Source organism: Brevibacillus reuszeri (assembly GCF_001187725.1).
GTDB lineage: Bacteria > Bacillota > Bacilli > Brevibacillales > Brevibacillaceae > Brevibacillus > Brevibacillus reuszeri.
Genome location: NZ_LGIQ01000007.1, coordinates 1 through 55420, shown reverse-complemented (window position 1 = coordinate 55420; position 55420 = coordinate 1). Strand labels below are relative to the sequence as shown.

General features: G+C 47.7%; 62 protein-coding genes and 12 tRNA genes (1 of these 74 cut by a window edge). 14 read left to right on the top strand and 60 right to left on the bottom strand.

The window, feature by feature from the left end; genetic code table 11:
* The 4 genes in view from ADS79_RS09885 to ADS79_RS09870 are tightly spaced (at most 46 nt apart) and all read right to left on the bottom strand, a layout consistent with a single transcriptional unit that may run on beyond the window.
* Positions 1-318: the 5' portion of a CcdC protein domain-containing protein gene (locus tag ADS79_RS09885; protein WP_049738266.1), read on the bottom strand. The gene continues 171 nt to the left of window position 1, outside the view; 318 of the gene's 489 nt are visible here — the first part of the coding sequence; the start codon lies at positions 316-318; its stop codon lies off the left edge, out of view.
* Positions 319-364: 46 nt separating this feature from the next.
* Positions 365-1144 carry an ABC transporter permease gene (locus ADS79_RS09880; RefSeq protein WP_049738265.1) on the bottom strand — a complete coding sequence of 260 codons (780 nt, stop codon included), beginning with the start codon at positions 1142-1144 and terminating at the stop codon, positions 365-367.
* Positions 1141-1890, bottom strand: coding sequence for an ABC transporter ATP-binding protein (locus tag ADS79_RS09875; protein ID WP_049739038.1), 750 nt, complete (start codon positions 1888-1890; stop codon positions 1141-1143). Before ADS79_RS09875 ends, ADS79_RS09880 begins: the two co-directional genes overlap by 4 nt.
* Complete coding sequence (locus tag ADS79_RS09870; RefSeq protein ID WP_049738264.1) at positions 1890-2294, bottom strand: GntR family transcriptional regulator; 405 nt, start codon at positions 2292-2294, stop codon at positions 1890-1892. Before ADS79_RS09870 ends, ADS79_RS09875 begins: the two co-directional genes overlap by 1 nt.
* A gap of 307 nt (positions 2295-2601) precedes the next feature.
* Here ADS79_RS09870 and ADS79_RS09865 point away from each other — a divergent pair, with 307 nt between their 5' ends.
* From ADS79_RS09865 to ADS79_RS09855, 3 genes are read left to right on the top strand one after another with little or no spacing between them, the layout of a single operon-like run.
* Complete coding sequence (locus ADS79_RS09865) at positions 2602-3021, top strand: MarR family winged helix-turn-helix transcriptional regulator (protein ID WP_049738263.1); 420 nt, start codon at positions 2602-2604, stop codon at positions 3019-3021.
* A gap of 27 nt (positions 3022-3048) precedes the next feature.
* Positions 3049-3690, top strand: a complete 642-nt coding sequence (locus tag ADS79_RS09860) for a nitroreductase family protein (RefSeq protein WP_049738262.1) — start codon at positions 3049-3051, stop codon at positions 3688-3690.
* A gap of 31 nt (positions 3691-3721) precedes the next feature.
* Entirely contained in the window at positions 3722-4018 is a 297-nt protein-coding gene (locus ADS79_RS09855; protein WP_049738261.1) for a putative quinol monooxygenase, read from the top strand.
* A 91-nt stretch (positions 4019-4109) separates the two neighbouring features.
* On the opposite strand, the gene ADS79_RS09850 is transcribed toward ADS79_RS09855, so the two are convergent.
* Positions 4110-4769 (bottom strand): tetratricopeptide repeat protein, encoded by a 660-nt coding sequence (locus tag ADS79_RS09850; RefSeq protein WP_307725641.1) that lies wholly within the window; start codon positions 4767-4769, stop codon positions 4110-4112.
* A 206-nt stretch (positions 4770-4975) separates the two neighbouring features.
* Here ADS79_RS09850 and ADS79_RS09845 point away from each other — a divergent pair, with 206 nt between their 5' ends.
* Complete coding sequence (locus ADS79_RS09845) at positions 4976-5521, top strand: PadR family transcriptional regulator (protein ID WP_049738259.1); 546 nt, start codon at positions 4976-4978, stop codon at positions 5519-5521.
* A 24-nt stretch (positions 5522-5545) separates the two neighbouring features.
* Positions 5546-6403: an alpha/beta fold hydrolase gene (locus ADS79_RS09840; protein ID WP_201783403.1), complete on the top strand. Its 858-nt coding sequence runs from the start codon at positions 5546-5548 to the stop codon at positions 6401-6403.
* A gap of 74 nt (positions 6404-6477) precedes the next feature.
* Here ADS79_RS09840 and ADS79_RS09835 read toward each other — a convergent pair whose 3' ends face one another.
* The 8 genes from ADS79_RS09835 to ADS79_RS09805 all read right to left on the bottom strand — a co-directional run bounded on the left by ADS79_RS09835 (position 6478) and on the right by ADS79_RS09805 (position 14211).
* Complete coding sequence (locus tag ADS79_RS09835; protein ID WP_049739036.1) at positions 6478-7320, bottom strand: YtnP family quorum-quenching lactonase; 843 nt, start codon at positions 7318-7320, stop codon at positions 6478-6480.
* A gap of 80 nt (positions 7321-7400) precedes the next feature.
* Positions 7401-7697: a hypothetical protein gene (locus ADS79_RS09830; RefSeq protein ID WP_049738258.1), complete on the bottom strand. Its 297-nt coding sequence runs from the start codon at positions 7695-7697 to the stop codon at positions 7401-7403.
* A gap of 164 nt (positions 7698-7861) precedes the next feature.
* Positions 7862-9868, bottom strand: coding sequence for an NADPH-dependent 2,4-dienoyl-CoA reductase (locus ADS79_RS09825; protein WP_049738257.1), 2007 nt, complete (start codon positions 9866-9868; stop codon positions 7862-7864).
* A 175-nt stretch (positions 9869-10043) separates the two neighbouring features.
* On the bottom strand, positions 10044-10514 hold the full coding sequence (locus ADS79_RS09820) for a hypothetical protein (RefSeq protein WP_049738256.1): 471 nt from the start codon (positions 10512-10514) through the stop codon (positions 10044-10046).
* A gap of 210 nt (positions 10515-10724) precedes the next feature.
* On the bottom strand, positions 10725-11039 hold the full coding sequence (locus ADS79_RS09815; protein WP_015892313.1) for a hypothetical protein: 315 nt from the start codon (positions 11037-11039) through the stop codon (positions 10725-10727).
* Between the two features lie 234 nt (positions 11040-11273).
* Positions 11274-12704 carry an LCP family protein gene (locus ADS79_RS09810; protein ID WP_049738255.1) on the bottom strand — a complete coding sequence of 477 codons (1431 nt, stop codon included), beginning with the start codon at positions 12702-12704 and terminating at the stop codon, positions 11274-11276.
* A gap of 359 nt (positions 12705-13063) precedes the next feature.
* Complete coding sequence (locus ADS79_RS35615) at positions 13064-13201, bottom strand: hypothetical protein (RefSeq protein WP_162839523.1); 138 nt, start codon at positions 13199-13201, stop codon at positions 13064-13066.
* Between the two features lie 56 nt (positions 13202-13257).
* Positions 13258-14211 carry a carbohydrate kinase family protein gene (locus ADS79_RS09805; protein ID WP_049738254.1) on the bottom strand — a complete coding sequence of 318 codons (954 nt, stop codon included), beginning with the start codon at positions 14209-14211 and terminating at the stop codon, positions 13258-13260.
* Positions 14212-14490: 279 nt separating this feature from the next.
* On the opposite strand from ADS79_RS09805, the gene ADS79_RS09800 reads away from it, so the two are divergent.
* The gene (locus ADS79_RS09800) at positions 14491-15711 is read left to right on the top strand and encodes an MFS transporter (RefSeq protein WP_049739035.1); all 1221 of its coding nucleotides are present in this window, start codon (positions 14491-14493) and stop codon (positions 15709-15711) included.
* Between the two features lie 61 nt (positions 15712-15772).
* Here ADS79_RS09800 and ADS79_RS09795 read toward each other — a convergent pair whose 3' ends face one another.
* The 7 genes from ADS79_RS09795 to ADS79_RS09765 all read right to left on the bottom strand — a co-directional run bounded on the left by ADS79_RS09795 (position 15773) and on the right by ADS79_RS09765 (position 23203).
* Positions 15773-17842 carry an SEC-C domain-containing protein gene (locus tag ADS79_RS09795; RefSeq protein WP_049738253.1) on the bottom strand — a complete coding sequence of 690 codons (2070 nt, stop codon included), beginning with the start codon at positions 17840-17842 and terminating at the stop codon, positions 15773-15775.
* Between the two features lie 81 nt (positions 17843-17923).
* On the bottom strand, positions 17924-18196 hold the full coding sequence (locus ADS79_RS09790) for a hypothetical protein (RefSeq protein ID WP_049738252.1): 273 nt from the start codon (positions 18194-18196) through the stop codon (positions 17924-17926).
* On the bottom strand, positions 18193-19215 hold the full coding sequence (locus ADS79_RS09785) for a hypothetical protein (protein ID WP_049738251.1): 1023 nt from the start codon (positions 19213-19215) through the stop codon (positions 18193-18195). Before ADS79_RS09785 ends, ADS79_RS09790 begins: the two co-directional genes overlap by 4 nt.
* Positions 19216-19378: 163 nt before the next feature.
* Entirely contained in the window at positions 19379-20926 is a 1548-nt protein-coding gene (locus ADS79_RS09780) for a YcdB/YcdC domain-containing protein (RefSeq protein ID WP_049738250.1), read from the bottom strand.
* 155 nt (positions 20927-21081) lie between these two features.
* Positions 21082-22029 carry a 3'-5' exoribonuclease YhaM family protein gene (locus ADS79_RS09775; RefSeq protein ID WP_049738249.1) on the bottom strand — a complete coding sequence of 316 codons (948 nt, stop codon included), beginning with the start codon at positions 22027-22029 and terminating at the stop codon, positions 21082-21084.
* 20 nt (positions 22030-22049) lie between these two features.
* On the bottom strand, positions 22050-22580 hold the full coding sequence (locus ADS79_RS09770; RefSeq protein WP_049738248.1) for a YkvA family protein: 531 nt from the start codon (positions 22578-22580) through the stop codon (positions 22050-22052).
* Complete coding sequence (locus ADS79_RS09765; RefSeq protein WP_049739034.1) at positions 22577-23203, bottom strand: DedA family protein; 627 nt, start codon at positions 23201-23203, stop codon at positions 22577-22579. Before ADS79_RS09765 ends, ADS79_RS09770 begins: the two co-directional genes overlap by 4 nt.
* A 273-nt stretch (positions 23204-23476) precedes the next feature.
* Between ADS79_RS09765 and ADS79_RS09760 the strand changes: the two genes are divergently transcribed.
* Positions 23477-23965: a DUF2062 domain-containing protein gene (locus ADS79_RS09760; protein WP_049738247.1), complete on the top strand. Its 489-nt coding sequence runs from the start codon at positions 23477-23479 to the stop codon at positions 23963-23965.
* 68 nt (positions 23966-24033) lie between these two features.
* On the opposite strand, the gene ADS79_RS09755 is transcribed toward ADS79_RS09760, so the two are convergent.
* The 3 genes from ADS79_RS09755 to nadE all read right to left on the bottom strand — a co-directional run bounded on the left by ADS79_RS09755 (position 24034) and on the right by nadE (position 25899).
* Complete coding sequence (locus ADS79_RS09755) at positions 24034-24255, bottom strand: hypothetical protein (protein ID WP_049738246.1); 222 nt, start codon at positions 24253-24255, stop codon at positions 24034-24036.
* A gap of 65 nt (positions 24256-24320) precedes the next feature.
* A complete protein-coding gene (locus ADS79_RS09750; RefSeq protein ID WP_049738245.1) occupies positions 24321-25145 on the bottom strand; it encodes an MBL fold metallo-hydrolase in 825 nt (274 codons plus the stop codon).
* A 1-nt stretch (position 25146) separates the two neighbouring features.
* Complete coding sequence (nadE, locus tag ADS79_RS09745; protein ID WP_049738244.1) at positions 25147-25899, bottom strand: NAD(+) synthase; 753 nt, start codon at positions 25897-25899, stop codon at positions 25147-25149.
* Positions 25900-26029: 130 nt separating this feature from the next.
* On the opposite strand from nadE, the gene map reads away from it, so the two are divergent.
* Both map and ADS79_RS09735 read left to right on the top strand, forming a co-directional pair.
* The gene (gene map, locus ADS79_RS09740) at positions 26030-26776 is read left to right on the top strand and encodes a type I methionyl aminopeptidase (RefSeq protein WP_049738243.1); all 747 of its coding nucleotides are present in this window, start codon (positions 26030-26032) and stop codon (positions 26774-26776) included.
* Positions 26777-27037: 261 nt separating this feature from the next.
* On the top strand, positions 27038-28063 hold the full coding sequence (locus ADS79_RS09735) for an LLM class flavin-dependent oxidoreductase (protein ID WP_049738242.1): 1026 nt from the start codon (positions 27038-27040) through the stop codon (positions 28061-28063).
* A gap of 80 nt (positions 28064-28143) precedes the next feature.
* Here ADS79_RS09735 and ADS79_RS09730 read toward each other — a convergent pair whose 3' ends face one another.
* The 3 genes from ADS79_RS09730 to ADS79_RS09725 all read right to left on the bottom strand — a co-directional run bounded on the left by ADS79_RS09730 (position 28144) and on the right by ADS79_RS09725 (position 30356).
* Positions 28144-29355, bottom strand: coding sequence for an MFS transporter (locus tag ADS79_RS09730; RefSeq protein ID WP_049738241.1), 1212 nt, complete (start codon positions 29353-29355; stop codon positions 28144-28146).
* A gap of 238 nt (positions 29356-29593) precedes the next feature.
* A complete protein-coding gene (locus tag ADS79_RS35610) occupies positions 29594-29770 on the bottom strand; it encodes a hypothetical protein (RefSeq protein WP_162839522.1) in 177 nt (58 codons plus the stop codon).
* Between the two features lie 235 nt (positions 29771-30005).
* A complete protein-coding gene (locus tag ADS79_RS09725; RefSeq protein WP_174769647.1) occupies positions 30006-30356 on the bottom strand; it encodes a PspC domain-containing protein in 351 nt (116 codons plus the stop codon).
* Between the two features lie 171 nt (positions 30357-30527).
* Here ADS79_RS09725 and ADS79_RS09720 point away from each other — a divergent pair, with 171 nt between their 5' ends.
* Positions 30528-30770 (top strand): hypothetical protein, encoded by a 243-nt coding sequence (locus ADS79_RS09720; RefSeq protein ID WP_236699939.1) that lies wholly within the window; start codon positions 30528-30530, stop codon positions 30768-30770.
* A 72-nt stretch (positions 30771-30842) separates the two neighbouring features.
* On the opposite strand, the gene ADS79_RS09715 is transcribed toward ADS79_RS09720, so the two are convergent.
* From ADS79_RS09715 to ADS79_RS09700, 4 genes are all read right to left on the bottom strand, one after another.
* Positions 30843-31469, bottom strand: a complete 627-nt coding sequence (locus ADS79_RS09715; RefSeq protein WP_049738240.1) for a flavin reductase family protein — start codon at positions 31467-31469, stop codon at positions 30843-30845.
* 18 nt (positions 31470-31487) lie between these two features.
* Positions 31488-32648: a homogentisate 1,2-dioxygenase gene (locus ADS79_RS09710; RefSeq protein ID WP_049738239.1), complete on the bottom strand. Its 1161-nt coding sequence runs from the start codon at positions 32646-32648 to the stop codon at positions 31488-31490.
* Positions 32649-32940: 292 nt separating this feature from the next.
* On the bottom strand, positions 32941-33855 hold the full coding sequence (locus ADS79_RS09705; RefSeq protein ID WP_049738238.1) for an RluA family pseudouridine synthase: 915 nt from the start codon (positions 33853-33855) through the stop codon (positions 32941-32943).
* 50 nt (positions 33856-33905) lie between these two features.
* On the bottom strand, positions 33906-34403 hold the full coding sequence (locus tag ADS79_RS09700) for a hypothetical protein (protein ID WP_049738237.1): 498 nt from the start codon (positions 34401-34403) through the stop codon (positions 33906-33908).
* A gap of 117 nt (positions 34404-34520) precedes the next feature.
* On the opposite strand from ADS79_RS09700, the gene ADS79_RS09695 reads away from it, so the two are divergent.
* Positions 34521-35063: a GNAT family N-acetyltransferase gene (locus tag ADS79_RS09695; protein WP_049738236.1), complete on the top strand. Its 543-nt coding sequence runs from the start codon at positions 34521-34523 to the stop codon at positions 35061-35063.
* 37 nt (positions 35064-35100) lie between these two features.
* On the opposite strand, the gene ADS79_RS09690 is transcribed toward ADS79_RS09695, so the two are convergent.
* The 5 genes from ADS79_RS09690 to ADS79_RS09670 form a co-directional block, all read right to left on the bottom strand.
* A complete protein-coding gene (locus tag ADS79_RS09690) occupies positions 35101-35784 on the bottom strand; it encodes an MBL fold metallo-hydrolase (RefSeq protein WP_049738235.1) in 684 nt (227 codons plus the stop codon).
* Positions 35781-36422: a TetR/AcrR family transcriptional regulator gene (locus ADS79_RS09685; RefSeq protein WP_049738234.1), complete on the bottom strand. Its 642-nt coding sequence runs from the start codon at positions 36420-36422 to the stop codon at positions 35781-35783. The genes ADS79_RS09690 and ADS79_RS09685 overlap by 4 nt, the downstream gene beginning before the upstream one ends.
* A 178-nt stretch (positions 36423-36600) precedes the next feature.
* A complete protein-coding gene (gene tpx, locus ADS79_RS09680) occupies positions 36601-37122 on the bottom strand; it encodes a thiol peroxidase (protein WP_049738233.1) in 522 nt (173 codons plus the stop codon).
* Positions 37123-37208: 86 nt separating this feature from the next.
* Entirely contained in the window at positions 37209-37742 is a 534-nt protein-coding gene (locus ADS79_RS09675) for a hypothetical protein (protein ID WP_049738232.1), read from the bottom strand.
* Between the two features lie 47 nt (positions 37743-37789).
* Complete coding sequence (locus ADS79_RS09670) at positions 37790-38224, bottom strand: gamma-glutamylcyclotransferase family protein (RefSeq protein WP_049738231.1); 435 nt, start codon at positions 38222-38224, stop codon at positions 37790-37792.
* A gap of 115 nt (positions 38225-38339) precedes the next feature.
* Between ADS79_RS09670 and pyc the strand changes: the two genes are divergently transcribed.
* Positions 38340-41786 carry a pyruvate carboxylase gene (gene pyc / locus ADS79_RS09665; protein ID WP_049738230.1) on the top strand — a complete coding sequence of 1149 codons (3447 nt, stop codon included), beginning with the start codon at positions 38340-38342 and terminating at the stop codon, positions 41784-41786.
* 64 nt (positions 41787-41850) lie between these two features.
* Positions 41851-43101, top strand: coding sequence for a flagellar filament capping protein FliD (fliD, locus tag ADS79_RS09660; RefSeq protein ID WP_049738229.1), 1251 nt, complete (start codon positions 41851-41853; stop codon positions 43099-43101).
* A 69-nt stretch (positions 43102-43170) separates the two neighbouring features.
* Here the strand turns inward: fliD and ytfJ are convergent, their stop codons facing one another.
* The 13 genes from ytfJ to ADS79_RS09595 all read right to left on the bottom strand — a co-directional run bounded on the left by ytfJ (position 43171) and on the right by ADS79_RS09595 (position 52201).
* Positions 43171-43626, bottom strand: a complete 456-nt coding sequence (gene ytfJ, locus ADS79_RS09655; RefSeq protein WP_049738228.1) for a GerW family sporulation protein — start codon at positions 43624-43626, stop codon at positions 43171-43173.
* Between the two features lie 103 nt (positions 43627-43729).
* Positions 43730-44395: a DUF2953 domain-containing protein gene (locus ADS79_RS09650; RefSeq protein WP_049738227.1), complete on the bottom strand. Its 666-nt coding sequence runs from the start codon at positions 44393-44395 to the stop codon at positions 43730-43732.
* Positions 44396-44457: 62 nt separating this feature from the next.
* The gene (locus tag ADS79_RS09645; RefSeq protein WP_049738226.1) at positions 44458-45426 is read right to left on the bottom strand and encodes an S-layer homology domain-containing protein; all 969 of its coding nucleotides are present in this window, start codon (positions 45424-45426) and stop codon (positions 44458-44460) included.
* 152 nt (positions 45427-45578) lie between these two features.
* Positions 45579-46226 (bottom strand): spore cortex-lytic enzyme, encoded by a 648-nt coding sequence (gene sleB / locus ADS79_RS09640; protein ID WP_049738225.1) that lies wholly within the window; start codon positions 46224-46226, stop codon positions 45579-45581.
* A gap of 102 nt (positions 46227-46328) precedes the next feature.
* Positions 46329-46679, bottom strand: coding sequence for a stage V sporulation protein AE (gene spoVAE, locus ADS79_RS09635; RefSeq protein WP_049738224.1), 351 nt, complete (start codon positions 46677-46679; stop codon positions 46329-46331).
* Positions 46680-46694: 15 nt separating this feature from the next.
* On the bottom strand, positions 46695-47699 hold the full coding sequence (gene spoVAD, locus ADS79_RS09630) for a stage V sporulation protein AD (RefSeq protein WP_049738223.1): 1005 nt from the start codon (positions 47697-47699) through the stop codon (positions 46695-46697).
* 3 nt (positions 47700-47702) lie between these two features.
* Positions 47703-48176 carry a stage V sporulation protein AC gene (spoVAC, locus tag ADS79_RS09625; RefSeq protein ID WP_049738222.1) on the bottom strand — a complete coding sequence of 158 codons (474 nt, stop codon included), beginning with the start codon at positions 48174-48176 and terminating at the stop codon, positions 47703-47705.
* Positions 48177-48192: 16 nt separating this feature from the next.
* The gene (locus tag ADS79_RS09620; protein ID WP_049738221.1) at positions 48193-49053 is read right to left on the bottom strand and encodes a DUF421 domain-containing protein; all 861 of its coding nucleotides are present in this window, start codon (positions 49051-49053) and stop codon (positions 48193-48195) included.
* Between the two features lie 66 nt (positions 49054-49119).
* Positions 49120-49326, bottom strand: a complete 207-nt coding sequence (locus tag ADS79_RS09615; RefSeq protein WP_049738220.1) for a DUF1657 domain-containing protein — start codon at positions 49324-49326, stop codon at positions 49120-49122.
* 147 nt (positions 49327-49473) lie between these two features.
* Positions 49474-49674 carry an alpha/beta-type small acid-soluble spore protein gene (locus ADS79_RS09610; protein WP_049738219.1) on the bottom strand — a complete coding sequence of 67 codons (201 nt, stop codon included), beginning with the start codon at positions 49672-49674 and terminating at the stop codon, positions 49474-49476.
* A gap of 95 nt (positions 49675-49769) precedes the next feature.
* Positions 49770-50891, bottom strand: a complete 1122-nt coding sequence (locus ADS79_RS09605; protein ID WP_049738218.1) for an MGDG synthase family glycosyltransferase — start codon at positions 50889-50891, stop codon at positions 49770-49772.
* A complete protein-coding gene (locus tag ADS79_RS09600) occupies positions 50891-51478 on the bottom strand; it encodes a YkoP family protein (RefSeq protein WP_049738217.1) in 588 nt (195 codons plus the stop codon). Before ADS79_RS09600 ends, ADS79_RS09605 begins: the two co-directional genes overlap by 1 nt.
* A 72-nt stretch (positions 51479-51550) precedes the next feature.
* Positions 51551-52201 carry a TerC family protein gene (locus ADS79_RS09595; protein WP_049738216.1) on the bottom strand — a complete coding sequence of 217 codons (651 nt, stop codon included), beginning with the start codon at positions 52199-52201 and terminating at the stop codon, positions 51551-51553.
* 212 nt (positions 52202-52413) lie between these two features.
* Here ADS79_RS09595 and ADS79_RS09590 point away from each other — a divergent pair, with 212 nt between their 5' ends.
* Positions 52414-53553, top strand: a complete 1140-nt coding sequence (locus ADS79_RS09590) for a sensor histidine kinase (protein ID WP_049738215.1) — start codon at positions 52414-52416, stop codon at positions 53551-53553.
* A gap of 375 nt (positions 53554-53928) precedes the next feature.
* On the opposite strand, the gene ADS79_RS09585 is transcribed toward ADS79_RS09590, so the two are convergent.
* The 12 genes from ADS79_RS09585 to ADS79_RS09530 form a co-directional block, all read right to left on the bottom strand.
* Positions 53929-54002, bottom strand: a tRNA-Gly gene (locus tag ADS79_RS09585).
* A 12-nt stretch (positions 54003-54014) separates the two neighbouring features.
* A tRNA-Leu gene (locus ADS79_RS09580) sits at positions 54015-54102 on the bottom strand.
* A gap of 20 nt (positions 54103-54122) precedes the next feature.
* A tRNA-Pro gene (locus ADS79_RS09575) sits at positions 54123-54199 on the bottom strand.
* 41 nt (positions 54200-54240) lie between these two features.
* Positions 54241-54317 (bottom strand) — tRNA-Arg (locus tag ADS79_RS09570).
* Positions 54318-54323: 6 nt separating this feature from the next.
* Positions 54324-54399: transfer RNA gene (locus ADS79_RS09565), tRNA-Gly, on the bottom strand.
* A 76-nt stretch (positions 54400-54475) separates the two neighbouring features.
* Positions 54476-54562, bottom strand: a tRNA-Leu gene (locus ADS79_RS09560).
* Positions 54563-54587: 25 nt separating this feature from the next.
* Positions 54588-54663: transfer RNA gene (locus tag ADS79_RS09555), tRNA-Lys, on the bottom strand.
* 12 nt (positions 54664-54675) lie between these two features.
* Positions 54676-54760, bottom strand: a tRNA-Tyr gene (locus ADS79_RS09550).
* Positions 54761-54768: 8 nt separating this feature from the next.
* Positions 54769-54844: transfer RNA gene (locus tag ADS79_RS09545), tRNA-Thr, on the bottom strand.
* Positions 54845-54947: 103 nt separating this feature from the next.
* Positions 54948-55024: transfer RNA gene (locus ADS79_RS09540), tRNA-Asp, on the bottom strand.
* A gap of 76 nt (positions 55025-55100) precedes the next feature.
* A tRNA-Met gene (locus tag ADS79_RS09535) sits at positions 55101-55177 on the bottom strand.
* Positions 55178-55245: 68 nt separating this feature from the next.
* Positions 55246-55321: transfer RNA gene (locus ADS79_RS09530), tRNA-Val, on the bottom strand.
* Between the last annotated feature and the right edge of the window lie 99 nt (positions 55322-55420).

Here is a 55420-nt window from a genome sequence, read left to right as displayed (position 1 = left end):
GAGATTCCGGTTTGGCTTTGAATAAATCAACCCATCCTCTCTTCTCTCATATTCAGTCTGCTTCAGCATGACCGTCCCAAAGATGACACCGAGAACGATAGCGATGAGCAGCTCCCAAACGGCCGGCATATGAAACGTTTTGCCTGGGATGTGCGTGAGCTGGTACAAGCCCCATGGCATCCCTACAAGCATCACCCCAATGGGGATCAATATCCTGTAGCCCTTTCCCTTGATGGGCTTCTTTCCTCTTCTGGTTCTAAGCCAAATTCCGAGGCCTACGATTAACACGACAAATACGATGGGTAAATAGGATTGCATGACATCCTCCGTCCTTTCTGTAAGGGATGGTAGTTACTGGCTGTTGCTAGATTGACAGTTTCCGTTCAAGCAGATAGGCCGAGATGCGGATCAAAAGATACGCAACGATCCAACTGATCAGCAAGCCTGCCATCTCAGCCCACAGATTCGGAATCCAAAGCCCAGGCTGGCCACTGAATAACTGATGCGCCACGTTATAGTTAGGAATTAAGGTCTGAAATCCGTTGTAAAAAGTACTCAAACCGCCCATGATAACGACCCAAAAAATCGGGCTGATCGGTCGCAGGGTAGTGTAATGAATCGTTGCCAGCAAAAGGCTGAGGGAAAGTATAAACGGACTGAAGCCGATGACTATCGCGAGCAATGGCAATCCGGTCAACATGGTCAACCATACATCCTCAAACGAATATCCTTGTACCAGCAGAGCGATGATTCCCGCAAACAGTGAAATCAGCACATACACGCAGCATGATACCACCACTGTCCGTAGCCAGGCAGCGAAGAACTTGGCACCCACTAGACTCAGTCTTGAGTATGGTAACGTGAGCCACCACCCGAATGTCCCGTTCTCCCATTCTCTTCTCAGCATCAGCACGCCCATGACGACGAGCATATACGGGAAACCAATCGCAACACCCCACAGCTGATGCAGCTTGAGCTGGCCGTGGATTGCAAAATAACTGGCAGCCCCGACAGCGGCGATAGCGAGAATAGCCAGGTAGATCGTCCTGCCGTACCCAAAGCCTTGCGAGCGATTCAGCTTTCTCCAGCTTCCCTTCAGCTTCCACTCATGATGGACGAGCGACAAAAACATACGCAAGCTCATCGACTCCACTCCCTTTTGTAGAACGTTCGGAATACGTCATGGAGAGATCCATATTGCGCCCGTAGCTCGTCAGCTTCGCCTGACCAGATTGCTTTTCCCTGATCCATGAGCACGATATAGTCAAACAGCCCTTCCACTTCCTGAATGTCATGTGTGCTGATCAGAATGGACACCTCTCGCTCTTCCAAATAATCGATCATCCCGGCGATGATTGCTTCTCTGGAAATGAGATCGATCCCGGCGATGATTGCTTCTCTGGAAATGAGATCGATCCCCGCGAACGGTTCATCCAAAATGATGAGCGGAACTTCACGGGACATACAAAGAATCAGCATGACCCTTGCCTCCTGGCCTTTACTCATGCCAGACAGACTCATTTCCAAATCGACATCCATATACCTGGCGAATTTCTTGGCTGCCTCCAGATCAAACCCTGGCAAGAAGGAGGCTCCCCACTCAAACGCCTGCAGCACCGTATGCCGCGGATACCAGCGAGCTCGATCAGGCAAGTAACCGATGAAGCGGTTTGTCTGCCACCCCGGCGATTGCCCTAATACCCTGATCTCTCCCTCATCGGGGGTAATCAGCCCAGTGATGGCCCGGAACAACGTGGATTTACCGCAACCGTTTGGACCGAGTACACCGACAATTCGCCCGGCGGGAATCGCTAGGTCAAAGTGGTCGAGAGCGTATTTTTTACCGTAGCGTTTCGTCAACTGATCACATTTGACAATAGGCTGTACCATCATCTGGTTCCTCCCGATTCATTCGGATACTTTTTGCTAAGGTAGCCTTGTATTTCGGCTAACGGTATGCCCAAGCTCGCCATTTGCTCCATGAACGAATCCATATACCTCGATGCCAGCTCCGACCGAAACAGCTGCACGCGTTCAGCCGATGAAGTGACATAGGTTCCTTGACCCCGGCGTTTTTCTGTTAATCCGTCACGCTCCAGCTCTTGATAGGCTCTCATTACTGTATTTGGATTCACCCGAAGCTCCAGCGCCAGCTCTCGTACGGATGGCATTTTGGTTCCCAATTCGATTTCTCCTTTTGCAATAACGCTTCGTACTTGATCCAGGATTTGCTCATACAGCGGCTGGCTAAAATCAATCTTGAACCGCAATGAGCCAATCTTTTGTTCCTCCATGGGCTTTCCTCCTGCCCTTCCCTGCGTATGTAGTGTATTATATCACTTAATACACCCGACACAATAGGCAATCCGCATATTTCTACGTTTTACCATTTCCCTCTAATTGAAAAGCCTTGTCTGTACAGATCTTTGTCTCCCTGTGCAAAGATCCTATTTTCCAGTTAGAAATCAAGGCTTTAAAAGGGGACACGCAGGATGTTGCAAACGATAAAAGAAGATGTTATATTAATTGAGCTATCAATAATTGATGTATCAAGTATTATGATTGTGTTTCTATTCAGATTGCCCCCGGGAGGCATTTTTCATGACACACAAGGAATTGGAAGAGGAGCAAATACTGAATCTGCTTGTTGGATTAACCAACAAAATCAGTCCCAAGTTCGAGCGCTGTACCGGAATCAGCTCTTCTCGTCTTGCGATCTTGCAGATTCTTTGCGAATGTAATGAAATCAATCAGTCTCAGTTGCAAAAGCACATCAACATTGACAGTGCCGCTATTACACGCCACCTCAAGCAATTAGAAGCGGATGGCATGGTGACTCGTCACAAAAATCCAATGGATCACCGTGAAACCTTCGTTCGTCTCTCCGAAGAAGGGCATCAGCGGATTGAAGGGTACAAAAGTGAGAAGAGAAATTTTATCCAGCAAATTCTGGAAGGCTTCAGCGAGGATGAAACACTGATCTTAGTGGATTTTCTCAAACGAATGCAAAACAACATTTGATTCGGCATAAAAGGAGTTGGATTCAACATGCAGAGCACATTGCAAAAAACAAATGATTTTCGTGAAATCACGTATGGTCGTCGTTCTGTCAAGCTGTATGATCCGGAGGTAAAAATCAGCCGCGAGGAAATGACCGAAATTCTAGAGGGAGCGACTCGCGCCCCATCCTCGGTAAACCTGCAGCCTTGGCGCTTTCTGGTTATCGAAAGTCCGGAAGGGAAGGAAAAGCTTGTAGAGCTGGCACGCTTCAACAAGACGCAAGTGCTCACCTCCTCTGCTGTCATTGCTGTATTCGTTGACATGAACAATGTGGAATATATGGATGAGATCTTTGGCAAGGCTGTCGAGCTTGGATACATGCCACAGGAAGTGAAGGACATGCAGCTTTCAGCCGTAAAGCCTTACTACAACAATCTGCCACCTGCTGTTCTGCGGGATGTCAATTTTATCGATGCCGGTCTCGTGTCGATGCAGTTAATGCTGGTTGCCCGTTCATATGGCTATGACACCAACCCGATCGGCGGCTATGAAAAGGATCAAATAGCAGAAGCGTTTGATATGGACAAGGCTCGCTACCAACCGATCATGCTAATCAGTATTGGGAAAGCAGCAAAGGAGGGACACCCCTCCTATCGCCTGCCCGTTGAGACAGTGACAACCTGGAAATAAGCAAACATTCATCGAAGAGAGGTTGAAATTGATGCTGATTATACATGCCCATCTGCAAGTGATTCCAACACAGGAAGAAGCGTTTCTTACAGCAGCCAAAGCTCTGGTTGCCGCAAGCAAAGCAGAAGCAGGAAATGTGGGATACACTCTTTTAAAAAGCACAGAGCACGAGCATCACTACACCATGGTAGAAAAGTGGAAGGACTCGGCGGCAGTAGCTGCTCATAATGCAAGCGATCATTTTCAGGCGTTTGTGAATCAAGCTCCTACTTTTTTCTCGGCACCAATGGAATTGGAAGTATTTGCTGGAGAGCCTGTTAAACTGTAATTTACGAATGGACAAAAAAACAGCAAGGATGGCCCTGTGGTCAGCCCTTGCTGTTTTTCCGATTGACTTCTCGATACGATTTCCAATGCGTTCATTTCTTCAACCACGCCAGAAGCGCCCAGCGCCTTTCCGTGCGACGTTTGTAGGAAGGCAACCCTCGATATACTTCAACCGCCTCCAGATAAGATCGCTTCGCCTTCTCTTTTTGTTGCAATTCGTTATACAGCTCGCCTTGTTTATAGTACACTTCGCATGACGACATGTTCATCCTCGCCAGCTCTTCTAGACTCGCAATGGCTTTTTCCATCTGCTGCTGTTTCGCATATGCCTCACCTACGAGTAAATAAGGTTCACCATATTTGACTCGTGGATTCGCCCTCAATGCTTGCTCAATCAGCTGTAAGCCCTCTTCCGTGCGACCCATCTTCAGGAGACAATTACCCTTGTCGCATAAATATTCGGGAGAATCCTGCATCAATGATGAGATTTCCTCCAGATAGGTTAATGCCTCACTGTATTGCCGTTTCTCCATTAGCAGGCGGGCAGCCTCCAGTTTGGCAGGGGTGTCATGTGGATTAAGACGAAGCTGATTTTGTAAAGCGGATAAACGCCTCCATCTCCGGAAAGGCTTGGTAAAGTCAGGGAGCAGGCGAACAAAGCGAAGATCCAGGAAGTACAGAACCAATAAAATAATGATCAGGGCGGCAAAAGGACTTCCTGTCAGCCACCACAATATCGAGAACAAGAACATTTTCCCCAACGATTTTCCCTCAACCCTCTATGTTTTTTCCTTCTAACTATAAGAGCCCTTCCTGCAAATTGTCAAATATTGTTACATGGATCTAGGGAGTCTCCGTTATGAATCAAGCATTAGCGATTTAACTTGCAGATGTTTACAACCACGATAACATATGTTACTCTTAACACATGTTATCGATAACAAAAGGAAGTGCTATCATGTCTATCCAATATGCCATACTGGGACTTCTTAGTTGGAAGCCTGCTTCTGGTTATGAATTAAAGAAGATTATTGAAGACTCCCCAACTATGTATTGGTCCGGCAATAACAATCAAATCTACAAAGCTCTCGTACAACTGTTGAACGAAGGCTTGGTAGCGAACCAAATTCAACATCAAGAGAGCTCCCCGTCAAAGAAAATATACAGTATTACGAACGAAGGACGCTCCAGATTAAAAGAATGGGTTGTTTCAGAACCAGAAATTCCAGAATTCAAAAATGCCTTCCTCGTTCAATTGGCGTGGGCGGTTCAATTAAGCAATGAGGAGCTACATGATCTGCTCCTTCGATATGAAAGCATGATCAACACGCAGCTTTTATATCAGCAGGAAAAAATCAAACGGGGAATCGCTTCCCCTAAAAGAAATGCGCGTGAGTTGTTTATCTGGGATAAAATTTCCGAAAACCTGCTGTCCTTTTATCAGAACGAACTGGCATGGGTGCAAGGAATGCGCGAGGAGCTCAATAAGAGAAACAGCGAGTAGAATTTTAGAGAATGAGGAAAAGCGGTGAAACACATCATGAATCATCAAACCTTATATAAATCGGAAACAGGAAGAAATGCGATTCTCAATCACTATAATAAGCTGCTGGGAAAATGCACGGTTCCTTATGAAGAAATGGTTTTGGATACAAGCTATGGAAAGACATATGTCATTGCTAGTGGAGAACCATCGTTGCCTGCGCTCATCCTTTTGCATGGCTCTGGATCTAATTCGTCCATGTGGATTGGAGATATCGCACGGTACTCCAAGCACTATCGAGTATTTGCCGTAGATATACCCGGCGATCCTGGAAAGAGTGAAGAGAAGCAATATCCGCTGAAGAGCCCGGCCTATTCCGAATGGATGGACGATGTTCTTCATGCCCTTCAAGTGGATAAAGCATCTTTTATGGGAATCTCACTTGGCGCATGGATGGCGACCCATTTTGCAGTCAAGCACCCGGAAAAAGTGGAGAAGCTCGTTTTGCTCTCCCCTTCCGGCATTGGTCCCCAAAAAATATCATTCTTGTTTAAAGCGATGCCGTTCTTGCTATTCGGCGAGAAGGGAAGAGACAAGGTTTCACGTCTCGTAAATGGCAATCAGACGCTTCCCGAGGATGCTCTACTGAATACCAAGATCATCGCGCGTCATTTTCGCTTTCGCTCTGAGACTGTGCCCATTTTTACGGATAGTGAGCTTCGGCGTTTGACCATTCCCATCCTCTTACTTGCTGGTGAACAAGATGTCATGCTTCATTCCAAAAAGACGGTAGAGAGGCTTTCCAGTCTGCTGCCTCATGCAAATGCCACGCTTTTAGCAGATTGTGGCCATGTTCTTATGAATCAGTCCACTCGAATCATGCCGTTTCTATTGAATGAATGACTCCTATTAATCGACTGACTGTAACATTGCATTTGGCGACGTCAGCGCACAAAAAACCGGGGCTAGCCCCGGTTTTACTTTTCTACTTCAATATGTTCCATTAGCTCTCCAGCTTCATTCCATTTCACGACCCGATAGAGCGCATCATGGTAAAACGTAAACCAGGCTCCTTGTCTGATCCCCTCTTTGATCCATTCTTCCTTGGCAAAAATGGAGGTCATCGGGTAATCATCATACGCCATAACCCAAAGTGAGTTTTGATGCGCGTGAGTCGGCATAATATCGGCCATATGTAGAATGAGCTGACCACCACTCTCCATCCTTACGATAGCATGCCCGTGACTATGTCCGCCCGTATGGTGCAGGGAGATGCCTGGCAAAACCTCCATGCTCTCTGCATATGTCTGGACCTGATGCTCAATCGGGCGCCAGTTTTCCTCCCAATACGTATTTCGGGATCGGATATTTGGCTCTCTCATTTCGGCCCATTCAAGCTCCTGTACGTAAATGACTGCTTTGGAGAATGTAGAAACAAGTTGCCCGTCTTTCGCCGATACGAGCCCGTTAGCATGGTCATAATGCATATGCGTCATGATTACAATGTCGATATCATCGGGTGTCAGTCCCTTGCTTGCTAACGATTCAACAAGCTGAGATTCTTCGACCAAACCGAAATTGCGCTTCTGCTTGTCCGTCAGTCGATCATTCCCCATGCCAGATTCGATTAAAATTCGTTTACCATGTGCAAAAACGAGAATCGGGTCAGCCCGAAGCGGAACCTGGTTCAGCTCATTTGATGGATAGCGCTTGCTCCACAGAGGCTTCGGCACAACACCAAACATGGCTCCACCGTCCAGTTGCGTAAGCCCGCCTTTTAACCACGTTAGTTCAAACTCTCCTGCTTTCCACTCGTTCAGTTTCACGATTTCTGCCTCCTAGCGTAGCGATCGATTCGTATAAAGGAATGAAAAAAGTGAAAAGCACCCAGCCGGGTGCCTTATTGCTTCTCTGCCACACTTACCGTTCGTGTCGCTGGAGCAATTTCCAACAGCAAATCGCTGGAAACGGCCTGTACAGTGACATCTGAATCACTGCGTCTATGATGAAGCACGAGTTGAGCTACTTTTTCATTTTCACAATAAATGCTGATTAATGTTTGCAATGGGTTGGCGCTGCCGCCTGCAATCACCTTAAAACCTGGGGCAATCGTAAACGTCCATCCTTCCACCTCTATTATCGGAGCTGTAGAGTACAGAAAGTAACGTTTCCCCAAAAGTATGCCATTATGATTCATCAAGGCGAGAGCCCCCAATCAAATGAATTTGAACAGTATGATACCATTTTGCAAGAAGATGGGCACGATGAAAAGTCTTTCGACAAAAGTTCTGAAAAGATGACACACTCCAATCATCATACACCACACTCTTTATTTTCGGAATAGAAAATCAGTTTTGATCGTTAAATGATTCTGCCTACCTCTGAGCCGTCCCGTATGGCTCTTTTGGCGTCCAGTTCACCCGCTTCTCTCGCGCCGCCTATAACGTGCACAGGCAGACGACCCTGCAAGGCATGAAACAAGCTATCATTCGATGTGGCACCCGCAGCAACAATCACCGTATCCGCCGGAATCAGGCGTTCCTCGTCTTGCTGGCTGATAAGCACACCATCAGGAGTAATTTTTTTGTAAGTCATCTGTGTGATCATCTCAACTCCGTGTCTCCCCAAACTATCGAGGACAGCCCAACGCGTCGTCTTCCCAAGTCCGGTTCCTACATGCTTGCCGCGCCGGAGCATGTATATTTTTCGCTTGCTCGGCTTCATCAGCTCGATTCCTGTTTCGGTGAGAATCTGGTACTCCCGCAAATACTTTGCGACCTGTGGGGTAATGGACTCCTCCTCTTTAAGCAGCAGATGAGACAAATCGCAGGCGATGCCACCAGCGCCTACGATCGCTACCGTTCTCCCTACCTTTACCTGCCTGTCAAAAACCTGATCGTAACGGACGACGTGCGCCAGATCAACACCTGTTATCTCTGGTAGCCGCGGGATGACACCTGTTGCTACAACGACCTCTTCAAAGCCTTCAGCTTCCAAGGCATCTGCTGTTGCCGCGCATCCAAGCCTGATTTCAACTCCAAGCTTGTTCAGTTGCGTTTTGTAATACCTGAGCGTCTCATTAAATTCTTCCTTACCAGGCACCTGACGGGCATAATTGAGCTGTCCACCGATTTGCCAGCTCTTCTCCATGATAACGACTCGATGCCCCCGCTCTGCCAGCACTCTTGCCGCTTCCAAACCAGCGGGTCCCGCTCCGACGACAGCCACTTTTTTTCGTGTGACTGCGGGAGCCACGGCCCACTCTTGCTCTCTCCCTACGAGGGGATTGACCAAACAGGAGGCCACCTTACCATCAAAAATATGATCGAGACAGGCTTGATTACAGGCAATGCACGTATTAACCTCATCATATCGGGATTCTCGGCTTTTACGCACAATTTGCGAATCAGCCAAAAACGGACGAGCCATGGATACCAGGTCACTACGTCCTTCCTGAAGAATCGCTTCCGCCTGACGCAAATCATTGATCCGATTGCTCGCGATCACCGGTATGCCTACCACTTCTTTCACCTGCTGCGCTACCCAGACATAGGCTCCCCGCGGGACCATCATCGCAATCGTTGGTACACGTGATTCATGCCAGCCGATACCAACATTTAGTGCATCCATCCCGGCCTGCTCCAGCATGCGAGCAAATAGAAGTGTCTCCTCCATCGTGGTACTATCCGGAATCAAATCAATACCGGACATGCGGAAAATTATCGGATAGTCGGTGCCTACGGCTTGACGGACTCGCTTGGCTACCTCTACGCCAAACCGAGCTCGGCGCGAAAAGTCTCCACCCCATTCATCATCTCGCTTATTGGTGACAGGCGACAAAAATTGATTGATCAAATATCCTTCTGAACCCATAATTTCTACCGCATCAAAACCTGATTTTTTCGCGCGAATAGCTCCCTCCGCAAAGGCTTGAATCGTGAATTCAATCTCCTCTGCCCCAAGCTCGCGCGGCTTTGTTCGATTAATCGGGGCCTGTAGGGGCGACGGGGCTACCGGGTCATAGCCGGTTTGCTCTTTGTGTGCGTAACGTCCTGCGTGAAATAGCTGCAGGGCGATCCTGCCTTTGGCCTCATGCACCTGGGTAGTAATGAGTCGCAATGCCTCCATATCCTCATCCCGAAACACATTACAGTACGGCTCCCCCATACCGCCTTCTGGAAGGACAGCAGCCCCACCTGTAACGATCAGGCCTGCTTCTCCTCTGGCACGTTCCGCGTAAAAGGCAGCGAGCCGATTAACGCCGTCCTCCAGCTTTTCAAATCCAACATGCATGGAGCCCATCATGATTCGATTTGGCAAGGTCAGAGATCCAATCTGAATAGGCTCAAATACTTTTGTCAGTCTCACAACGATACCCCCTCTCGTTACGAGTGAATGCTCATTCATTTATTTTACAGTCATTCGCTGTACCTGTTCAATAATCCTTCCTCCCAGCGCTTCGTAAAGAGCTAAAAAGCCCGTGAATACTCCCGGGCATCTTTTCTGATTAGCAGCAGGTCGACTGTCCAACCGCAGCCGCTGCTTATTTTGTTAGACGAACCAGCACTCCAAGGTCCGCCGAAAACTTTTCGAGCAACGTTTCAAACTGTTTTTCCTCGTCTTCTGCAGCTGGTTGCTCCACAACAAAGTGATAGTCGAGCATCATTGCCGCTTCAGCGATTTTACCCGGTTCCAGATAGCGACGTTTTTCCGTTAGCGAAATTTCCGGAATCATTGCTTTTGCCTGTTCCCATAGACGAGAGCTTTGCTCATTACTCCACTCCCCCGGGAACGTCACTTCCACTTCCACCTCGCAGCTTCCCTCATCTTGCAGCGAAAAAAGATGAACAGAGGCTTCCGGAACATTCTCATCTTCTGCTATCGAAAAGGACAGGATGACTTCCTGTGATTCCTCATCTGCTACCAGCGAACGATCTGAACGTAAAAGAATATCGGTTATCATGCCATGCGCGGCTAAATGCTCACCTAGTCTTTCCACCATCAATTGCAACACGCGGTTTACTCCTCCTGCCTGTAGATGACCTTTTGCATGCAAGTATATAAGAAAACCTCAATCGAGGCTACCCCACGGAGGAGCGACCGCGTTTTAGCGCAAAGTTTCACCGAGGTAATGCCGGGAGTGGACACTGAAGTACCTTGCCATGCGCTCCAGAATTTATAAACGTCGTGCTTTTCAATTCTTATACGTTCACGAAAAACCCCTTCACGAGGAAGGGGTCGGGGTATTGTTGATATTTTTTTGATTCATGAATTCTGATAACCAGGCGCGACGCACTTCTTTGTTGGGACAGTATCCCAAAATGTAGCTCTCTCCGCGCATATATTTTTCCTTGATCCACTCTTTATGCTTGCGGAAAAAGGCATGTTGGAAATCAATCGGCATTTGCTGATATTCTTCCAAGGCTGAGGGGTTCTGGAGGAAAAAATCTTCATCGTACACAAATTCTTCATTTTGTTGGCGGCTGATCAGGTACACGAAGGCAATCACCAGGAACAGATTCACCAAGAAAATAGTCATCCAAATCCCTCCAGTCATGCATTTTAATTATCTGATTACTCTGTCTTATCAGCATATTATTATTGTACCACGCTTTTGGTGTTTTCTAAACCTCTGTAGGCGTTATTTTATAAAAAAACTTTTTAAAAAGTGAGTATTTTCGATCAAGAGTCTGACTGCACCGTAATTTTTGTCGAAGAAGATGTTGAACAGATGCAAAAAAGCACCCGGTCTATGCGATCGGGTGCTTGATCATTAGATTCCTGGAGGAGTAACAGCTTCCTGTCCTGAAGGCTGAACAATATCAGGAGGTGGAGCTGTACCGCCATTTGTTGCAGGTGGAACGGTATTCGTCGCAGGGTTTTGGTCCTTCTGTGGAGTCTGTCCCGCGTGCCCGGACGCATCTGGGCTTACAATATCTGCTGGCGGTGCCACTTGATTGCCTTCCTGCGGATCTACGGCATCAGGAGGTGGTGTCGCTTCTGCTTCTTCCTCTTCCGGAGTCTTTTTCTTCGGTGGAGGTGGCGCAGCAGTCTCTGTCGTTTTCTTTTTCTGTGTTGTAGTGCTGCTTGATGCTGCAACCGCTGCCTCACCGGAGCCCAAAACAGGTGAGTTGTTGATTTGAGCAACTACAGAACCACTTACGCCCATCTCAGCTTGCAGAGAGTTGCGAATTTCTTCGAGCTTCTCTTTCTCGAGAAACGTATATCCGCCTTGCCAGTATGCGCCATTTTCCAGAGCGGTAACGGTCGAGGAATTAAAGCCTTTGAAATCATATGCCAATCCTTTAATTTGATCTTTGGACAGGTCGGTATGTATGTTCTTGGCTCCAACATCCATAATGTTGAATACTTTAGTTAATCCTTCAACAGAAGCTACTTTATCAACAATCGCTTTTATGACCTCTTGCTGACGTCTGTTGCGATCGAAGTCGCTAGAGTAGTATTTGGTTCCACGATTGTCATGGCGATGGCGTACATAGCCTAACGCTTGCTCGCCGTTTAGCTTTTGCAAGCCAGGGCTCAGATTGATGTGCGTATTATCTGTCGGATCATCATAGACGAGCTTGCGATCGACGTTCACCTCAACACCGCCCAATTCATCAACAACTGCCTTGAAGCCATCAAAGTCAATCGCGACGTAATGATCAATCGGAATCCCCAAAATTTCATTGAGCGTTTTCTTGGTCAACGAAATTCCGTCCTCAGTTGGAGCCTTGTTGTTGCGCTCTGCCTGACGTCGCTCTGCTTCACCATTTGCGTAAACAGCGTTGATCTTGTGATAATCGCGATAGCCCGGAATCTTCACACGCGTATCACGCGGAATCGAAACCATCGTTACTTTTTTCGTTGCTGGATTCGCTACTGCCACAATCATGACATCTGTGTTCATCGAGCCTGTCTCAGGACGGCTGTCCGATCCAAGAACGATAAAGGACATTGGCTTGTCAGCATGATAAGCAGGGTCGATATTTTGAGAAACCGGAGAAGTAAATCCATTATTCGTTGGATTCGTCACTTCATTCAAAGTGTCTTCAATTTTCCAATAAATTGCTCCAGCCACACCACCAACCAACAACAGGGTTATCAAGCTGAAGATAAACACAAATCGACGTACTTTTCGATTACGGGTCGGTTGCTTTTTTCGGGGGGCAGAAGCGCGTGTTTTTGCAACAGTTTCTGGCATATGTATCAGTCTCCTTGTTCGCGCACGCTTTTTAAGACGTATCAGATTGTTTCCTTGTTACACTTGAATGCTTTTTTTGTTGTTGAAACGCTCCGATACGTGTCACTTTTCCGCAAATGGCGGTTGCTCATCTCATGAGCAGATTCCTCACATGGGGTTTTTTACAAAAGAAAACAGAGGCACGAAAAAGAGCAGTGCCACAGGGCAGATTTGCACTAATATTTTCTTCTGTTGGTAATAGTCTGATTCAGGTATTGTATCATACCATTGTCTTCATTTGTAGAAAAATGTTCCCATCAATTAAAAATCCCCCATCTTTTTGTCGATGGAGGAAACGATTTTTTTTGGTGCTATTCGTATTATTGTAGTCCGCGAGGCGCCTGGCTGAAGCCTTGTACAGGGCCATCACCCTTCTTGTTTTTGGAGCGGTGAGAATCGCCACCTTGACGAACATGGCTCTCCTGCTTACCGTTTACGTCGTTCGATTTTTTCTCCATTTGTACACTCCTCCTTATACGAGACTAACGAGTAGTGTACGTCATTGTATGTAATCTCATCCTCGCTCATTGCCTTGCACTTGGGTAGTGGCAAAAAAATTTTTTCGATTCAATAATTGGTCAATGTCATACATGCCATTTTTTTGCGAGGACAGCTCTGCCAGCGCGATCCCGTAAGCAGCCTGCTCCGCGAGAGAAGATGCCTTATTTTGTGCATAAATTACACCGGCTGCAAACGCATCTCCAGCCGTCTCTCTGATCGGATTGGGAGGAGCTGTCAGCCACATGGAACCTGTTTGCTCGCACAGACATATTCCCGCATCTCCGCAAATAACCATGACGTTACGGATTCCGTCTTCTATCAGCTTTCGCGCGCAGCGTTCCACGTCATAAAACGAATAAAGTGATTGTCCGCTCAATTGCTCGATTTCATCAATGCTGGAGATGAGCAAGTAGACCCCATCGAGCATGCCACGCCATTTCTCTGCCTTTTTTACCGAAACGGGATCGACAATCACCTTCTTCCCCAGGCGCTTCGCTTCTTGCAAAAACTGCTGCATGACCGCTTGGGGCAGATTCGCGTCCATAAATAAGCCGGCAGCTTGCGGCAATCTTTGCAAACCGCTTTGAATCAGGGCATCTGTCCAGGCATCATTTACGTCCATATCAGAAACAGCAGCGTACAAATCACCGTCAAGATCCCGAATCGCCAAATATCGACCTGTCGATTTGCTTGGGATTCGAAACATTCCGTGAGTAGAGACGCCACTTTTTGCCGTGATTTGTCTCAGCCATTCGCCGTCTGCATCCTCTCCTACGAGTGAGAAAAGTTGTACTTCCTGTCCCAGCCACCCCAAATTTTCCGCCACATTTCGTGCTACTCCGCCTGCCGCTTGCTGGACATAACCAGGATTGCTCGTTCCAGGCAACAGTCTGGCAATAGTTACTCCTTGCACATCCACATTGGCTCCACCTACGCATAGCCAATATTCTGACATCCCTTCCAGCATTACAGCACCCCTCTTCGCCTTGTGCTCATGATTAGCGAATTATTATCCTCTCTTTTTCGACAATCATTGCTCGTTTACCTACCTGTACAAAAACTTCCTTTATCAACCACCTTTTTTCTCCTATTGCCACCAGCCATATTCCGCGTATACAGTAATGACGCCTCGTGCTATCCATGCTACAGTGAAAAAACAAAACGGTTGCTCTGATTCAGTGAACCCTAATTTCACTGGAGAATGAAGAGCCGTTTTGACGAAAAAAAAGACGGAGATGAAACCTTTATGAGCGCTTCAGCTACACCGATTAAAGCTTCACCGGCTGAGAGTTCAGCGCCTACTGTTTATCGCATGCTGTTTGCGATCAGTATTGCGCATTTGCTGAATGACAGCTTGCAGGCAGTCATCCCTGCCTTACTCCCCATCGTGGAGAAAAATCTTTTACTAAGCTTTACGCAAGTCGGCATGATCTTATTAGTTATGAACCTGACCTCCTCTGTGCTGCAACCAGTTGTCGGTTATTTCTCAGACCGGAAATCACGACCCTTGCTCCCGCCTATCGCCCTCGTCGTCTCTGGTCTCGGGATGCTGGTACTTGCTTTTGCAGGCAGCTATTACATTGTTCTCCTGGCAGTTGCTTGCGTCGGGATTGGCTCAGCCGTCTTCCATCCGGAAGCCTCGCGTTTTGCCCATCTGGCCTCAGGTCCTCGCCGCGGGCTGGGACAGTCCATCTTTCAGGTCGGAGGCAACGCTGGTCAGGCCCTCGCTCCTTTGATGACCATTCTCGTTTTTGCCAACCTGGGACAGACGGGCGCCATGTGGTTCCTCTTGCCTGCACTTGTTGCCAGCTCAGTACTTTTGTACGTTGCCCTGTGGTACCGTGGTCAGCAGCGCATAAAAAAAGCAACCGCAGCTTCCCATTCTTATGGGCATCGTGACAAGCGCTTGATTGCGATCATCCTATTGGTCCTGATTGTGAGCGTTCGATCCTGGATGAATGCCGGATATCAAAGCTTTTATCAGTTTTACTTGATGTATATCAAAGACATGGAGTATTCGAGCGCACAGCTTGTCGTCTTTGGCTTTTTGCTGGCGGGAGCAATCGGAACATTTATTGGTGGACCTCTCTCGGACCGTTTCGGAAAACGTAACCTGCTGATCCTCTCAACATTGGGCTCGCTGCCGTTAACACTTTTGACTCCTTATGTTTCCGGATTTTGGACTTTTCCTCTGCTCTTTTTGAGCGGATTTATCATGCTCTCCAGTTTTTCTGTTACCGTCGTATACGCTCAAGAGCTGCTCCCTGGTCGCATCGGCACCGTTTCCGGTCTCATCATCGGTCTCGCCTTTGGAATGGGCGGCATGGGTGCTCTCGTCTTTGGATCACTCGCAGATACGTATAGTCTTTCCTTCGTGATTACGCTGTGCTCCTGGCTTCCGTTGATCGGCCTGCTTGGCTTCTTGTTACCAAAGGATGATACGGTTCGCAGCTGGAATCACGCTTAAACGCATTCTTTTACATGAAAAAGACCCGAGGAAAATACTCCCTCGGGTCTTTCGTTCGTAATTATACAAGTACACTCGTCGGTGCGCCCAACAGCAAGGCTATGACAGGAGGATACAGCTCTGGCGTGCCAAACAGTCGCCATTTTCCATCCTCGCCTTTGCCAAACAAGCCTGAAATGATCCAGTCAGAAGCAAGCACCTGCCCCAAATCAGCCTCGATTTCGAGATTGACCTTATCGCCATTTGTGCGAAGAGCACTCCAGCCATTCGCACCCTTGTCTTGCAGGATCAATGGTTCGTCGGAGATTTCCGCGATTCCTACTGACGTATGGTGTACATTTTGGTTCGCTTCTTTTTCCAGAACCCCGCGCAAGCGATATGCTTCTGGCAATGTCTCTTTCAGCTCGGTAAACAATGGCTGCAGCTCTGTATGCAAGGAGGTTGTTCCTTGCTTGTCCAGCCATTTGAAGAATGCGGTCAGCACAGACAAAAGATTTGTTGCCAATGTTTTCGTTGTCGCATCTGCACGCGTGTAAATATCGTGAATAAGGAAGTATGCCACATCCTCACGGCGCAGCTGCTCCCATGTAAAGGAAGGACCAAAAGCCCCTCTCACAAAGGAACGGAGGTTATTCATCACTTCATCGTACTTTTTGACAGTTGCCTCGGACTTGCCCTCTGTCATTTCTTGTACAAAGCGATTGATATCCGCCAGGCGATCTGGGTGAACCGTGTACACGCTCTCTGGCAAACCTTCAATCAGTGGACGACTCAGCAAATTATTTACATGGATGCTCTCGTTAGACATCGCCAGGCGTGGACGAAGCATATCCATGCGAATAAATCGGGCCAAGCCTTGACCGACTTTGCTATCCTGCTCCATCTGATCCATTAAGGCCTGGAGCTTCCCGCGCATTTCCTCATTATCTGTTGCAGCTACTAACACCGGCGCCAGATCATCCAGCAGCTCGTGCGGAGTAACCAGCCATTTTTCGGCGAAGTACGTTTGAACAGCCCACTGCAAAACTTTTGGCGGCAGCATTGGCTGGCTCGTAATAAACAGCGTTCCTTTGGAGAGCTTGGAGCCGGTTGACGTCAAAAGGCGAATCTCTTCCTCAGATTCGTAGGCATCCAGTTCGAGCAATCGGGCTACCTCATCCAATTGAGGAGCGTACCCTTCCAACAGAAGCTTTTCTTCCTGCACCAGTACTTCTGCCTGTACTTCATACAGCTCAAGCAGTGCATTTTTCAGCATTGGGAACAAATGCTCTTCCTTGCGGGTTGCATACACCCAGATTTCACGTGCGCCATCCCGTTTTTTTAGCTCGAACACTCTATTGGCTTCAATCGTCTTGCGAAGCTGCTCACGATTTTGAGAAGCATACGTACGGCGAAGCAGTGCGTCTTCTTTCGTTCCTTGGGTCTGATCTTGTGTCTCACCAAACTGAACGATGAAGTGGTACAGCTCAGTCGTATAAACGCGCTTGCTTGTGTCGGCAGCTGCCTCTTCTACTTCTGGATGCTCCTTCAGCCATTCCAAAAGTGGCTCTTCTACATGCGGCTGCAAAATGATACTGCCTGAGAATAACATATTGCGCAGTCCCAAATTCAAGAGCCGTCCAACAATGAATTGTCCGATCTGTACGTTCAGATTGTTGGAGCGCAGCAGGTAATGCTTTTCTTTGCTAATCGGCTGCTGAACGGTTAAAACATCCCGTTCCACTTCAACAATTTCATATACATTTAAATGCAGCTGGGCAAAAGCACGTCGCAGATCTTCTTCCATTCGGCGTCCATGCTGTTTGACGTAGTTCTCAAGCAGCGTGCTGCCGCCTGTTTTCACATCAAGCACACACCAGTTAAAGAAATGTGCCGCCCATTCAGGACGCATCACACTCTCTTCAGAAAGCCCGATCTCATCTGCAAAACGCTTGCGAGCCTCAGAAATGACATCACTGGTCACATTTCCACCAACAAAGTGATTCAGTCTTTCGACCCAGCTAGCATATTCCTTCTGTAGCTTTTGCTCGTGGCGACTACGCAATTCTGTAATTGGCGTAACCACTCCGCAGCACTTTTTGTATTTTTTCCCGCTCCCGCAGGGGCAAAGTTCGTTTCTTCCTACTGACATAGAGGGTTTGGGTCTCCTTTCCATCCCACGCGGCATGCGCGGGGAATCCTACACAATCCCCCTATTTTACCGCATTTTTCGTCATGTGTTCAAGTGTTCTCGTTTTGGATCGTGCGCGATACCCACATCACCTTTGTCTTCCCATTGGACAATGAATTGCTCCAAACGGTTCATCAAGCGGACGATGCGCTGCTTCTCGCCCATACATGCTGAAATAGCAGAGAGCTGGTTTGCGGTGAATAGCTCCACCACTTCCCGCTCCATTTCCTGAAGGCGAATCCGATAGCCCGCGATTACTTCGCGTAAGAAGACAAATCTTTGCTCCAACCGGATCGTAGCCTCCAGTTTACTCATTGTTGTTCACTGGTAGCCAGCACTTGTTGAATGCCAAGTACGATCTGCTCATGCTTATGTTTCTCTTTCATCAGCACTTCTATAGCTTGCATATTACTTTGCTGGAAGTGATCAACTACCTCCTGGGACATATCCTGCTGACGCGTTTCCAAACGTTCGATCGCCTCTTGCAATAGCTTTTGTACTTCTTCAAGAACTTGTTGGTTAGTTGCGTTGCTCATCGTAATTTCCTCCTTGGTAATTAACGGTTTTTCTTGTTCTTTTTGTTCCTCTTGCAAAACAGGTTGAGCTGATTCGGTTACGACTACTTCTGACACAGAATCGGTCTTCGCTATCGTTTCAGGAGCCTGGGATACTGCCGCAGCAGCAACTTCAGATACCGCCATCCGCTCCTCGATTTGCTCTTCACTTTCATCTTCACTGCGAACAACGATGTACAAAATTTCTCCATCAATCCGGAAGCGGTCATCAAGGTTGGGTAGAAAAGCCGCATCTCCTGCGATTCCTACCTCCTGCTCCAGAAAATGAATCAATGAGCGGGATGTCACTTGCGTAATGCCATTGGAACGGCAAAACTCATAGACCTGGTCATTGCCCAATGTCCATTCCGCTATAAACCAGCGAATATCCCCCTGATACTGCACAAAACGAGTGTCCTTCTCCAGTTGCAGCATACGCAAAATTTGGTTCCACCCGAACTGGGTTTGTCTGCGCAATTCCGCAACGATCTGCTCAAGCTTTTTTGGTGCCCCAGTATCCCGCAAAAAGCGGTACGCCAGATCATACAATTGATGTGGCTGATAAGTTAGTTCCACGATTGCTTCAGAACTGGCAACCCGCACTGGTGACTGATCCATTTGCAGCACTTTCTCTAAGAGTGCCGTACTGTCCAGATCCAAAAAAGCATTCAGCTCATTCGCTTCCATCCGGGAGCATATCTCCGTCCGGGGGAGGGAGCGTTCACCAGACCGGAATACCTTCTTGACAATACTTGGTAGGGTATAGGTTGGCCGTTTCATGCACTTTCTCCTTCTCGTGATCGGCATTGTTTGCCAAATCAAATGGGAATCAAAGAGATATTCTACAAAAAGCAAAAAAATCCTACCTGATCGAAAGTGTTTATCAATTTTGATAATAAAAAGGCAAATCCCGGCAAAGAATGGTCTTCAGCCGGGAGCATTTTTATTCCTTCCATTCGAGCCAAAACTCTTCTTTTTCACCAGTAGCAGCGTTTATTTGTATGGATGACGTCTCGAGGGAAGGCATGTACACGAGCTGTGGTAGCTTGGCGGTCTGCGTATCTGCCTGGGGATACCAATAGGAGAGGTCGACCGTGGCTTGCCCCAGAAAGCTTCTTTTAGCTGTATCCATATCGATCAGCTTGTCTGTTGCAAGTGTGGTTGGCAGGTTCGATAGCTTCGCTACACGTGCCAAAACGACTGATCCTTTTTTTGCATCCACCTCTATGGTGAACATTGGTTCTTTCGTCGTGATTCCGTTCACATGGGGATAAAATTGATAGCTGGAAACCGGATTCACACGATTTTGATCCACCCAGCCGGGCAAATTGTCCACAAGACGTGATTTCTTTATGACAAAGGATTTTTCGGTGGACAATAAGTATTTTTGTACAAAAGCAATCGCATGCTTTTCCGCTTCCGCTTCGCTCCATTTTTTATCGATCCCGTCTCGCTTCGATCCTTCCACCTTCAGCTCGATCAGCTCGCGGGATTGGCGGTCTACGATTAATGTTGCACTCTGGTAGATCGGATTCACCCATTGATAGAGGTCTGCACCGCGTTCTTTGTTATTTTCGTTCACATGCTTGTAGTTTACGGTAGGAATCGCAATCTGGAATTCATTCGCGAGCAGCTCCTCCATCTTCTTTTGATCTCCCCAGCGCCAGCCGTCTGCCGAGCCTTTGATGTCTACGATCTTACTTTCCTGCACCGTAATGGATGGAATGACCTCCCCCGTTTGTGCGTCAATGATAGACATGCTTTTCGGCACATAAACGAGCTTGTCGCTTTTTGTGTCATATACGAGCTCCATTGTCAGCTCACGCGCAAATGCTTCCTTCGCCTTGTCCAAAGCAATCGCTTGTCTTGGATTGGCTACCTCTGCTTCTAGCGGCAGTTTTTCTTGCTGCTTGTCATAAAACACGATCTGTCCATCTGCGTCGACCATGACCTGTCCTACTTCCTTCATAACCGGAACTTGATGCAAGCGAGGATACAATGGGACAACCACGAGGTTTTCGCGTGCAGAGCCACGATTGCTGACGAGCATCGGCTGGCTTGCGGCAACATAGTCTTCCCACATGTTTTTATGGAGGAAGTCCGCTGCTTTTATGTAGCCTTTTTTCTTGTCTGGTTTCTTCGTGCTATCTCTGTAAGGATCGATGTATGTCAAAGAAGAAATATTGTGACCAGAATCGATGACAAGATTTAAAGAAGTGCCTGCTTTACTCACACTCTTTCGGTCGGACAAATTTATGATGTAGGAGTCACTACGATTACCGAAATAATCTACATGCAAATCCGAGATGGCAGGCAAATAGTCTTCTTGCAGCTCTTCCAGCGTTTCAATCACTTTTAGTGGTAGCTCCACCGTATCTTTCCCAGAATTTCCTTCCAAGGCAAAAACTGCTTCCGGCAGTGAGCACACCACTGGTCCAGTCAATACACCAGTTACCAGCAAAAGTGTTGCCGCTTTGCTCCGTGTAAGCACGCATTTCCCTCCTTTTTATCCATCCCATTTCACTACGATTACGAGCTGTGAACGGATACTCTTTTGCCTGATACAAAACGAGTAATGACACAATTCATAGAAGAAGGCCACCACACTCTGTGCAGCAGCCTTGGTAGAAATGGACCAGAATCAGACTAATAGCCACGCCAAACCTTTCTTTTCAGAACACCCGCATACGCCCATTCGTCATCCTCCCCCATATCCGCAAGAGTCTGCCCCAAGGCGTTCATTTTACTGTCAATCTGATCGAGATAATGGAACAGAACAGCCGTTGGAGTCTTACCAGAAACTGCGCTGCCCCAGCCATTTTCAACTTCGCCGTGGTGGCTTAAAATACAATGCTTCAGATGAAGAACTTCCGCATCACCCATAGGAATATCCAGCTTGCGGCAAATACTGCTTACGATTTCTACCCCCATCACCAGATGCCCGATCAATTGACCCGGAGTTGTGTAATCGGGAGCTACGGGATCAGACAGCTCGTACAATTTTCCGATATCATGCATGATACAAGTAGCATAAAGTACATCCCGATCCACTTGTGGATAAAGGGGAAGTAGTCTTTCCGCTGCGGTCAACAAAGAGACGATATGCTCCAGCAAGCCGTGATAGTAGTTATGATGCATTCGAACACCAGCTGGATACTGACGGATTCGCTCCCGAATTTCTCCATCCGCTAGCGCTTCGTTGATGATTGCTTTTAAGGTCGCACTTTGCAGACTGCTAATCTTCTGCTCCAGCTTGTCCCACAGCTCATCTACCGGAACAGGTGAGACAGGAATAAGCGATTCCATCATAACCTCATCAGATGCAGAGGCAGGACGAATCCGTTGAATCACCAGCTGCTTTTTCCCACGATACAGCTGAACTACTGCATCAATTTTCACGACGGTCTTTACCGCGATGGCGTCTTTCATTTCAGCATTCACGTCCCACAGCTTGGCCATGAGTGTACCGGAACGATCCCCGAGCTCCAGGTTGAGGTATTCACTTTGGTTGCTTGCAACGCCGGCTTCCTTGTTTTTTACCAGACAAAACGCGACAACACGCTCTCCTTCAGTATAATCATTGAGATATTTCATCGGCTCGTCCCATCCTGTATTTATTTTTTTCGAAAAACGAGTTCTTCCAGCTTTTTCACGATCTTTTTACCAACCAAATCGTCAGCAGATTTGATCACTTTGGTAATCACAGAGAGCAGGTCCTCTTGTCCATTCCAATGCTCTCGTACAACGGATTCATCAACATCCACCAGTATTCTGCGAAGGGCATACACTGCCAAAATGACGTCATCCAATAGCCCCAAACCGCCAACCAGCGCTTCCGGGATAAAATCGATTGGTGCGATAAAGTAGGCCACTGCCACACCGGCAATTGCTTTGGAGCTACCGCCCACCCGTTTATCCATAATTAATCGCGCAAGCAAAACGAACAAATCAGGGGCAAGCAGGATGTAATTGGCAACCGTCTTGTTTACACCCTTATCTTTGATAAAGCTCTCGATTTTTGCACGCAGCTTGTCGTAGAAGCGCTGGTGAGGCTCTGGCAGTTCAACCGGAATCAGCTCGACAGGCTGTCTAACAGCAGGCAAATTTTCATTTTGTTTTTCTTGCTTTCTGTCTTCCTCGTTCATTTCGATTCCCCCTGCTTGACTTTTTTCATGTTTCGTCTATGGCGAAAATAAGAAACGCCAGCAATCATTACGAGTAATGCTATAAAGAAAATAGCGAGATTGCGTGAGATGAGATCAAATACATCTTCCCATCTCTCTCCCAATTGCCATCCAAGTGTAACGAACAAGACGCTCCAAAACAATCCGCCCAAATAGGTATAGAGCATAAAGGTAGGAAAAGGAAGGCGCGTAATACCCGCAAAATAGGCCGTGAATTGCCGGACGCCTGGGATAAAGTATCCGAGCGGCAAAGCCCATTTGCCTACTCGATTAAACCAGTCTTCGGTTTTTTTATAGAGCGTGTAGCCCATGCCCAATCGTTTGCCATATCGCTCTAAAAAAGCAAATCCCAATGTTCTTCCAATCCAATAGGCAGCTGTCATTGCGGTAACAGAGCCGAGAAAGCACACGATCAGAGTAGGCCAAAACGCAAGCTTACCCGTCGAAACAAGAAAACCGGAAAATACAAGCAATGTTTCCTCAGGCAGCGGCATCCCTAGTATTCCGAGAAAAAATAATCCAAATAAAGCTCCATATCCGTATTGCGCAATCGAATCACCGATTGTCGCCATTACATCCGTCACAACCTTCACCACTTTTCCAGGGAATCTGCCCTCTTCATTATGCCAAAATATATAAGTATTCACAAATCGCAAGCTCGGTTGACAATCAACTAGCATCGACGTACAGTTACCTAGGTAATACTTTCTCAGTTAACTATTTTCAATTCTATAAACAAATACGAATCATCCATGTTTTTGTTACATGGAATCGAGAACGGTAAGTTTGCTAATTATCCAAACAACCTTTGGTTATACTGAAAAAAATCAAGACCTGACAAACGAGGGACAGACCCCATGTGGAAAAAACTGTATCGAAAGCTAAAGCTAGAATATTACAAGCTGATTCGTATGAAAGGGGCACCATCCTTTGTTGCTCGTGGCTTCAGTGTTGGTATTTTTGTAGAATTTATTACCCTTCCCACTTTTGGGCTGGCGTTTTTATTGCTGTTTCCATTGGTCAAGCTCTTTCGCGCCAGCTTGCCTGCCAGTTTGATTGCTTTTGTAATCGGCAAACTCGTCCTGCCTATTTTTATGGTCATTAATTACAATCTTGGCTATGCCATCACAGGAAAACCTTTGCATGAGCACATGGTTCACAATAATGAGCCTTGGGAGAAATGGATCATCTGGATGAAGGAGAAAGGGCTTGCCTATTTCACTGGCAGTGCGGTCATGGGTTTGATCGTTGCATTCTCCAGTTATTTTCTGGTTCGCGCCGCTTTGCAATTCTACCGTCAGAAACGGATGCGTCGCTCCCTATCGCAAGGGCGCCCAACCACATAAAACCCAAAATAAAAAGACCGGCCATTGACAAATAAATTGTCAAACCGGTCTTTTTCCTGCTCACAAAGTTATGCGAAGTAGCCTTTATCCCGCAGTTGCTCCATGATTTCGGCAACAGTACTGTCTTGCTTCAATAGCTCCAACGTCACCTGTACTTCTTCTGGGGACAGGCCGTTCGCTCCCAGACTCTCGCTCACCAACACAAGGTTAGGGCGACGGAAGTACGTTTGCAAGGTACGCTTTACGCGTCCTTCCAGACTCGTTTTCAGCATTAATTCAGTCGTCGACATCTGTTCCACCTCTTTCTAGAGAGATCTATGCATAACCTCTATTATCGTACAAAATCACCCAAGAATCAACCTTTCCGCGAAACAGCTTCATTTATCAACTGATTTCGATTTTGCTCATGGGCCGATAGAAGGTACGGATCAATTGGCTGGTCATCGTAAGTCATTTGTCCAAAACGTTCTTCCAGCTCTTTCTCGTCTGCACCTGACGCCAGACCATCGAAAATGATGGCGCGTGCATCGCGCAGGTATTGACGATCCCGATTGATTCTATGGAGAATTTCCTCGCGACCTTTTGCAGGAATACCGTGTCCTGGAACGAGCTCTTCCACCTCTCCCGCAGTCACCAAGCGCTCGATTTTTTCGAGGCTGTTCAAGTAATCGCCGCTGTTATCAATAAACGGAAATTCCAGATTGGAGAGCATATCACCCACTACTAGCAGTTTTTGGTCCCGGAAAAGGGTTGCCATCTGATCAGGCGTATGACCCGGCACAGGCAGGAAGAACACCTCCTGCCATTCCTCTGCTTCATCCACCAGCTTGAAGAATGTGGGAATCTCGAATTCATACGGCCGGACCACATAATACGATCCGTCAAATCGCCTCACTTTGTTCAGCTTCTTTTCCATGCGCCCAGACTCGAGAATTTCTTTTTGGGCGATGAGCTTGGCTTCGGGGAATTTTGGATAGCCTGCTATATGATCCCAGTCGCCATGGGTTAGTACAAGAATAAACTCGCGACCATTCCTGATACTCTCTACATAGTCAAAAATTCCGTCGACCTCTTGTGGAAAATAAGCGGGATCGAACAGGTAGATGCGATCATCTGTCGATACGACCGTACTCGTCGTTTGCCATAAATAGCTGGTAAACAGCTTATATGTATGCCCCATGCTATATCCCAGGCATGAGGTTGCGTTTGTGCTCTGAGATGCGGTGCAAGTAATCGATGCGCTCTTTTGCTTCAGGACGAGTCTCACCTGTGATCAAATAACGATCGAGGTCCTCATACGTGAAGCCCATTTCCTGCTCATCTGTTTGTCCTTCCCACAAATCTGCAGAAGGTGGCTTCGTAATGATCGAATCCGGAACACCAAGCTCTTCAGCCAAAATCCGCATCTCATGCTTGGTCAAGCTGGAGACAGGATTAAAGTCAGCCAGGCCATCTCCGCCCTTGGTCATATAGCCCACATGGACTTCACTGAGATTGCAAGTATCTGCAACGAGGTAACCTTTTTGATTTGCAATTGCGTACAAGGCAGTCATGCGCAGACGTGCCTTCGTATTTCCTTTTGTCTTGTCATCGAGTGTAAGTACACCTTCAATAGCAGGTACAAGCGCGTCGTACGCTTTTCCTACATCAATGGTCACGAGATTCAAATCAATAGTGTCAGCCAATTTTTGGGAATCCAGTGCATGAACATCAAGGGAATAAGCTGGCAACCATACACCAATCACTCGCTCGCGCCCCAAGGCACGTACGCATAATGCTGCTGTTACTGCACTATCAATGCCGCCGGAGATCCCGACTACTGCTCCGCCCAGCCCTGGTCCATCAATTTGTTCGCGGATAAAAGCAACGCGCTTTTCCACGTCTTCTTTTACATGTATCTGGTAGTTCGCCAGATGTTCCTGAAACTTGTCCATGCTTCCTACCCCCAGGTTGATTATTTCTCCCTCATCCTACCATGCGGTTTTGACTGTGGCAATTAGCCGAAAACAAGTCTACACTATATACTGGAGAGAACAGAACTATTCGAGGACAAGGAGAGTAACGATGATTATCCTCAAAACACCAGAAGAGATTGAGCTCATGCGGGCAGCAGGCAAAGTCTTGGCTGCTTGCCACCGTGAAATCAGAAAAATCATTCGCCCGGGCATTTCCACCTGGGACATCGATCAATTCGTAGAAGAATTTTTGGCAAAGCACGATGCAACACCGGAGCAAAAGGGCTTTCACGGCTATCCATACGCCACATGTGGCTCGGTGAACGACGTCATTTGCCATGGCTTCCCCAAAAAAGAGCCACTCCGTGACGGGGATATTGTCACCATTGATATGGTCGTTCGCAAAGATGGCTGGCTGGCAGATTCAGCCTGGTCGTATGAGGTAGGCAAGGTTTCCCCGGAAGCGAAAAAGCTGTTGGAAGTGACTGAGAAGTCCTTGTACCTCGGGATCCAGCAAGCTGTTGTCGGCAATCGGATTGGAGACATTTCTCACGCGATCCAAACCTATGCGCAGGGCGAAGGGTATTCGGTTGTCCGCGATTTTACCGGTCACGGTATCGGCCAGGAGATGCATGAGGAGCCCTTCGTTCCTCACTTCGGACCGGCAGGACGTGGCCAACGCCTCAAAGAAGGCATGGTCATCACCATTGAGCCGATGCTGAATATCGGCACTTATCACGTCTCCATTGACGAAGACGGTTGGACTGCACGCACTCGGGACGGAAAGCTGTCTGCACAGTATGAGCACACGCTTGCTATTACAGCGGATGGCCCTGTTATTTTAACTGAACAATAACAGATAGCAAGAAATCCAGAAGCCTTCGTACGTTATCTCGTACAAGGCTTCTTTTCTATCGTCTAATGTGCTGCCCAGAACATCGGCGCCTTGACATGAATTTGGCTGGTACGTATCATGCAAGTACGTTTGATACCTTCATGCCAGAACGCAGTTGTCCTGGCGCTTCACGCTGCAATCCGCTTTATACTGTGAGCAAAAATCTACGCTCACAAAAAATAAAAGACACGCAACGCTCATCGTCAAAGGAGGTCACCATTTATGTCAGATACAAATCATTCCCGGACATTACGCGATATTCCCTTGTCCGTCCTAGATCTTGCTCCAATCATCCAGGGAGGAACGGCCACAGATTCTTTTCGCAACAGTCTGGACTTGGCTTTGCACGTGGAAAGATGGGGCTTCTTGCGCTACTGGCTTGCCGAGCACCATTCCATGCCAAGCGTAGCGAGCTCTGCCACTTCCGTCCTAATCGGCCATATCGCCGGAGGGACTACAAACCTGCGTGTCGGCTCCGGAGGCATCATGCTTCCGAATCATTCTCCACTGGTCATTGCGGAGCAGTTCGGTACGCTTGAATCGCTTTACCCCGGACGAATCGATCTCGGACTGGGCCGTGCTCCCGGGTCCGACCAGCGTACAGCTCGTGCCTTGCGCCGCGATATGCGCATCGGCGGCGAGGACTTCCCAGAGCTTCTGGAGGAGCTGCGCGACTATTTGCGTCCACGTACAGAAGGAACATCGACAGGGGTGCGCGCAATTCCCGGTGAAGGGCTGAATATCCCGATCTGGCTTCTTGGCTCCAGTGATTTTTCCGCGCGACTCGCAGGCCTGCTCGGGCTTCCATTTGCCTTTGCCGGCCATTTTTCACCCAACTACATGCAGACTGCGCTGCAAACATACCGTCACTGCTTCCGCCCTTCTGAGATGCTGGACACACCATACGCCATGGTCGGTGTCAACGTGATGGCCGCTGATACGGATGAAAAAGCGCAGCGTCTGGCCACCTCGCATTTTCAGGCCTTCTTGAATATCGTCCGCGGCAATCTCCAGCCGATTCAGCCGCCTGTAGACAATATGGATGAATTGTGGACCGAATTTGAAAAGATTTCGGTGCAATCCCAACTGCGTTCTTCGGTAATTGGTAGCCCGGATACCGTCAAACAGGGACTTGAAGATTTGCTGGCAGCAACCCAAGCTGACGAGCTGATGATCACTACGCAAATGTACCACCATGCAGATCGCATCCGCTCCTTTGAGATTGTCGCAGACATTTGGAAATCGTAGGTCGGACGACAAACATAACGGAAAAAAAAGCGGCTGTCTTGTGAGTAGCCGCTTTTTCTGTTACCCGTCCTCTTCTCCGTTTATTTTCTCGACTCTGAATTTACGGCTATAGCTCCGTTCGCAGCTAAACTGGTCTTGGCAGTAAGCAGCGTAATTGCCATCAGGATTACAATGACTCCTACCGCCATAAAGGGAAGATGCTTGTCGAGCTGATAAAGACTTGTGCTGAGCAGCGGCGCGATAACAGCCGAAATGCCCTGAACAGAACCGACAAGCCCCGCCACGCCACCTTGCTGCTCACGAGCAACGGAAAGCGAGGCTCCTGCCATAAAGCCGGGCATCATCAAGCCTGCTCCGACCCCAAAGAGAAAGAAGGCCACATAAAACCCGACCAGGTTGATGATCAGCAGAAAGCTTGCGAAACCACCGATAAGCAGTGCCGATCCGACGAGAATCAACGACTTTGGCTGCCACTTTGGCTTCTTCATTTGAACCCCTTGGGTAACAATCATCGCCACTCCGCTGATCATCATCCCAAATGAAACCATGCGTGCTGTTTCGGTTGTCGTCAAATTCAGTTGATCCTGAAAATAAAAACCACCGATGACCTGCAACGTGATGATACTGAGCATCGTAGCCAGTCCCGCGAATAAATACAGCCCCAGACCTTTTTGAAACGGATTGACCTTTGGTGCCTTCTCCCGCACGATCGGCTTTTGCGCCGGAATCATCAGCATGACAACGACAAAGGCAAGCACAGGCAAAAGGGCGCCAATATACAAGGGCCAGATCAGACCGATCAAGGCAAACGCACCGGCAATCGCCGGTCCCAGTACGAGGCCAATTCCGTTGGCAGCGCCGATCAAGGCCATGCCTGCCGAGCGTCCTTTTTCATCCGTAATATCGGCCATGTACGCCTGTGACGACGAGGGAACCGCCGGTATGAACAGACCGACCAATCCTCTTGTCAAAATGAGCAGGAAAATCAAAAGTCCCCCACTGATCAGCTTCGTCAAGCCGGCGTACATCGTTGCAGTGAACAGCACATAGCTTATGAACATTCCGGCAAAGCCAAGCAGGATCACCGGCTTTCTTCCCTTCACATCACTCCATCTTCCCCAAACGGGCGCCATGATTGCCATCGCAATCGATCCTAGCGAGATGATCAGGCCGGAATGGGTTTCACTGAGACCAAGCTCACGTATAAGCGGAGGCATGACCGGAGCGATAATCATGAGCCCGACCATCGCCACAAAAACACTCAAAAAAATACCAAATCGTACTCGTGCCATTGTCGTATCTTTCTCCCTTCGTCTCTATCTCATGTAGATACTCGCTCACTTTTTATCGTAAAGAAATCAGCTCACTCGTGACCACCTAAAGACGGAGTGTTTTTGCTGCGTGACGGATTTTGTGGCTTATTTTCTGGCCTTACCCAAATTCATGGAGCTGCTTCGGTACACCTCCTATAAAATAGAAAAAAGTGGCCCGTCTGCACGATCTCGCAGCCGCCACTTTTCTTGAATCTATTTACCGTTGTACGCTTGTTGCGTATTTGCTTTTGTCCGTCATTGCTTCGAGATCCTGTACGTCTTTTTCCAGCTCTTTGATATCTTCTTCAATCAGCTTTTTCAGATGCTGCTTTTCCCGCAAAACTTTACGGGTCTGCTCTAAACGCTGATTCAGATCAAAAACGCCTACATACACTGCTTTTCCCTCCCTATGTACGTTATCCACCTTACATGTTATGCGGAAAGCGCCAATAGTTACCAATCTTTTTGAGTCAAAATACCCTAATTTCACCGCAAAAAAAGAGACTCGTCCCCTGAAGGTCCAAAGTCTCCTTTTTCTGTGAAAAGCGTTTCATAAAAGTGAATGTGATCGTTTGCCGTCAAACACTTTTCTCCCCCGATGAGAGCGGAAAACGGTCATGACTGTTTTGTTATATCCCTTTATATTTACCCAATTCCTCTCGCAGGCGATAGACTTCCTGCACCAGCGCGCGCTTTTCCAGGCGATCAATCTCAGTATCCAGATCATTCATCCGCGTGCCAGAGTGGTAGGGAGAATTGTACATCTCATAGCTGTCTGACCCAAAAACAGATTGTGGCTCCTTCGGCATGATCATGGCCAACAGGATATAGATCAAAATCGGTATTCCCGTCGTTACCGTTAATACGACAACTCCCAGCCGAACCAATGTAGAATCAATTCCGAGAAAGTGAGCAATCCCACCACAGACCCCAAATAGCTTTTTATCTTGTCGTGAGCGATATAATCGTCTTTCCATCATAGCATTCCGTCCTCTCTACAGTATCCGTTTTCCTTGTATCTACAGGATACCCTTTGGGCGAGTAAGGCAAAATGGTCCGCAGAGGGATTTCTCCTCCGTCCCTGGACGGATATTGGTCAAGCTTGCATGAAACAGCCGGAACAGGTTCACGCTACCAGAGAGAGGTGATCAATGATGCCGCTGCTTCTTGTTGTAGCCGTTTGGCTCTTGGCAGGTTGTACTCCTGACAACCAGACAGACCGTTCATTCATTCAAAGTGATCGTAATTTTTACTATCAGCAAAATGTAGTGCATCCCCAAGGCATGGAGCCAAACGCCACTCCGTATGGTCCTCCTGTCAATGCGAGCATATCGGGGGAATACGATCGCTGGATCAGACCAGATGCCGTTTCTCGTTACCCCGGCTTGGAGTAAAAGCTTCGCTTCACAGCCAAAAAGACCGCTCCAGCAATTCGGGAACGGTCTTTTTATCATCGTGAGTACCAACTACTTTTGCTCAGACTCAGGCGAATAGACAGGACGAGGGCGATCGAACAGCTCGCCCAATTCCGCATACGTATGCCCGGCCAGCCTGCTAACTGGCGCAAATGCTTTGGGGTCTATTCTCCCCGCATGATACAATTCATCCGCCACATGCACATGAACGACCTCGCCCAGGATCAAGTCACTGGTCACTGGAGAACCGAGCTCGACAATCTGATGCAATTTACACTCAAAATGGATCCGTGACGCAGCAAGCCGCGGTGCTTTGACCAGTGCTGCCGGCACCTGCTCAAGTCCTAACGACTCGACTTCACTAACAGCTGACGGATAATCGGCAGAGGTTTGATTCATCACGTCTACATTGTGGACATCGACCATGTTGACGACAAATTCCTTTGTCTGCTGAATATTTCTGGCCGTATCCTTCATTTGACTCCCTGGCTTGCGCATGACCGCAATTGAAACCATCATGGGCTCAATGCTCGCCACGTTAAAGTAGCTGAATGGCGCAGCGTTCACGACACCATCACTGCCGACTGTTGTTACCCATGCAATCGGTCTCGGAATGATGCATCCGATGAGCAGCTTGTATTTATCCTGACGATCGATTTCATGAATAGATATTTCCATTGCCAATCTCCCTCTCCTTTAGTCACGCGGTGGCATCCAGCTCGACATGTACGCTCCATCCTCAATGGGCAGCGCCTCGCGCGTGACGCGAAGTGGCTGGAACGTATCGAGCATAACTGCCAGCTCCTTCGTTTCTTTTTTGCCGATGCTTGCTTCCACTTTTCCTGGATGCGGTCCATGGGGAATCCCCATTGGATGCAGCGTAATCGAGCCTTCGTATACCCCTTTGCGGCTCATAAAATTGCCATCCACGTAGTATAACACTTCATCACTCTCTACATTGCTATGATAATACGGAGCTGGTATCGCATCTGGATGATAATCGTACATCCGTGGAACAAAGGAGCAAATCACAAAATTTTGGCCTGCAAAGGTCTGATGAACAGGAGGCGGCTGGTGAATGCGTCCTGTGATTGGCTCAAAATCATGAATGCTGAGCGCATATGGATACAAATATCCGTCCCAGCCAACGACATCAAATGGGTGAAAATCAAAAAAGTAGCTGTACACAACCGACTGCCGCTTTACGCGAACCTCGAAATCACCGCTTTCTACGTGGGTCTCCAGCTTTTCCGGCAAGCGAATATCCCGTTCGCAAAAAGGTGAATGTTCGAGCAATTGTCCGTGTTCGTTGCGATAGCGCTTGGGAGGAACGATTTCATTTTGTGACTCAATCACGAGAAACCGACTCTGGGTGGATGGCACGATTCTATAGGTCGTCCCGATCGGAATGACTAGATAATCACCTGGCTTGTAAGTGAGTGTCCCGAAAATCGTTTGCAGCTCTCCTTCTCCTTGATGAACGAATACTACTTCATCCCCATCTGCATTGCGATAAAAATAATCCATCGGCTCTGTCGGAGCGCACACGCCCATCACGACATCACTGTTGCCCATCAGGTACTTTCTGCCAAAGATCGGGTCCCCGCCTGGCTCCAGATTGAATGTTTGAAAATGCTGGTGCTTCAAATCGACTTGCTCCACGTATTCTAGCTGAACATCGGCGTATTTCCGCGTTTCTCGAACCTGTGTAGGTGGATTATGATGATACAAGATCGACTGAATCCCGGAAAACCCTTTTGTCCCCATCACTTGTTCCCGATACAATGCTCCGTTTGGCTTGTAAAAGGTCGTGTGTCGTTTCTGAGGAACTTCGCCCATCCGATGATAAAAGGCCATGCTTCTCTCCTCCTTCGTCTTTTCCAGTCAACAAAAAACCCAGCTCACCCCCAAGCCGAATCGGTTGCATGACAAATAAACGGGGTCCCCCATTGTCAAACGTTCCGAAACATGCATCAGGCGCAAGCTGGGCTTTGTCTGCTAATGAAAAAAATCTTTGCGGGATTTCCCCCGCAGACAACCAGCTGTCGTCCCAGTGTTTCCACTGTTTCTTGTTTTTCATTTCCTGCTTCCATCATACCGAAACCGCTTTCAACTTTCCAGTGGAAAATGACGAAATTTTTCGCCTACATCATTTCCCGCTCTTTTCGTTTCCAAAAAACCGGCTCGCCAACTCCTGCATATCCGCTGGCATTGGCTCTGTGAAATCCATCAACTCTCCACCTCGGGGATGAGCAAAGCAGAGTCGCACGGCGTGCAGTGCCTGCCTACCGATGTACGTTCTTCCCCCACCGTACAGATCATCACCAGCAAGCGGATGTCCAAGATGACTCATGTGCACCCGAATTTGGTGAGTACGTCCTGTACCGAGCTTTACCTCCAGGTGAGTCATACCATTCCCTCGAACCAGCACCCGATAATAGGTAAGCGCCGGTTGTCCATCCGGGCGCACCTGTCTCGTAATAAAGGAATCCTCGGCAAGGCCGATCGGTCCGTCTAATGTGCCCTCATCCGTCTCAAATTCGCCTTCTGCAATCGCATGATAGGTGCGGTGCAATTCTCTATCCTGCTGCATTCTGCTAAACTGCTCATGTGCCCACTGATTTTTTGCTACTATCAAAAGGCCTGATGTATCTTTATCCAAACGGTTAACTGCCCGAAATCTCCGATGCTCCCCGCGACTTTTCCAATAAGCAATTACACCATTTGCCAGAGTACCGCCTGCGTGGTTCCCGGTAGGATGAATGACAAGCCCTGCCGGCTTTGTAATGACCATCAAATCATCGTCCTCATAACGAATTTCGAGCGGCATCTCCTCAGGTGCTACCGTCTCTTCCGCATCCTCTTGGACCATGACAACAATTTCGTCGCCTACATGCAGCTTTTCGTTTACGAAAACGAGCAGGTCATTCCGTGTAATTCTTCCTTTAAATTTAGCCCGAATGAGCAAGCGACGAGATACCCCGTAACGTTTTTGCAAAACGTCCCGTACGGTATGACCTTCATCCGACTCATCGGCAGTAAAACGAATTAACTCTTCTAGCATGCTGTCTCTCCTTTTGGTCATCCCTCACGATCAGTATACCAAAAAGAGCTTTACAGGGGCGACATACGCAATGTGTCTCTAACCTCAATGACAAATGCGTGTCCAGCATCTCCTTGTGACCATTGGCCGCGAACGTCAAACAAATACCATCCTGGCTGATCGGGAGCCTTCCACTGATTCCCATTCTCCAGCAGCTGCTCAATCTGCTTCGTACCGATCCACTGGGTCACCCGTAATGAATTTTCTTCAGGTGGTGCCGTAAAAGTCACAGACAGAACGGCGCCAGGATTTACTTGTAGCGGCTTAGGCTTTATCTCACCGATAATCTCAGGAGGTGCGGCTTTATCAATGCAATGCCCTTCATTTTCATACTGCCAGCAGGATGATGTTGGCACAGTCGTAGCTGACTTTCCCTTCCAGGCAATATTAGGCTCTGGTGGTTGGGCGAGCTCCTGTGATTTGGCTTGATTGAAGAAGCTATTCTGGCAACCTGTTAAAAGTAATACTGCTGTCAGATAAAGCTGGGCAGCGATTCCTACCTTTTTCATCCAATCACCTCTCTAGTAAGACGAAAAAAAAGCCATTACGTTTCATCCGGCTTCGACATTTTGTGCTATACTATCAGAATTTACAGAAATGAACGGATGAAAAAGGAGCTGCGAAACATGTCAGATGCTGGTCATCTCCAAAACAAAATAAGCATTCGCCCCTATCAGCCTGAAAACGATTCAATTGAAGAATTGACCCATTTACTAAATATTTCTTACAAAACGTTGGCCGACATGGGCCTTCGCTTTGTTGCTTCCTATCAAGATGCTGCCATGACTCGCAAAAGGATGCAGAACGGTCAATGTCTGGTCGGTTTGCTGGATGGAAAGCTGGTCGCTACGATCATGTATTATTCACCAGCGTCTGCCAAAGGAACGCCGTGGTATGAGCAGTCTCACGTGGCGAAATTCGGTCAATTTGCTGTCGATCCTTTGCATCGCAAACGAGGTATCGGTGACCTGCTGATCCACCGGGTCGAGGAGCTGGCTGTTCAAGATGGAGCGGTCGAGCTGGCGCTTGATACCGCAGAAGGTGCTCATCACCTGATCCGTTATTATTCCGCTAGAGGCTACCGCTACGTAGATTACGTCCAATGGAACGAGACGAACTACAGAAGCGTGCTGATGAGCAAAAAGCTAGGCGGTCCTTCTGAGGTATAGATTGCCATGACGTGTTCCTTACGATGACTGCCAAGTACTAGCTGGAAGAGAGGGCAGCTGAAGTATCCGTAAGATATGCATCCAGCTGCTCTGCTGGATTTTTTACCGGCTTGCCATGGCATACCTCAAGATGTACTGGGCGTAACTCGCGAACAATCTGGCTGCTTCTCAACGCTTCTGCCATATCTGCGGTAAACATCGGCATCGGACGGTGAAGCTTTTCCTTTTTCGACGTAAACAGATCTCCTGCGAGCAGCACTTGATCCTGCTCGTGATAATAGACGACATGCCCCGGAGAATGACCCGGCGTGAGATAAGGACGCAATCCTCCAATCACAGCAAGTCCGTCTTCCTCGGTTTCAGCCAGTGGCTGTGCTAAACCTGCCTGCACGTTTTTTTCTAGCTTCTTTCGTCTTGGGTACAGCTGTTCTCCTACCATATATGGAATCTCGATTCGATGAGCAAATAACGGAACGGGATTCTTCTCCCTAATTTTTTGAATAGCTCCTACATGGTCGGAATGGCCGTGCGTCAATACAATTCGCTTTAAGGGACCAGCACCGAGCTCTTCAATAAATCTAAGAATCCCCTTTGCCATAAAAGGCATACCTGCATCCACAAGCGTCACACCGTCCGCTTCCACAACTACCCATACTCGAAACGGAATCATCAACCACGAACGAATACTCCAAATATGCTCCGAAACTTGTTCTACTTTCATTTTAAGTCCTCCCCTTTATTCGCATGTTGTACCATTCCAAGCAGCATGACGTCTACTGTCAGCTCAAACGTAGAGGTCAGTCTTTCCATGAGTTCCTCCAGTGTTTCCTCGGACTGTGTGTACGTACCCACAATGCCTTGCAATGTATAAAAATAGATGCGCGCATAGGCGAGTAAATCGTCTTGATTCCCCTCAGCAGGTAAGCAATTCAACACTGCCCTTCTAAACAGATCAAACAAATGGTTCCGCAGCTTTTGAAGCTGACTCTCAGAAGTGTCCACGTCAATTCGTGTAGCCTTGGTCATGAAAAATAGCGTGTACATGGTACGATTGGCTAGCGCAAACCGAATGAACAGCAGACTGATTTGACGTAAGCGGTCTTCGGGAGCCAGCGAGTGGTCCTGCAGCATGCTGTCCATCTGTTCTGACAATCCCTGCAACGGTCCCTCCGATAGCTGATGCAGCAGTGCTTCCTTATCTTTAAAGTAAATATACAAAGTCGTATGGGAACACCCCGCGGCCTTTGCGATCTCCCTGATGGATACCGTGTCATAGCCTCTTTTGGAAAAAAGCTCACCCGCAGCCGTCAAAATGGCGCGCTTGGTTTCTTCCGACCTCATCTCCTGCTTGCTTGACATAAGTGTGCACTCCTTATTTCCAACGTTTAATATTTTGTAACCAGCGGTTAGTAACCGGTGGTTACAATATAACCACCGGTTATATTTATGTCAAGGGACTTTTCCCCAAATAAAAAAACCTCTTTTCGCGATTTTGCACGAAAAGAGGTTTTACTTCGCTTGTTTACTAAAGGAGTGCTTACTTCGCAGCTTGTGCAGCAGCGATAGCAGCTTCGTAGTTAGGATGCTCACCAGCAGCAGCCACGTACTCAGCGTGAACTACTTTGTCGTTTGCATCTACAACGAAAACAGCACGGGACAGCAAGCGGTATTCTTTGATTGCTACGCCGTATGCTGTACCGAAGGACAGGTCTTTGTGGTCAGACACTGTTTTTACTTTATCGATACCAGCAGCGCCGCACCAACGGTTTTGTGCGAATGGCAGGTCTACGGAAACAGTCAGGATTGTTACGCCTTCCAGTTTCGCAGCTTCTTCATTAAAACGACGAGTTTGTGCATCGCATACACCAGTGTCGATAGACGGAATGACGGAGATGATGCGCACAGTACCTTTGGAATCTTGCAGAGTTACAGGAGACAGATCGCCACCTACTACTGTGAAATCAGGAGCAGTATCCCCTACTTTGATTTCAGGACCGAGCAGTGTAACGGGTGCTCCTTTGAATGCAAATGCGCCTTGGCGCTCTACAGCTGTTGTCATGATTTCTTCCTCCTCACCAATCAATCATATGTACTTGTTTATCATACCCTATCATTCACTTTTTTTCACTATGCCAATAGTAGAAATTACAGATTCACTTGCACTTTTCCAGTCGTGCTCGCTTCTACTTTGACAATCCGCACCACTTCATGCTCATATTCCCAATCTGTTTTTTGATTGAGCTCATGGCAGCGCATCAGAGCGTGATAAAGTGCAAAAACAAAATGGACATTTTTTAATTCGTAGCGAGATCCATTTGCCTTGGGCAGTGCCGTATTGATGATTTCAATTTGATACGTCGCCTTTGCCCGCTTTTCTTTTACAGGAACGATATAGCCCATCTGCTTCAGGACAAATCCAAAATCGAATTCTCCCTCATCATCAAAATCAATCGTATCATCAGAAGTAGCCAAATACTCCAGAATGGTGCCCAAATCCAAGAGATCAAAGCAGGCCGGTTTTGGCATCGCCAAAACAGAACCATCATTGTTCACAAAGTAAATATGGTCTCGATAATGAAAAATCAGTTCGTCTTCAGGCACTTCATCCGGGTACATCCAGTAGCTCTCCGGAATCAACATGCGCCAAATTTGAGCTGGAGCTCCATTGTTTATTTCCATGGCAGGGCCCCTCCTTTCCCTACCAGTTTTGGCAAAAGCCGCTCTGCCTATTCAGCTTGACGCTCCTGCATATATTTTCGCCAGTCTCCGTCTTTTAGGCGGATTCCGCTCTGCTTGATGTACAACTCATCTACATAGCGATAGACGTATACTCTCTCTTCCTTTTCGATTGCGTCCAATAGTCGTGCGGGCAAGATGATGCGTTCATACTCATTTCGCGCGTCCCCTGTCCCGTAAAAATCCTCCAGCTCATCCAAGCCCGCCAATGCTTTCTCATACGTCTGTGGAGAAAAATAGACGATTTCTCCCCTGATGTCATTTGTACCTGCAAGTAATCCGGGATAACCCGGCGGCAAATGATACAATTCGCCTTTTATTTGGGCCGGAACGATCCGAGGATCATATGGCAAAATATAATGCTCATAATTCCAAAAACCTTTCAACAGCGAGCCATACACAAAAATGGGAACCGATTCCTTCATCGAATTGCACTCCATTTCGTAAAAAAGGGTGTATTGCGTAGAGAAAATTTTGTATATTTGTACTATATATATAATTTTTATTAGTCTCATAGGAGACAAAGGGGGAGAGAAAATCATGCTAGGGAGAAAAATCAATCGTTTGTTGGTAGCGAACCGCGGAGAAATCGCCATTCGAATCTTTCGTGCCGCTACCGAGCTGGGCATCCGTACTGTAGCCGTATACTCTGAACAGGACAACGTTTCGATTCACCGCTTTAAAGCGGACGAGTCCTATCTGGTAGGCGCAGGGAAAGGACCCATTGAAGCGTATCTGGACATCGACAGTATCATTGAGATTGCCAAACGTAACGACATCGACGCGATTCACCCAGGCTACGGCTTTCTTGCCGAGAACGCCGAATTCGCCAAGCGCTGCCAAGATGAAGGCATCATCTTTATCGGTCCGTCTCCAGAGCTCATTGACAAGTTTGGAGACAAGGTAGAAGCAAGACGTCTAGCAATTGAAGCAAACATTCCTGTCATTCCAGGTACACCTGAGCCGATTGAGACTTTGCAAGAAGCGCTGCTTTTTGCCAAAGAGTACGGCTATCCAATCATCATCAAGGGTGTATCTGGTGGCGGCGGCCGAGGCATGCGCATCGTACGCAGTCAAGACGAGCTCCAAGATTCACTTGATCGGGCACGTTCCGAAGCCCGCTCCTCCTTTGGTAATGCCAAGGTGTATCTCGAGCGCTACCTGGAGCAACCAAAACATATTGAAGTTCAAATTCTCGGCGACAATCACGGCAACATCGTTCACTTGTTTGAGCGCGACTGCTCCGTACAGCGTCGTCACCAAAAAGTCGTAGAGGTCGCGCCAAGCCTTTCCCTCGACGATAAACTGCGCGAGGAGATTTGCCAATCTGCTCTCACACTTATGCAAAAGGCCGGCTACTCCAACGCAGGTACGGTAGAATTTTTGCTGACTCCTGACAATCGCTTTTATTTCATTGAGGTTAACCCACGGATTCAGGTTGAGCATACCATTACGGAGCTCATTACCGGAATCGATATCGTACAAGCCCAAATTCGCGTAGCCGAAGGGCATGCCTTGTCCGATGAGGAAATTGGCATTGCGGACCAGAGCCAGATTCAAATGAGCGGCTTTGCGATCCAATGCCGTGTGACGACAGAAGACGCAGAGAACAACTTCCTGCCAGATGCCGGACGCTTGTCTGCATGGCGTTCTGGGGGCGGTTTTGGAGTGCGTCTCGATGGCGGAAACGGTTATCCTGGAGCGATCATTACTCCTTTTTACGATTCTCTGCTGGTCAAAATCTCTACCTATGGGACAAGCTTTGATCAGGCTGCACGTAAAATGCTCAGAACACTGCGTGAATTCCGGATTCGCGGTGTGAAAACGAATCTGCCATTCCTGGAAAATGTGGTGACACATCCTGATTTCCTGAGCGGCAGCTACGACACTTCCTTTATTGATACCAAGCCTGAATTGTTCATTTTCCCTGGACGCCAGGACCGTGGTACCAAATTACTATCTTACATCGGAAACACGATTGTCAATGGCTACCCTGGACTCGAAAAGCTGGATAAAAAGCCACACTTTGATTCACCGCGCATCCCGCGAACTCCATTTGCCCAGCCGTATCCAGAGGGCACCAAGCAAATTTTGGATAAAGAAGGTGCTGATGGGCTTGTTCGCTGGATTCAGGAGCAAAAGCAGGTTCTTGTTACTGATACGACCTTCCGTGATGCACATCAGTCTTTGTTTGCCACACGCGTGCGTACGTATGATCTCGCTTCCGTAGCAGAAGCGACTGGCAAGCTGGGTGCTGGCCTCTTCTCACTGGAAATGTGGGGCGGCGCTACCTTTGATACAACCATGCGCTTTTTGCAGGAATCTCCGTGGGAAAGATTGCAGATTTTGCGTGAGCGTATCCCGAATGTGTTGTTCCAAATGCTGCTGCGCGGAGCAAACGGCGTAGGCTACACCAATTATCCGGATAATGTCATCCAATCGTTCGTCAAAGCCTCCGCTGAAAACGGCGTAGACGTCTTCCGTATTTTTGACAGCCTGAACTGGTTGCCAGGCATGCAAACCGCTATCGAAGCTGTTCGCAATAATGGCAAGGTAGCTGAAGCAGCCATTTGCTATACCGGCGATATACTCGATCCGTCGAAAACAAAATATACACTGTCCTACTACGTTCAGCTGGCAAAAGAATTGGAAAAGGCAGGCGCACACATCCTCGCAATCAAGGATATGGCGGGATTGCTCAAGCCTTATGCTGCCTACGAGCTAATCAATGCCTTGAAGCAGGAAATCGGAATCCCGATTCATCTGCACACGCACGATACATCTGGCAATGGGGCCGCCATGTTGTTAAAAGCTGTTGAAGCTGGGGTAGATATCGTCGATGCATGCGTCAGCTCGATGTCCGGTTTGACTTCTCAGCCGAGCCTCAACGGACTGATCGCAAGTCTGGCTCACACAGAGCGTGATACAGGGCTGTCTCTCGATTCTTTCAACAAATTGTCCGACTACTGGGAAGATGTGCGCCCTTACTACCAGGGCTTTGAAAGTGGCATGAAAGCAAGCAATACAGAGGTTTATGTCCATGAAATGCCGGGTGGGCAATATACCAACCTCGAGCAGCAAGCCAAGGCTGTCGGTTTGGAAGGACGTTGGGATGAGGTCAAGCACATGTACGCGGTCGTTAACCAAATGTGCGGAGACATTGTAAAAGTAACCCCTTCCTCCAAAGTAGTTGGTGATCTTGCGCTGTTTATGGTTCAAAACAACCTGAACGAAGAAAACATTTGGGAAAAAGGCACACGTCTCGACTTCCCTGACTCGGTGATTCAGTTCTTCCAGGGCTATTTGGGCCAACCGCCTGGTGGCTTCCCTAAACAGCTGCAGGAGCTCGTTCTAAAAGGAAGAGAAGCTTTTACTACCCGTCCTGGCGAACTGCTCGCTCCGATTGATTTTAACCAGGTTGCTTCTGATCTCGAAGAAAAAATTGGCCGTGCACCGAGTGAGCTGGATATTCAGTCCTACATCATGTACCCGCAGGTTTATCTGCAGTACGAACAGCGCATGAAGGAATACGGTGATCTCTCCGTGCTGAATACGTCTACGTTCTTCTACGGACTGCGTCCAGGAGAAGAGACAGCCATTACGATTGAACGAGGCAAGACCCTCATCATCAAGCTGGTTGCCATCGGCGAGCTGCATCCGGATGGACGTCGCATTATTTACTTTGAACTGAACGGACAGCCACGCGAGATTTTCGTCCGCGACCAGTCCGCCATAGTATCCGAGCTGGTAAGACGCAAAGCTGATGCTCAAAACGCTGCGCACCTCGGTGCATCTATGCCTGGCAAGGTTCTCAAGGTACTCGTCTCAGAAGGCGACAAAGTAAAAAAAGGTGAGCATTTGCTGGTTAGCGAAGCCATGAAAATGGAAACAACCATTCAAGCTCCAATGGACGGAAAAATCAAAGCCGTGTTTGTAAAAGCGGGCGAAGCAATTGAAACTGGCGACCTGCTCATTGAAATGGAGTAAACATCGTTTATAATGGAAAGTAGTACCATCAGGATGAAAACTGTTCACAGGTGAGGTGAGTGTCGTGAAAGTGAGTCGTGTCAGTTATGTCCCATACAGCCAACGGGTAGGCCGTTATCAATTGCAGATGTTTCAGGCAAAGCTAAATACGCCCGTCAATCCGATATCTGCTTACAACCTGCAGCCGTATTACGCCCGTCAGCAGCAATGGACGACAGATCTGTCCGATTCATTGTCACAACTCTACCGTTACTCAGTTGACTTGGACCAGGCTGCCAAAGAGTTTGATCCCAAACGACCAAAAAGCGCGATCAACAGGCGACAGATCGTAAGCTCTCAGCCTGAGCTGGCGACAGCAACAGTCCATGGAGATGCCCAGCCTGCAACTTATCGACTTGAAATTGTTCGTTTAGCAAATGAACAAACCAATGCTGGTCGGTTGGTGGAGAGCACTTCACAAACCTCTATGGAGGAAGGCTTCCAACAATTTTCTCTGATGACAGACCAGCATGAGGAGCTGCTTTCCTTTTACTCTTCTGAGACTGATACGTACGGTCAGAGTATTGCCCGGATGAAAGAGGCTTTGGACCAAAATCAATCAGGATTGATGACTCGTATTGAAGCATTCGGCAGCATGCAGTCTCTCGTCGTTTCCAGTACCAAGACGGGAGCTGCACAAGCCTTTACTTTGCGTGATTTGTCTGGTAACAGTATCATCTCGCTCGGCATGGATCATATCGTGACACATGCTACGGATGCCAGCTTTTACGTGGATGGAACACTCCACACATCGGCTACCAACCAGATCAGGCTAGGAGATAGCAATGTTCTCGTTTCACTGCACGATGCCGGTACGGAGCCAATTGTGCTTACCATCAAGCCGGATACGGAGCGTTTGCTGCAACAAACACGCAAGCTCGTTGATCGTTTTAACAGCATGCATCATTTCTTGCTGCGGCATGAAGATAGTCTTGAGATGCAAAAGCTGCCCACGTTTGAAAGAATTGCAGAAGCAGCCGATCACAATTTGAACCGTTTTGGAATCAGCATGCTGCCAAGTGGTGAGCTCGCTTTGGATGAAGAAACGTGGCTAAGCACCGTGGAGTCCAGCTTCAACGGTTTTCAAGATGCGATGCAAGGGCTGTCGGTTCAATTTCGCGAGCAGGTACTGGAGCTGCAAAGCAAGCCATTCGGTACCTTTTCCAGATACTATGATGAGGCAGTAAGCAACGAGCCCTATTCCGTTTCTTCGATCTCCAGCCTGCAATACTTGCAAATAGCCAAAACCGGATTGTTTTTAAATGTACTTTGGTAAAAAATCTTATACGCAAAGAAAACAGGTATGCCACGAAAAATCACTGGCATACCTGTTTTGCTTTTCACATCACCGCTCCATTAACTCTTCCAAATCGTGACCGTCCGTTTTGGCGATAATGGTGTTGTTTTCGATATGCGGCTCGTCATGCTTCCCAAACATCCCTTGCATCTTCTCCACAAATTGGGGAACCGAATCCAAAATCCGATCATAGAGATGTGTCGTATTTTCGAGAGGAATGGACCGAATTCCCTGTTTGCCAACAACCAAAAACGCTACAGGAGTAATGGAAACACCTCCACCACTCCCCCCTCCAAATGGATAACCGATCGTTCCTTGGTGTTGGTGCTCATATTGAAACTCGCTTCCCCCCGCCGCAAAGCCAAAGCCTACCTTGGATATAGGAAGAATAATGCTGCCATCAGGAGTCTCAACCGGATCTCCAATGATTGTATTCACATCAACCATCTGCTTCAGATTTTCCATCGCTGTCCGCATTAATCCTTGAATCGGGTGGTCTGCCATGTATGCTCCTCCTTTCACTCATGTTCATCTGTTAACATACCCACAAAAAAATCGGAGCATGTACCGACAAACACTTTTATTGAGGAGAAGATACTCACACATCTCACGCTTCAGATGGTCTCGTTTGCCATTTGTGCTCCCTCGTTTTTCGCAAGCGAACGGCCATTCTCACTACTGTAATCAAGAGATGTCCCAGATAAAAATGAAGCACACACTGGAATCGAGTTTGAATGATTGCCTGATTCCAGACAGGCTGAACGCTCATTTTCGGCATGGCGTGCAGAGTAAATGTATGTGACATAATCCCGATAATCATGCTCTTTACTCCCCAGATGATTCCTGTAAGCGCTCCTGTTTCTCCGGCTTGACCCGTTCCCATGAGTGTGTGCCATTCCAGATCCGTACAACGAATGTGCTTGCATAAATGTGAAAACAACGGCTGAAGATCCCGAACCTTCTTCAACAGATCACGGTAGCTATGATACCATTTTTTCACTTGTCGGCGCGTAAAATCGCGGACTGTATCCTTTACCTTATGGCCTCCCTTTATCTTCTCCACCTTGGCTACTAGCTGTGGCCCGCTCTCTGTCTGCTTTAAAAGCAGAATCGGAATTTCATATTTCCAATGAAACAGCCCAAACCATACAGAGAAACTAAGCACTACATGATCATCGTCTCCCGCCCGATTGTAATAGACGGTTATCTTTACTGGCGTGACCATGATTACGATCAGCAAAGCGATGATTGTTATTCCCAACCAACCCCACAAAAAAATCCCACCCCCTCCACCGTAGTATGAGTGGAAAGAGTAGGAAATATGTTTATCTCGTATTAATCAAGCAAAAAGACTTGAACTCCTTTTTTCAACCCGTAATTTTCCGCATCACTTAAGGTAGGCAGGTACAGATCAACATGCTGATCCTTCACAGCGCCGCCAATATCAGCTGCGACTGCGTACCCGTAACCTTCAATGTACAAATGACTGCCAAGCGGAATGATCTTGGGATCTACTGCAACGACCCCTTCTCGCAATGGATATTCCAGATAGGATAGAATCTTATCGGTTGCATAGCTATAAGCTGTCGTTTGGACAGTCATTACTTGACGGTAGGAGGTCCCGTTTGCCAATGTCTTTTGCTCGCTTGCTTTCCCTGGTAGAAGATGAAAGGCAGCGTATGTTGCTGCTTCTGCCCGTGTCATCAGTTTTTGCGGCTGCAAGGTACCATCCGCATAGGCGTTCATCATCCCGTTCTGAAGCGCGTAAACGAATGGGCGCTGATCAGCCTCTTGTATGCGATTCCCATCCGGGAACTTCGCCAAAGCTTGAACGGTTGTTGACCATTTCAGTTGATTCACTGCTCCACTATTCCCTGCAGAGCGAATCAGCATGGAAACAAGCTCTTCCCTCTGAACAGGCTCATTGGGACGCAAGTAAATATCCTTCCCCTGCTTTTGTCCATGCACAATACCTAAGCGGTAAGCGATTTCAGCATAGGGCGTCATCCAGCTGTCTGCCGGTATGTCTTTGAATGACGACTGATTCGTTTGCACAGGCTCAATTCCTTTTGCCTTCACAAACATCGTCAGCAATTCGATGCGAGTCACAGCTTCATCCGGTCGAAAATCTCCCGATGTACCAACTGCTCCCGCTATGTAACACTTCTCGATTTCTTTTTCGGCCCAGTGACCTGCAATGTCAGCATAAGGTGTCGCGGTATTCGTGTTTGTCTCCGCCTCTACGGCTGGTGTCCCTACAAGCGTCAGGGCGACCAGAGAGGCCAGGATCAGCATCTTCTTCATCATCAACCTCCGTTGTCATCGGTTTGTAACCTTTTATTCATTTTACCGAACCACTTTCAGAAAACAATGCACAATTGTTCCCAATCCTGGTTTCACCCATGAAAAAACCCCCGAATCAAGGCATGTGCCAGAATCAGGGGAGCTATATGTCGTTACTTTGCAAAAATATGTTTACCAATGCGTTTGATTTGCGGACGAGACCAAATCCAGCTGGATGTGGCGGTATCCGGGTTAAAATAGTAGAGAGCACCATTGGTTGGGTCCCATCCACGTACAGCTTCCCATGCTGCCTGATAAGCTGATTTATTGGGAGTCAACCAGAATTGCCCGTCATCAATAGCGGTAAACGCATACGGTTCAAAAATGACTCCACGCAGAGTGTCAGGAAAGCTAGAGGACTTCAAACGATTCATTGCGACTGCCGCAACCGCTACTTGTCCCTCAAATACTTCCCCGCGTGCCTCAGAATAAACAAGCTGAGCCAGCATCTGCATCTCAGATTGATTCACCGAAACTTTCTTTAGCTTGCTCCATGTCTGATTCCCTACTATACCATCAACTTTCAATCCATATGCACTCTGAAACTTCCTGACAGCCTGATACGTGTTGCTGCCATAACTGCCATCCAAGCTGCCTTGATAGAAGCCAAGTATTTGTAAACGATACTGCAAATCCCATACGTCTCCATTCTCACTTCCCCTTTGCAATAAAGGTGCTGCAAGTGAGTTTGTCGGCAGTACAAATGCTATGGTCATTATGGCCAGCAGTAGGGTAGTCAGCGTTTTTTTATGGAACCACATGAACATCCCCTCCTCAAGCACCCATTCTACAAGCTGGTGAGAGGAGGTTCAATTAAAGGTTATTGGTAGATGAGGAAAGAACTAACCAGCTTTTCTGGTAATTTATCCCTTCGGACGGAATAGCAAGGCCATAAAAAAGCCGAATACGATTGCAGCGGAAATACCTGCACTCGTTACTTCAAATATGCCAGTAACGATGCCGATGACGCCACTTCGCTGTGCTTCTGCCATCGCTCCATGAACCAAGGCATTTCCAAAGCTCGTAATCGGGACAGTTGCTCCAGCTCCCGCAAAATTAATCAGCGGCTCGTACACCCCGATGCCATCCAGAACAGCTCCAGCGACAACAAGTGACGACATGGTATGCGCAGGTGTCAGTTTTACTACGTCCATGAGAAATTGCCCGATCAGACAGATGATACCCCCGACTAAAAACGCCCATAAAAACGTCATGATGTCACCTCCCCGCTATTCCGATTCAATGGCTACCGCATGAGCAATACAGGGAATACTTTCTCCTTGCTGATAAGAGATCGGGGATAATAGAGCACCTGTGGCCACGACCAAAATCCGTTTCCACTCCCCCGCTTGCAAACGATTCAACAAATGTCCGTATGTGACGGTTGCAACGCATCCGCAGCCGCTACCACCTGACCAAACGTTCGGGTTCTCTCCGTAAATCAGCTTTCCGCAATCGGTATACTTCTCCAGCGGAACATGCAGATTATGCTTGGGAAGCAATTCAGACAAAATCGCGTGTCCCGTTCTTCCCAGGTCTCCCGTTACAATCAGGTCATAATGATCGTGGGGTAAAGCCAAATCCCGGAAATGTGACTCAATCGTGGATAGTGCAGCGGGAGCCATAGCTGCACCCATATTGAAGGGATCTGTCATTCCCATGTCTACTACATGGCCGATCGTTGCTGCTTGAATTCGGAGACCTTTTCCCTGGCCCGAGACCACCGCAGCGCCTGCGCCCGTAACCGTCCATTGAGCAGTCGGAGGCTTCTGGGCACCATACTCTGTCGGGTAACGGTATTGCTTCTCAGCAGCCCCGTTGTGACTGCCGGTTGCCGCCACTACGTAATCTGCAGCTTTGCTGTCCACCATGAGCGCTGCCAATGCTAAACCTTCCATTGCGGTTGAGCAGGCTCCGAATAGCCCAAGAAAAGGGATCGAGAGCGTACGTGCCGAGAAGCTCGCTGAAATGATCTGATTCATCAAATCACCAGCCAGTAGAAAATCGATCTTTTCCTTTTGCACGCCCGCTTTCTCAATGGCCTTGGTGCACGCTTCCTCCATCAGGACCCTTTCTGCCTTTTCCCAGCTTTCCTGACCGAGCATCAAATCTCCATGCAGCGTATCAAAATCCTCTGCCAACGGTCCCGTGGCCTCGAACGGCCCACCAATCGCGGCTCTTCCGACTATGACTGGCCTTGTGGCAAACACCCAAGACTGATGACCCTGGCGCATTTCTTATCCTCCCATCAGCAACAACGATTTTAGCAACCCGATGACGAATGCCGCTACCACTCCAAAGACAATCACCGATCCTGCCAGCTTGAACATGTTCCCGCCAACGCCTAATACGAGTCCTTCGCTGCGATGCTCGATCGCTGCAGAAGCTATTGAATTCGCAAATCCTGTAACGGGGACACTCGTTCCTGCCCCCGCCCATTGAGCAATCCGATCATACAATCCGAAGCCCGTCAGAAGGGCAGAGATGATAATCAGAACAGCTACAGTAGGATTGCCAGCCGTTTTCTCGGTAAAATCAAAGTAGTAGATGAACATCTCCTGTATGGCTTGCCCAATAAAGCAAATGACACCACCTACCAAGAATGCTCGAATGAAATTACGTAGTAGAGGTCGCTGAGGCTCGTGACGTTTTGCCAGCTGATGGTACTCTTGTTGTACTGGCGTCAGTTTTTTCTTTTTCTGGTCGGCCATTTCTACTCACTCCTTACTACCGTATCAGAAATGGTTTTACTTGATCGATTATGCGCTGCAGTTCTACGGAGTCTCGCTGATAACTGAGCTTCATGCGTTCATCCTTTGTATCAAGCGCGAACAATTCTAGGTCAGCCTGACATTTTTTAAGCGTGGCAAAGGCTTGCTTCATCGCTTGTGATTGTGGAACTGTTATTTTGTCGTCATACAGATCCAGATAAAGCTCGCCACCCTTGACAATCTGACCAACAAATACATTTTCAAGAGCCACTCCTGCTTTTTCCAGCTCTTTTCTGACCCATCTGCGGTTCAGTCCGGCCAGAGCCAAAGGCTCGTCCATGATGACGCCATCCATGATCACAGTCTGCCCTTCTTCTGCCGGAGAAACTGTCAGTTCGAGATGCATAGGCGTAACAGGCTGATTTTGCGATTTTAATAAGACACTCAGTTCTCCGCTTGTCTCAAGAAGGGCGAATTCCACGTCAGCTACTTGAAATACGTTTTTTATCCGCAGCTGCTCCATCAGGTCTTCCGAGGTCAAGCGCTCCTTCTTCAGATTATCCTCCAAAATTTTTCCTTCTTTGATTAGTACCGTTGACTTTCCTTCAAAAAAGTCGCGGAGGATTTTGCTCTTGAGCGACAGCCATTCCATCAAAATCGGGAAAATAGCAAAGATAGCCATTGCAATCAAGCTATGGTAAATCGCCCCATCCATCTCCGTTGCCATGAAAGCAGCGATGGAACCAATCGTAATCCCAACGATATACTCAATATATGTAAGCTGTTTGATCTGCCTTTTTCCTAAGATTTTGGTTAGAAGTAACAAGTACAATAACGCTCCTATAGATCGTACAACGATATTCAGCCAATCAGGCATCTTGCACCTCCATCAACCATGGGAGAATGAAGAGAGAGGGAGCCCCTCTCCCCATTCAAGCTTTCTCTAGAATCCTTTGTACTGCGGCTCTTCGTTCTCCAGCTCTGTTACCCGTTGTTGCAGGTTGTTCACAATCGTCTGGGTTTGTTCCGCCGCTTGTGTGTACAGCTGCTTCGCTTGTTGGTTTTGCGTGCTGAGTGCGAATGTCTCCAAATCAGCTTGCGCACCTTTCAAGCTGGCAAGAGCTTGCTTCACTTGTGCTGATACGGTCATGTCCCTTCACCTCCTGACACATATAGATTCGTGCCATTGACCATAAATTATTCGAGTTTGTTTACAAAGTTTTCTTGTAAAAATTTACCATGGACAAAACAAAAAGAAAGACACCCGCAGGTGCCTTTCCTCATCCAGCTTATTCAATTAGCCACGTCCAGCCAATTGTTGTTCAGCGTAGGAGACAAGACGTTTTGTAATCTCTCCTCCAACCGAACCGTTTTGACGGGAAGTAGTGTCAGGGCCAAGCTGAACGCCGAATTCAGAAGCGATTTCGTATTTCAGTTGGTCCAACGCTTGGTTTGCTTGAGGTACGACCAGATTGTTACTGGATCTGTTGTTAGCCATCTCTTTCACCTCCTCGTCGTTGGTAAGTTTAATATGTGTGAAGCTTGGATTGTTCATTCGTACTTTTTTCTTTTTCTCATTACCAAATTTACGCATTACATTTGTAACAAATAAGCCGCGATTTGCTGGGCAGCTTCTGGACGCCTAACCAACTCCATTTGCTTCATAATCTTGTCCCGTTGTTTCTGGTTACGCCATTGCCGGATCATAGACCTGATTTCCTCCTGATCTGTTGCCAATACCGCAGCCTTTTGGTTGAGCAAAAAAGAACAGTTGTTTTTCTCCTGACCTGGCAAGGGCTGATAAAGCAGTAGAGGCGTCCGCAGCGCCATTGCTTCTGCGCAGCTGATTCCTCCTGGCTTGGTTATATAGACATCGGCCGCTCCGATCCATTGCCACATCTGTGGCTCGAACTTTTTAACAATGACTCGGTGAGAGCATGGGTATTTCTGAAGAAGGTCTTGCAGCTCATTGTACAGCTTCTCGTTTTTTCCCGTAATGACGATGATCTGAAGTGGCTCCATTTCTTTTACAAGCGCCTTCATGACTTCAGTTATTTTCCCGTATCCCCCTTCGCCCCCGCATACCAGAACCGTGAACTGTTCGTCCAAGCCAAGCTGTCGTTTCCAGGTACGCTTATCCATTTTTGCAGCTACACTGAACACAGAGCGAATAGGAATGCCCAGTACTTGTATTTTTTTAGCATCCACCTGGTAGGAATGCATCAGGTGATCGGCCACCCGTTCATGAGCGACCACATACGTATCAATCTGTGGATGTACCCAAAAGTGATTGATTTGATAGTCAGTAGGAATACTCACCAAATGAAATGGCCTCGCCAGCTTTTGTTTGGACCTGGCCAAGGCTGATAGGCAGTATGCATGGGTAGCAATGACGACATCCGGTTTTTCTTCCTGTAGAAGTGTGTTCATCAATCGTTGGGAGAGCCACCAACCAAGCGGTTCTTTCAGCATCGTTCCCCACAAATGCTCCTGGTCATAAATCCGCTGCCAAAAAGGTTTACCATAGCGGAGCATGCTTAGATAAAAAAAACGGGACAGCTCCCGTAATGCGGGACTGGCCGTATTTAATCCACCTACTATTCGCGATAACTCTGTTCCCTCTTGGGCAACCAATACGTCATGTACAGCCTCAGCAGCCATCCGATGACCACTTCCGGCCCATTCCTCTGTAAATAACAGGAACCGTTTTCCCATTAGAATCGTTCTCCTGATGTCTCTTTTCTTCCTCGTCCATAACGGTTTAATAGGAGCTCTTTTGACATATAGACCCTCTTTAGTGGCATTTCCTGACTCCAGGTCTGCACTCTACGCTTGCCGTCCGGGTGAATCAGCCGAAGTAACAAACGCAAATACCATCGCTTAAACCGAAACAAAGCGCTCATGGGCACGTCAGAAATAGAGAACCCCAAAGGCTGAACCCCTTTATGCAGCATCGTTGTACCCACGATCCCTTTGATTTCTTCGCGTTTATTCATCTCGTCCAAATAAGCGGCCAGCTTGGGCAAAGAGTGCATGATGTGACGCCGTAGCAATAATGCTACCTTTAATTCATCTGTTACTCCTTTGCACAGGGTCGCAAAATAGTAGTTGTGAATATGTATCTTTACGATCAGATCACCTTTGTGGATGAAATGACCGTCAGAAGTAACAAGCGATTCTCCACGATAGCGCAAGGGAACGATCCGGAAAATGTTGTTTCCTTTTTCAACATACTTGAGCCGGGTACAGCGTTGATAGATTTCATCCCAATATCCCCACAGCGTCAAGAGGCTTGTATTCATCTGCAACCGGTTCCTTTCTTGCCTTGTTTTTCTTTGTAGTATGCCCCAGAACGATAGCTCCTCATTACCTCTTTACGCTCTTTTCATTCGTCCCCACAGCATAACCAGTAAAGAAGCGATGAATGGCAACCACATATGGTTCAACATAAATGGATTGATCCACTTCCACACATATGGATCCTCCAAAAACATATCAACCGCTGTAAATGCGAGCAGACCGCCCCCGATGATTACCAGGCTGTGGAAACGATTCATGAGACGCGCCACCAATGCACTTCCCCACATTAACAACGGTACACTCATGACTAGTCCCAAAATGACCAGTCTCAAATCCCCATGTGCAGCGCCACCTACGGCGAGCACATTATCTAGGCTCATCACAAAATCGGCTAGCAAAATCGTTCTTACAGCCTGACCCACAGTCTGATTTTGAGAGATTTCAGTCATTTCCTCCTGTTCTCCCATGATCAGCTTGCACGCCATCCATAGCAGCAGCATTCCGCCTACTGCTTTTACCAAAGGAATATCTAGCATCCATGTTGTCATTGAAGTAAGCATGATTCTTAGCAAAACGGCTAGTAGCGTTCCATACAGAACGGCCTTCGTTTGTTCCCTCTTTGGCAGTCCCCGACAAGCCATGCCAATGACGATTGCGTTATCGCTGCTCAGGACCAGATCAATCATGAAAATATGCACCAGTCCCAGCCAAAAATGCTCCTCCATCTCCGCCTCCTGGTCCATTAAAAGTCTGTCCATTCTACTTTATGCGACTAGAATCGGACTAATGATTAAATATTTTTCCGAAAAAAGGCGTTTTTCAGCGGATTTTGTAGATAAAAAGTTCCGAAAAAAAACATTTTATTGCTAAAACGGGCAATTTATACCTTGTCTTAACGTGCCCTTTTCCTTTACGATTTTAATGGGGTGGATAAGAGATGGTGGGTACTGTGACGCTAAATCTATGGAACGTTTCAAGGAAAATATTGGACCTCGCACCAAATATCACGACGATTTGGATGCAAGAAATTATTCGAAGTATGGAAATCCCTGTAACAATCCCCCGCGATTTTGCGGAGAAACGAACGGTGCTATTGGCCCGTTATCTAGTGGAAAATGTGGATCATGACATGCAAGCTTGGTCACTGGATATGGGAGAGTGGCTGCGTTCGCAGGAATACCCCTTCTCCTCCATTTTGCGTACGTATCAGCTCTATCGAAACGTATTCTGGCGGGTACTCCAACCTGAACTGCAAAAATGGGCCCTCTCCTCACAGGACATGCATTATCTCGAAACTCAGCTTGGAAAAGCCATGGATGAAAGCGTCTTCTGGGCTGTTTATCATTTTGAGCAAATGATGAACCGAGAGCTGATTCAAAAGGAAGAAACCATCTCTTATTTGCATAATGACAAATTGACGATGCTAGGCAAAATTGCAGCCAATATGGCGCATGAGCTTCGTAACCCGCTTTGTGCCATTGAAGGCTTCTTGAAGCTGATTGGAGAGTCTACCCAGGAGCAGCCTCAGCTTCAGTCCTATATTCAAGTTGTTATGCATGAGTTTGAAAATCTGCACCGACAAATCACAGGCTTTCTCAGCTTTTCGAAAAAGCCGATTCTAGATGAGATTTTTAAAAATATCGAAATGAAAAGTCTACTGGAAGAAGTCGAGCTTTTGATTACCCCGCGCTTGTTGGGAGAAAACATTCGTTTTGAAAAACAAATCCACCCCTGCTCACTTGCTGGTTATGAAGAAGGTTTAAAGCAAGTCGTCGTCAACCTGCTCAATAATGCGATTGACGCCGTACAGAATCGTACTGACAAATGCATTCACGTCATCTCCACTTCTTCAGATGGATGGCTTTATTTAAGCGTGGAGAACAATGGAGAAATGATCTCTCCTGAGATCGTCGAAATTCTCTTTCAGCCTTTCTTTACTACGAAACAAAATGGGACAGGCATTGGACTGTCTATTTGTAAAAATATCATCGAAAAGCATAATGGGACGATCCATTGTGATTCGAATGAAAAACGGACGCGTTTTGTTGTCTCGCTACCAATCGGAGATGCTGAATAGTCTTTTCCGCTTTCTTCAGAGGAAACTTGCATCATTTCTCAAAAACTTGAAATCGAAAACAAGACTATGCTGGACATAGTCTTTTATACCCCGGAACGAAAAAAACCTCCTGATAATCAGGAGGAGATGCAAGAGATCCGTTACCTTTTTCTGGTAAGCGATCATAGTTTTACTTTACACGAAAACATATGTATCTACCAGTAAAAAGTTCAGACACGGTTCGACAGAGCATGAATACCCTACACAGGTGTGAGCAAAGAGATCTATGCTGCTGTTTTCTTCGCAGATGCATAGGTCTTTTTCTTTGCTTACTCTTTCCACTCCGCTCAAAACAAAAAAAGCAGAGTGGCTAATGACCATTCTGCTTTTTTACTATGGAGCGGGTGATGGGAATCGAACCCACGCGACCAGCTTGGAAGGCTGGGGTTCTACCATTGAACTACACCCGCATATGAATGATTTGGTGCCGAGGACCGGACTTGAACCGGTACGGGAGAAACTCCCGACAGATTTTAAGTCTGTTGCGTCTGCCCATTCCGCCACCCCGGCATTTTTAAAAAGGGCAATCATGGTCGGGAAGACAGGATTCGAACCTGCGACCCCTTGGTCCCAAGCCAAGTACTCTACCAAGCTGAGCTACTTCCCGACAATTCAGTTTGTTTTCACACTTTACTTTTTGAACTAAAGTGGCGTGCCCTGAGAGATTCGAACTCCCGACCTTTTGATTCGTAGTCAAACGCTCTATCCAGCTGAGCTAAGGGCACATGTTATGGAGCGGACGAAGGGTCTCGAACCCTCGACCTTCGCCTTGGCAAGGCGACGCTCTACCAATTGAGCTACGTCCGCATAATTTCTTTGTTATGGGACCCCCGAAAAGTACTCGGTGTAGCTACAATACCACACTTCACTTTTTGAGGTTGTTTGGTGCGGTCAAGAGGACTTGAACCTCCACGGTGTTGCCACCACTAGAACCTGAATCTAGCGCGTCTGCCAATTCCGCCATGACCGCATCTTAATCTTGGCAATAAAAACACTGGTGAGCCATGAAGGACTCGAACCTTCGACCCTCTGATTAAAAGTCAGATGCTCTACCAACTGAGCTAATGGCTCTCAATGTAAAAGTGGTGGGGAGAGACGGATTCGAACCGCCGAACCCGGAGGGAGCAGATTTACAGTCTGCCGTGTTTAGCCACTTCACTATCTCCCCATGAAACATGGTGCCGGCAATAGGACTTGAACCCACAACCCCCTGATTACAAGTCAGGTGCTCTACCAATTGAGCTATACCGGCGTACTTTTCTATTATAAAGGGACATTTTAGGAAAATCAAGTCTTTTTTAGTAGGAATAAAACTTTTTCATTTCCATGAATGCTTGCCATCTGTTTAGATAAAATGGCGGAGCTGACGGGACTCGAACCCGCGACCTCCGGTGTGACAGACCGGCGTGAACTCCAACTTCACCACAGCTCCATATTTGGTTGCACCCAAGGGCACTCCCATCTCACTTGACCAAGAAGAACTCTCGACGTAGTTCAAGTGAAAAAATTGGTTGCGGGAGCAGGATTTGAACCTGCGACCTTCGGGTTATGAGCCCGACGAGCTACCGAGCTGCTCCATCCCGCGATAATCAGGACAATCAGGTGTCAACGTTACCACAGGAAGTGGTGATTTCAGNTCCTTTAAAATATAAGTGGTGGAGGCTGACGGGATCGAACCGCCGACCCTCTGCTTGTAAGGCAGATGCTCTCCCAGCTGAGCTAAGCCTCCAATATCCCCTAAATTTGGTTGTTCCCAAACGGTTGTTGGGGCCCCCGAAAAGTACTCGGTGTTGCTACAAAGCTTCACTTCACTTTTTGGGGTAAAGTA

Coding starts and splice junctions, on each gene's coding strand:
- ADS79_RS09880 (WP_049738265.1), bottom strand. CDS start 1,144: ATGAGCTTGCGTATGTTTTTGTCGCTCGTCCATCATGAGTGGAAGCTG.
- ADS79_RS09875 (WP_049739038.1), bottom strand. CDS start 1,890: ATGGTACAGCCTATTGTCAAATGTGATCAGTTGACGAAACGCTACGGT.
- ADS79_RS09870 (WP_049738264.1), bottom strand. CDS start 2,294: ATGGAGGAACAAAAGATTGGCTCATTGCGGTTCAAGATTGATTTTAGC.
- ADS79_RS09865 (WP_049738263.1), top strand. CDS start 2,602: ATGACACACAAGGAATTGGAAGAGGAGCAAATACTGAATCTGCTTGTT.
- ADS79_RS09860 (WP_049738262.1), top strand. CDS start 3,049: ATGCAGAGCACATTGCAAAAAACAAATGATTTTCGTGAAATCACGTAT.
- ADS79_RS09855 (WP_049738261.1), top strand. CDS start 3,722: ATGCTGATTATACATGCCCATCTGCAAGTGATTCCAACACAGGAAGAA.
- ADS79_RS09850 (WP_307725641.1), bottom strand. CDS start 4,769: ATGTTCTTGTTCTCGATATTGTGGTGGCTGACAGGAAGTCCTTTTGCC.
- ADS79_RS09845 (WP_049738259.1), top strand. CDS start 4,976: ATGTCTATCCAATATGCCATACTGGGACTTCTTAGTTGGAAGCCTGCT.
- ADS79_RS09830 (WP_049738258.1), bottom strand. CDS start 7,697: ATGAATCATAATGGCATACTTTTGGGGAAACGTTACTTTCTGTACTCT.
- ADS79_RS09815 (WP_015892313.1), bottom strand. CDS start 11,039: ATGACTATTTTCTTGGTGAATCTGTTCCTGGTGATTGCCTTCGTGTAC.
- ADS79_RS09810 (WP_049738255.1), bottom strand. CDS start 12,704: ATGCCAGAAACTGTTGCAAAAACACGCGCTTCTGCCCCCCGAAAAAAG.
- ADS79_RS35615 (WP_162839523.1), bottom strand. CDS start 13,201: ATGGAGAAAAAATCGAACGACGTAAACGGTAAGCAGGAGAGCCATGTT.
- ADS79_RS09805 (WP_049738254.1), bottom strand. CDS start 14,211: ATGCTGGAAGGGATGTCAGAATATTGGCTATGCGTAGGTGGAGCCAAT.
- ADS79_RS09800 (WP_049739035.1), top strand. CDS start 14,491: ATGAGCGCTTCAGCTACACCGATTAAAGCTTCACCGGCTGAGAGTTCA.
- ADS79_RS09795 (WP_049738253.1), bottom strand. CDS start 17,842: ATGTCAGTAGGAAGAAACGAACTTTGCCCCTGCGGGAGCGGGAAAAAA.
- ADS79_RS09790 (WP_049738252.1), bottom strand. CDS start 18,196: ATGAGTAAACTGGAGGCTACGATCCGGTTGGAGCAAAGATTTGTCTTC.
- ADS79_RS09785 (WP_049738251.1), bottom strand. CDS start 19,215: ATGAAACGGCCAACCTATACCCTACCAAGTATTGTCAAGAAGGTATTC.
- ADS79_RS09775 (WP_049738249.1), bottom strand. CDS start 22,029: ATGAAATATCTCAATGATTATACTGAAGGAGAGCGTGTTGTCGCGTTT.
- ADS79_RS09770 (WP_049738248.1), bottom strand. CDS start 22,580: ATGAACGAGGAAGACAGAAAGCAAGAAAAACAAAATGAAAATTTGCCT.
- ADS79_RS09760 (WP_049738247.1), top strand. CDS start 23,477: ATGTGGAAAAAACTGTATCGAAAGCTAAAGCTAGAATATTACAAGCTG.
- ADS79_RS09755 (WP_049738246.1), bottom strand. CDS start 24,255: ATGTCGACGACTGAATTAATGCTGAAAACGAGTCTGGAAGGACGCGTA.
- ADS79_RS09750 (WP_049738245.1), bottom strand. CDS start 25,145: ATGGGGCATACATATAAGCTGTTTACCAGCTATTTATGGCAAACGACG.
- nadE (WP_049738244.1), bottom strand. CDS start 25,899: ATGGACAAGTTTCAGGAACATCTGGCGAACTACCAGATACATGTAAAA.
- map (WP_049738243.1), top strand. CDS start 26,030: ATGATTATCCTCAAAACACCAGAAGAGATTGAGCTCATGCGGGCAGCA.
- ADS79_RS09735 (WP_049738242.1), top strand. CDS start 27,038: ATGTCAGATACAAATCATTCCCGGACATTACGCGATATTCCCTTGTCC.
- ADS79_RS09730 (WP_049738241.1), bottom strand. CDS start 29,355: ATGGCACGAGTACGATTTGGTATTTTTTTGAGTGTTTTTGTGGCGATG.
- ADS79_RS09725 (WP_174769647.1), bottom strand. CDS start 30,356: ATGATGGAAAGACGATTATATCGCTCACGACAAGATAAAAAGCTATTT.
- ADS79_RS09720 (WP_236699939.1), top strand. CDS start 30,528: ATGATGCCGCTGCTTCTTGTTGTAGCCGTTTGGCTCTTGGCAGGTTGT.
- ADS79_RS09715 (WP_049738240.1), bottom strand. CDS start 31,469: ATGGAAATATCTATTCATGAAATCGATCGTCAGGATAAATACAAGCTG.
- ADS79_RS09710 (WP_049738239.1), bottom strand. CDS start 32,648: ATGGCCTTTTATCATCGGATGGGCGAAGTTCCTCAGAAACGACACACG.
- ADS79_RS09705 (WP_049738238.1), bottom strand. CDS start 33,855: ATGCTAGAAGAGTTAATTCGTTTTACTGCCGATGAGTCGGATGAAGGT.
- ADS79_RS09700 (WP_049738237.1), bottom strand. CDS start 34,403: ATGAAAAAGGTAGGAATCGCTGCCCAGCTTTATCTGACAGCAGTATTA.
- ADS79_RS09695 (WP_049738236.1), top strand. CDS start 34,521: ATGTCAGATGCTGGTCATCTCCAAAACAAAATAAGCATTCGCCCCTAT.
- ADS79_RS09690 (WP_049738235.1), bottom strand. CDS start 35,784: ATGAAAGTAGAACAAGTTTCGGAGCATATTTGGAGTATTCGTTCGTGG.
- ADS79_RS09685 (WP_049738234.1), bottom strand. CDS start 36,422: ATGTCAAGCAAGCAGGAGATGAGGTCGGAAGAAACCAAGCGCGCCATT.
- tpx (WP_049738233.1), bottom strand. CDS start 37,122: ATGACAACAGCTGTAGAGCGCCAAGGCGCATTTGCATTCAAAGGAGCA.
- ADS79_RS09675 (WP_049738232.1), bottom strand. CDS start 37,742: ATGGAAATAAACAATGGAGCTCCAGCTCAAATTTGGCGCATGTTGATT.
- ADS79_RS09670 (WP_049738231.1), bottom strand. CDS start 38,224: ATGAAGGAATCGGTTCCCATTTTTGTGTATGGCTCGCTGTTGAAAGGT.
- pyc (WP_049738230.1), top strand. CDS start 38,340: ATGCTAGGGAGAAAAATCAATCGTTTGTTGGTAGCGAACCGCGGAGAA.
- ytfJ (WP_049738228.1), bottom strand. CDS start 43,626: ATGGCAGACCACCCGATTCAAGGATTAATGCGGACAGCGATGGAAAAT.
- ADS79_RS09645 (WP_049738226.1), bottom strand. CDS start 45,426: ATGAAGAAGATGCTGATCCTGGCCTCTCTGGTCGCCCTGACGCTTGTA.
- sleB (WP_049738225.1), bottom strand. CDS start 46,226: ATGTGGTTCCATAAAAAAACGCTGACTACCCTACTGCTGGCCATAATG.
- spoVAE (WP_049738224.1), bottom strand. CDS start 46,679: ATGACGTTTTTATGGGCGTTTTTAGTCGGGGGTATCATCTGTCTGATC.
- spoVAD (WP_049738223.1), bottom strand. CDS start 47,699: ATGCGCCAGGGTCATCAGTCTTGGGTGTTTGCCACAAGGCCAGTCATA.
- spoVAC (WP_049738222.1), bottom strand. CDS start 48,176: ATGGCCGACCAGAAAAAGAAAAAACTGACGCCAGTACAACAAGAGTAC.
- ADS79_RS09620 (WP_049738221.1), bottom strand. CDS start 49,053: ATGCCTGATTGGCTGAATATCGTTGTACGATCTATAGGAGCGTTATTG.
- ADS79_RS09615 (WP_049738220.1), bottom strand. CDS start 49,326: ATGACCGTATCAGCACAAGTGAAGCAAGCTCTTGCCAGCTTGAAAGGT.
- ADS79_RS09610 (WP_049738219.1), bottom strand. CDS start 49,674: ATGGCTAACAACAGATCCAGTAACAATCTGGTCGTACCTCAAGCAAAC.
- ADS79_RS09605 (WP_049738218.1), bottom strand. CDS start 50,891: ATGGGAAAACGGTTCCTGTTATTTACAGAGGAATGGGCCGGAAGTGGT.
- ADS79_RS09600 (WP_049738217.1), bottom strand. CDS start 51,478: ATGAATACAAGCCTCTTGACGCTGTGGGGATATTGGGATGAAATCTAT.
- ADS79_RS09595 (WP_049738216.1), bottom strand. CDS start 52,201: ATGGAGGAGCATTTTTGGCTGGGACTGGTGCATATTTTCATGATTGAT.
- ADS79_RS09590 (WP_049738215.1), top strand. CDS start 52,414: ATGGTGGGTACTGTGACGCTAAATCTATGGAACGTTTCAAGGAAAATA.